Origin of the sequence: Mesorhizobium sp. M0030, from assembly GCF_040323695.1 — a bacterium.
In the GTDB taxonomy this organism is placed as follows: domain Bacteria; phylum Pseudomonadota; class Alphaproteobacteria; order Rhizobiales; family Rhizobiaceae; genus Mesorhizobium.
In genome coordinates this window covers 1-49,903 of sequence record NZ_JAMYVE010000023.1, presented here as the reverse complement: position 1 = coordinate 49,903, position 49,903 = coordinate 1, and the positions used below count along the sequence as shown (strand labels likewise).

Here is a 49,903-nt window from a genome sequence, read left to right as displayed (position 1 = left end):
CCCCCCGCGCGCCCCGGGGCTCCCCGCCGCGGCGCCGCGCGGCCCCGCCCCCCCGCCCCGCCCCCCCCCCCCCCCCCCCCCCCCCCCCCCCCCCCCCCCCCCCCCCGGCGCCCCCGCCCCCCCCCCCCCCCCCCCCAGGGGGGTGCCTCGCGCCGGGCCTCGGGCGAAGAAGCCCAATCCCCTGAATCGCTTGGCGCCATCTATTCAACGAACACCTTCACGCTTGCCGCGCGTCCCACGGCGTCGATGACGGTGAGCGTCGAATAGCCGGCGCCGTCGGGCAGCCAGGTCGCGGTGCGGCGGCGGTCGATGCCGACGAGCGGCTTGCCATTGGCCAGCCAGCGGAACGGCGCGCGGCCGCCTTGCAGTTTCAGCACCAGCGGCGAGGCCTCGGCGGAATTGGTGGCGAGATCGACGCGGGCGCCGTTGGGCGGGAAAATGATCGTTGGCGCCGGTTCCGTCGGGCCTGCCTGCACCAGTCCGTCGGCGCCGGCGCCGAAGCGCCCCAATGTCACCGGCAGGTCTTCGCGCCTGGCCTTGAGGACACCGGCCGGCTGGCTGGGCAACGGGACGGCGGTGAGGCCGGAGCGGACGAAGCCCTCGAACAGGATGGGGGCGGCCGAGACATAGCCGGACAGGCCGGGCACCGCACCGGCATCGGCGCGGCCGACCCACACACCCAGCACGTAGCGGCCGTCGAAGCCGACCGACCAGGCGTCGCGGTAGCCGTAGGACGTCCCAGTCTTGTAGGCGATGCCGCGCTGCAAGGCGCCCTCGGGCGGCTTTACGCCCGACAATATGTCGGTGATCTGCCAGTTCGCCTGGGCGTCGAGGATCGTGGCGGTGGTGCGCTCGGCATTGGCCGGCTCGGTGCCGTCATGCAGCGTGTTTGCCTTGCCGCCATTGGCGAGGCCGGTATAGAGCTGGACGAGATCGCGCAGCGTTACGCCGACGCCTCCGAGGCCGATGGCGAGGCCCGGCGCCTCGTTGACCGGTAGCACCGGGCTGACGCCGGCCTGGCGGAAGCGCGCCATCAGCCGTGCCGGGCCGACCGAGTCGAGCACGCGGATCGCCGGAACGTTGAGCGACAGCTGCAGCGCCTGGCGGATCGAGACATCCCCCTGATAGCCCATGTCGAAATTCTTTGGCCGGTAGCCGCCGAAATCGACCGGACTGTCCTCGATCAGCATTTCCTGCGCCACCAGCCCTTGCTCGAAGGCGAGGCCATAGATGAACGGCTTCAGCGTCGAACCGGGCGAACGCACGATCCTGGTCATGTCGATCCAGCCGGAGCGGCTGGCATCGAAGAAATCGGCCGAGCCGACTTCGCCAAGAATGTCGCCGGTGCGCGCGTCCGCCATCACCATGGCGACCGACAGGCGCGGCCCAAGCTTGATCGCGGCATCTCGCGCCACCTGTTCCAGCCCTTGCTGGACGCTTTTGCGGATCGTCAGCTGCAATGGCTTGCCGGGTACGGCCTTGGGCAGCATGGCATAGGCGGCATGTGGCGCCAGTGCCGGCAGTTTGCGGCGCAAGCCCGAGACATCATCGAGCGCTGCGCGCGCGGCCTCGCGCTCGCCAAGCAGGTCAGCTGATACCATGCGGGTCAGCACGCGGTCGCGGGCTGCATGAGCGATGGTGAGATTGCGGTCGGGCCGGCGCTTTTCCGGCAATTGCGGCAGCGCAACCAGCAGGGCGGCTTCCGAGACCGTCAGCCGCTTCGGCTCCTTGCCGAAATAGGCGAGTGACGCGGCGCGCACGCCTTCGAGATTGCCGCCATAAGGCGCCAGCGTCAAATAGCGTTCGAGGATCTCCTGCTTGGACAGCCGCCGCTCGATCTGGATGGCACGCAGCATCTGCTTGATCTTCGAGCCGAGGCTGCGGTTTTCGCGTGGCTCGATCAGCCGGGCAAGCTGCATCGACAGGGTCGAGCCGCCGGAGACGATATGGCCGCTGGTGGCGAACTGGCCGGCGGCGCGCGCCAGCGCCAGCACATCGACGCCATCATGGTCCCAGAAGCGCTTGTCTTCATAGGTGACCAGCATGTCGACGAACTGCTTGTCGACCTGGTCGAGATGAGTGTCGAGCCGCCAGTAACCGTCCGGCGTGGCGAAGGCGCGCAACAGCTGGCCGTCGCGGTCCTGGACCTCGGTGGAGACGGTGAGCCTTCCGGGCAGCGGCGGCGGAAAAGCGCGGTCGAGTTCCCAGAGAGAAGCGGCAGCGATCGCCGCAAAGCCGACGAGGGAGGCGGCGGCGATGCCTGTTCGACGGAGAAATTTTCTGGAGAGCATGGTGGTGCCCTTCATCCGCCTGCCGGCTCCTTCTCTCCGCATAGCGGGGAGAAGGAGATGGTCGCGGACATCGGCGTGTTCATCTTCGTCAAGGCGCCTTACGGCGCCTTGATCTCCATCATGCCGGTGGCGGTGCGGGCCGAATATTGCGGCCGGTACATGTCCTCCACCGTGGCTGCCGGATGGGCATAGGTGCCCGGCGTTACCGCACGCACGACGTAGGCCAGCATGATGTTGCGGTCGCCATCGCCGTCATTGGGATTGAATGCCGCGACGAAACGGTCGTCGCGGAATTCGAGATGGGCTGCGTCCGTTTGCGCCAGCCAGGTGAAGTTCGACAATTGGGCGCTGGAGACAAGGCCCGGATTGTCGATCTCGAAGCCGGCCGGCAACAGGTCGGTGATCAGCAGGCGCGAAGGCCAGCGGTTCTGCTCGTAAACCTTGAGCACGACCACGTAGCGTTCGTTCTGCGTCGCCTCGGTGACGTTGGCTTCGGTGCCATCGAGCTTGTAGTAGGTGCGGTCGATGGTGAAGCCGTCGCCGCCGGCCGGCAAGGGCTCTACCGGCGAGGCGACCGTGGTGACGACCGCCTGCAGCGGCGTGGCGCCGGTGTTGGCGATGGTCAGCGGGCTGTCGGCAATGTCGGTGCCGCTGAGGTGGTTGGAATATCCACCTGCATGCGGCGCGCCGTTGACCGAGAGCGTGATCGAGTCGTTGCCCGACTTCAGCGCGCGGGCCGCCAGAAGCATCCAGGACTCGTCCTGCGTGCTGGTCCAGCGGGCATCGGCGCGTTCCCTTGCCACCAGCCGGATCAGCTCCGGCACGATGGTCGGCACCGGCTTCGATTCGGCGGCGAGCGCCAGAATCGCGGCGCCATCACGCAGCCGCGAGCCATAGTCGGACCGGTAGTAGTCGTATTCGGTGGTCGACTTGGCCAGCTGCAGCGCCGTCTGGAAGGTTGCTTCCGAACGCTGCGCGTCGCCGTAGAGCGCCAGGCTCGCCGCCAACTGGGCGACGGCCATCGGGCTCGAGAAGGCTTCGAGCTTGGTGTCGGCGTAGTAGCGCAGATCGCCGACCGAGGCCTTCTTGTTGCGGGCCAGAACATAGAGCGCGTAGGCGATTTCGCTGCCGCGATCCTGGACGTCCTGGTCGTAACCGACCGAGTTTTGCAGATTGCTCAGCGCCTGGCTCATCGCCAGGGCCGGCACGTCGTAGTTCTGCTCGCGCGCCCGGGTCAGGAAGTCGGTGACGTAAGAGTCGAGCCACAGATCGCCGGAGCCCGGACCCCACAGGCCGAAGCTGCCGGCCGAAGCCTGGTAGCTCAGCACCTTGTAGATGGCGGCCTGCACGCGGCCGTGCAGTTCGGGATCGCTTTGCATGCCAACGCCGGACGCCAGATCGTTGACGTAGAGAAGCGGCATGGCGCGGCTGGTGGTCTGCTCGGCGCAACCATAGGGGTAGCGGTCGAGCGTCATCAGCAGTGACGGCACGTCGAAGGCCGCAGCCTGCGAAACGCCGACGCTGATCGAGGCGCCGTCGAGCAGGCTTGCCGCGAGCAGCTCCTTGTCGACGCGCAGCGAGCCGCCATTGCCCTTGAGGTCGACGACCAGACGGGTGGTGACCGGCAATTGCGCCGGACGCACCGGAACATACAGCGTCTGCTCGACGGCGGTGCCGTCGCCATGGGCGAGCTTGATGGTGATCGAGGCATTGCCCGCCGTCTGTGCAATCAGCGGCACAGTCAGCGTCTGGCGCTTGCCCTTGGCCAGCGTCAGCTTTTCGGGCAAGGGCTTGTCGCCGGTCGAGAGGTCGCCGGTCGTGGCGATCGACAGGGCATAGTCGCCCTCCGGACCGTCGGTGTCGGCGACGTCGAGCCGCATGATAGCTGCATCTCCAGGCGCCAGGAAGCGGGGCAGGCCGGCAGTGATCACCACCGGATCGCGCACGATGACATCGGTCGTGGCATGGCCGACGGCCTCCTTGGTCCAGGCGACGGCCATGACGCGCACGGTGCCGTTGAACTGCGGGATGTCGAAGTCGATCCTCGCCTTGCCGTCGGCGTCGAGCTGGACCGGGCCGGAGAAGAAGGCGACCAGCTTTTCGGTCGGCGGACTGCCTTGCGGCTGCATTGAGGCGCCGTCGCCGCCGGTCCTGAGCTTGCCGGTGGTGCCGAGGGAGCCGTCGATGAGACGGCCATAGATGTCGCGGACTTCGAGCCCGAGCATGCGCTGGCCGAAATACCAGCCCTCCGGATCCGGCGCCTTGTAGTTGGTGAGGTTCAAAATGCCGACATCGACGGCAGCGACCGTGACATAGGCATTGCTGCCCGGCGCTACGCCGGCGACCGAAACCGGGATCGACAGCTGCTGGCGCGGCATCGTCTTGTCCGGCGGCGTCAGGGTGACGGCGAGCTTTTTCGAGCCTGGGTCGACCGTCAGCCATTTTACGCCGATGGCGCGCGCCGGCATGCGGGTTTCCTGCGCATCGCCGGGCCGGAACAGGGTTGCGGTGATGTAGGCGCCGGCGCCCCAGTCGTCACCGACCGGGATGTCGACCGTGCTGCCGCCGGCCGGCATGGTTGCCGTGACGGTCTTGAGCAGCTTGTCGGCGCCAATGGTGACCAGCAGTTCGCCGGCAAAATGCGGCGACACTTTCAGCTTGGCCACGTCGCCGACGGCATAGCTGTCCTTGTCGAGAGCGATCTCGAGCCCATCAGGCGTTTCGGTGGAGGTCGAGGAGACATACCAGCCGGCGTCGAACTCATAGCTGGTCGCCGGGCCCTCGGGATCGGCAGTCTCGATCTCGAGCCGGTACTGGCCCCAGTCGACCGGCATCGTCACGGTCGCCTCGGCATCGGCGCTGAGATCGACCTGGCCGTTGGCGATCGACTTGGTGAAGGTGACCGGTTCGTAGTTCCACGAGTTGTTGTTGCGGTACCACTGGTAATTGCGTTCGACCTTGACCAGCGACCACTGCGCGCCCTTCAGCGTCTCGCGCTTGCCGTCGGGGTCGACCGCGATGAGGCTGAACTTGGCGGTGCCGCCCTGCGGCACCTCATTGTCGGCGAAATCCGGACGAATGCCGATCATGTGGCCTTGCGGGCGGATGCCGATGTTGAGCGAGCGTTCGATGGCGCGGCCGCCGGTTTCACGCATGCGAACCGTGACCTTGGCGTCGACCAGCTTGGTGGTCGCGGGCAACTGGTCGACCGTGACCGGGAAGGTCGCCTTGCCGTCGTCGCCGACCACCGGCAGACCGGTGAACGGGGTGACCGAAGGCTCGGCCGACTGCTCGTCGGCAAGGCCGAACGAATAGCCGGCGAAACGGTCCCAGTCGCGCGCCGTCGACAGCGTCAGCTCGCCTTCGAGCGCGAGGCCGGCGGCCGGCGCGCCATAGAGGAAGCGGCCGTCAATGTCGATGTTGGCGGTTTCGCCCTGGGCGATCTCCTGCTTGTCGGACTTCATGTCGAACTCGATGCGATCCGGCACGAAGTCTTCGACCAGGAACATCTGGCTGGAAACGGCCGCCTGCTTGGGATCGGTATAGATCGACACCGTCCAGGTGCCGCGCATGGCGTTGGCTTCCAGCGGCAGGTCGACGGCATAGCCGCCGGCCGAGACGCCATCGGCAACGATGCGGCGGTTCTCGACGCCGTCGGGACGGGTGAAGATGAAGGTCAGCGGCAGGTTTTCCACCGCTTTGGAGGCGCCGTCGCGGGCAAGGGCTGCGACATGCACATCCTCGCCGGCGCGGTAGATGCCGCGTTCGGTCCAGGCATAGACATCGAGCGCGCCCGGTGCGGCGCGTCCGGCGACGCCGCGATCGGACAGATCGAAGCCGGCGCGGCCCATGTCGAGGAAGACGAAATCGTTGTCGCCCTGCTTGGCCATCAGAACGGCCGGCACCATGCCGCCGTCGCCGCGCGTCAGGCCGGGGTTGAAGACAGCATGGCCTTCGGCGTCCGACGTGGCTGTGCCGAGGATTTCATTGTTCCTGGCCAGCAGCGTCAGTTCGGCGTCGGCGATCGGCTTGGCGGTTCCGAGCGAGCGGGCAAAGACATTGAGGCCATCCTGGCCGGTATAGGTCGACAGGCCGATGTCCGAGACGACGAACCACTGCGTGGCAAGCGAATTGTAATTGTCCTCGTCATTTTCATTTACCGCTTGCGCGGTCAGCACGTAGACGCCGGGCTTGCGCTGCGGCAAGGCTTCGTCGACCGGGAACGACGTCGTGACGTCCTTGTTGAGGTCGTTGGCGATGTCGAGCTGGCCCTGCCAGACCGGCTCACCCATCTGGTCGGAAATGCTGGAGATATCATAGCCGTCGAGCTGCTTCAGGAACTGATAGCCGGACAGAAGCTGCGCCAGCGAACGATCGCCGATGCGGTAGAGCTTCATCTGTGCGGCATTCATGTTGACGGTGACGACCGGGATGCCGCGGCGGGCGCCGGCGGGCAGCACGAAGCTGTCGCCGGTGAAGCGGGCGGACGGCGCGCGGTCCTGCACATAGATCGACAGCACGACCGGAGCGGCGGTGACCTCGCCAATGGCGGCCGGCAGACCGGCGCGGAAGGTCACTTCGTAATGTTGGCCGTGCTCCAGGCCTTCGACGCAGATCTGCTTGTCCTTGGCCTCGACGCCCTTGGGCGGCTGGTTGTCGACGGTGACGAACTGGGCGTAGTCGACGCCGGTCTTCACCAGCTCCTCGGAAAACTGCGCGCAAATGCGCGGCGCGCTGGTGTCGGCGTCGATCGAGTGATCGATGACGCGGAAGCCCTTGCGGGCCTTGAGATCCTCATATTCGGCCTTGACCGCCGGCGAACTGACCAGCGCGAGGCTGGCTTCATAAGCCTGCAGGGCCGGACGGTAGAGATCGCGGCGGTCGAGGCCGTTGCCGAGCAGCGCCAGCACTTCGGCGCGGGTCTTGGTGGTGCGCAGCAATTTGTAGGCGTTGATGGCGGCGGAGGTGCCTTTGACCGGCAGATTGTAGGATTCGGAGGTGCCGCTGGCCGGCTGTATGGCAAGCGTTTCACGCGCCAGACCGAGCCAAAGCTGGCCGTCGTCAGGCAGGACCGAGACCGCGGCCTCGTATTTGTTCATGGCCTGGCCATGGTCGCCGGTCAGTGCAGCCTGTTCGGCGGCGGCGCGGAGTGATTCCAGCCCGTCGGTCGGCTTGTCGTAGGCCGGATCGGTCAGCTTGTTGCGGTATTGCTGGGCCTGGTCGGCCATCCAGTTGGGGAAGAAGGCGAGTTCCGGCGGGGCGCCGATATCGGGGTCGCCATCGACATTGACGACCTTGCCCGCGACCGCGCCGCTGAAGGGTTTCAACTGGTTATAGTCGGACTTTAGGAAGCACCATTTGGCCTTGTTGTTGTAAGTAAAGGCGCGGCAGGCGGGGTCGCCGAGGCATGTCGTCTTGCACTGATCGAGGCTGACATTCTGGTCCGATCTGAGATCGAAGCCGAAATAGTCGGAATTATTTGAGGTCACCACCCGGCGGGCTTCGGCCGCTTGCGCCACAGACCCCCAGGCGAAAATGAGAAGAATCAAGATCGACAGACCACGAGCCGCCGCGCGCATCGCCATAACACCCTCCAGACACTGCTACGTCCGCGGCATGTTCAAGCTTCAGTCAAGCTTGTCAACACGAGGACGGGCAGGTTTCCGCCCGCCAACGGTTCCCAAACCGGCCAATGACCGGTATGCCGATAGTTCATCCACGGGAAAGGGATCACGCTTTCTTGCGAAAACGCAGAAGGTGTGAATTCCAAGCCCTGCCTATTTCAGACAATTGGATTGTGGCCCCTTTACGAGCGCTTCAAAACTTCATTCCAATTTTAGTTTTGTAACCTAGGTTGTCCTGATGCCGGCGTATGAAGCGCAGATGTCGAAGGTAAGTGCGCCACGGCGCACGCTTTCGCGTGCGCTGATTGTGGCGTTGGCGTGCTCGACCGTGCTCGTTGCCGAATCGGGGTCGGCGGCCGCCTTCGAGCTCTTCGGCATCAAATTGTGGGGCTCTTCGAATGACGAGGACGCCGATATCGTCGACCCGCTGCGCTATGCGGTGACCATCGAAGCGCCCGATGCCGACAAGGACCTGGTCAAGAAGCTCGAAAACGCCTCGTCGCTGAAATCCGACGAAGACCGCCCGGTTTCCGGCTCGCTCGGCCTTTTGGCGAAGGCGCGTAGCGACCGCGAACAGCTGGTCGCCGCGCTTTATGCCGACGCCCGTTATGAAGGCGTCGTCACTATCACCATCCAGGGCAAGGCGCTCGACGATTTGCCGCCCGATGCCGAATTTACGGGTCCGCAGCCGATCCCGGTGGTGATCAGCATCTCGAGCGGGCCCAAATTCACGCTCGGCAATATTCGGCTGGAGGGCGATGCCGCCGGGCTGGCGAGCGCCGATTTCGGCCTGATAGCCGGCGGCGATGCCGGCTCGGGCGCCGTGCTCAAGGCCGAGGCGCTGATCGTGCGGGCGCTGAAGCAGGAGGGCCGGCCGCTGGCCCGGATCACCGACAGGCAGGTCGTGGCCGAGCACACCACCTCGACGCTCGACGTGACGCTGACGGTGGCCGCCGGGCCGGTTGCCGGTTATGGCGACACCACCGTCGATGGCACCGAGAAGGTCAATCGCGAGTTCACCGAATATATGACCGGGCTGAAACGCGGCCGGCAATATTCGCCCGACGAGATCGACGATGCCCGCGACCGGCTGCTGAGGCTCGAAGTGTTCAACAGCGTGACGCTGAAGGAAGCCGACAGTCTCGACGCCGACGGCAACATTCCGATCGGCGTTCAGGTCAGCGAGCGCAAACCACGCTATTTCGGCGTTGGCGGCACTTTCTCCAACACCGAAGGGCTAGGCCTGGAAGGCTATTGGGGCCACCGAAATCTGTTCGGCCGGGCCGAAAAGCTGCGCATCGAGGGCAAGATCAGCGGCATCGGCAGCAACGATCTCAGCGAGCTCAACTACAATGCCGGCATCATGTTCGAGAAGCCGGGCGTGGTCGGGCCGGCCTCGAAATTCATCGCCAGCGTCAAGACCGTCCTCGAACATCCCGATGCCTACGACCATTTCTCGGTCAAGGGCAGCACCGGCCTGTCCTATGAGATCGACAAGAAGCAGACGGTTTCGGCTGAAATCGCGCTGGACTATTCCAGGATCACCGACGCCTTCGGCAAGCACAAATACCTGATCGCCAGCATTCCGCTGCAATATGTCTATGACAACAGGGACAACCGGCTCAATCCGACCAGCGGCTTCAGGGTTCTGGCCTATGCCGAACCGAGCTACGACATTCTGAGCGGCGCCGCCTTCCTCAAGCTCAGGGGCGAGGGGTCGGCCTATCAGTCGCTCGACACGGCCTCGAAATTCGTGCTTGCCGAACGCGTCGCGCTGGGTTCGATCGTCGGCACCGGCCTTCAGAACGTTCCAGCCGACAGGCGCTTCTATTCCGGCGGTGGCGGCTCGGTGCGGGGCTATGCCTATCAGGGCATCGGACCGAAGGACATCGACAATCAGCCGATCGGCGGGCTTTCCTTCTTCGAAACATCGGTCGAAATGCGCATTGCGCTGACCGACACGATCGGCATCGTGCCGTTCGTCGACGCCGGCACTGTCTCGACCACAGCGACGCCGGACTTTTCCGACGTGAAGGTCGGCGCGGGCGTTGGCCTGCGCTACATCACGCCGTTCGGGCCGCTGCGCATCGACGCCGCCGTGCCGCTCAACCGCGACCGTGGCGACCCGCGTTTCGGCATCTATGCCGGGATCGGACAGGCGTTCTGACGATGAAGATTTTGAAACGCATCCTTCGCCTGTTTTTCTACACGCTGCTGATCGTGGCGGCGGCGGGCATCGGCGCGCTGGTCGTGCTGACCAAGACCGAGCGCGGCCGCGAAAATCTCGCCGGCATCATCTCTGACATGGCCTCGTCAAGGGACAGCAAAGTCACGGTCAGCGGCATTAACGGTATCTGGTCCGGCGCGCTGACGGTCGACCATGTCGTGCTGGAAGACCGCGAGGGCGCCTGGCTGGTGGCCCGCAAGGTGGCCATCGACTGGTCGCCGCTGGCGCTGTTGTCGAAGAATTTCAGCGCCGACCGCATAGCGGCCGAACGGATAGAACTGGCACGGCTGCCTGTGGCGAGCACCGAGCCGAGCCAGAGCGGGTCGGGCGGCCTGCCGGTTTCGCTTGATATCAGAGCGATCGATTTGCCGGAGATCGCGCTCGGCCAGCAACTTGCCGGCAGCGGCATTGCCGAACTTGCGGCCAAGGGATCGGCCAAGGTCGATGCGTCGCCGCTGGCGATCCAGACGGTGCTCAACGTTACCCGCCATGACGGCAAGCAAGGCAATGTCGACGCCAACATCCACTTCGCGCCGGATGAAAACAAGCTTGACCTCGATCTCAAGGCTTCCGAGCCGGCCGGCGGCATCATCGCCAACCTGCTCAAGCTACCCGGCGCGCCGCCGGTCAACATCGTCGTCTCGGGCACCGGGCCGCTGGCCAACTGGAGCGGCGTCGGCACCTTCATGGTCGATGGGCAGATCGTTACCCAGCTCACCGGCCGGCACCAGCTGACCGACAAGGGCAACCGGATCGAGGCCAAGGGCGACGGTTCGTTCGAAGGCTTCCTGCCGGAACGGTTCAAGTCGCTGTTTGCCGGCAAGACCAGTTTCGACCTCGCCGGCACCGCGACCGCAGCCGGCGGCGTCGACATCGAGCGCGCTGCGATCGAGAGCGACGCAGTTCATGGTACCGCTGCCGGCATGGTCGACCCCAACGGCGCCAGCGACCTTTCGGTCGAACTCGTGGCCAAAGCCAAGCCGGTCACGGTCAATGTCGGTACCCAGGCGCAGCCGATCATGGTGGCCATCAACAATGTGACCGCGCGCGCCTTCGGTGACGGCAAGGCGCCGATGATTGACGCCAGCGCTTCACTGGTCTCGGTGGTGGCGGGCGGCTCTCAGGTGAACAATCTCGATGCGAAGATCCATTCCGACGGTTTCGACTTCGAGAACCGCAGCGGCCCGGTCAGCGCGTCGCTGGCGGCGGCCGGGCTGAAGACCGACGTCGCGACGCTGGCGCCGCTGGTGACCGGCAAGCTGACGGCCTCTCTTGCCGGTTCGATCAGCAGGGACGAGATTTCGCTCGACGAAGGCACGCTGCGCAGCGATGCTCTCAATGCCGGGCTGACGGCTAAGGTGACGCTGGCCGATCTCGCCATGACGCTCAAGATGAATGCCGATGCTGTGTCGACGGCGCTGCCGCCGCAGATCAGTTCGCTGCTTGGCGAACGGGTCAAATTCTCGGCGACCGCGACGCGCGATCCGCAGGGCTCTTTCGCCGCCAACTCGATCGAACTCACTTCCGGTTCGCTGAGCGCCAGCGGCACCGCCAGCGCGCAAGGCAGCGATATCCAGGCCGACATCAAGGGCAAGCTCGGCGACGTCTCAGTGCTGTCTTCGCTGGTCGGCGTGCCGGTCGCCGGCGGGGTCGATTTCGCGCTGACGGCAAGCGGCGCGCGCAACGCACCGGATTTCTCGGTTTCGGCCGACAGTGCCAGCCTGACGGCCTCCGGCCGCACGGTCAAGGACATCAAGCTGACCGCATCGGGCAAGGCCGACATTGTGAGCCCGGCCGCAGATATCTCGCTGACCGGCGCGGTCGACGAACAGCCGCTCGCCATCAAGGCGGCGCTGGTGACGAGCGATGGCAAGCGCTCCATCAAGAGGCTCAGCGTAGCGCTGGGCGACAACAAGGTGTCGGGCGACCTCACGCTCGATGAAAAATTCCTGCCGCTGGGGACGCTGACGATCTCCGCCCCCGATATCGCGCCGCTGGCGTCGCTGGCCGGGCAGACGGCGGCCGGCGATATCGGCGGCACCGTGGTGTTCGCCAAAGACGGCGAGGCTCCCACTGTCACCATCAATGCAGCCAGCGTGTCGATCGCGCGCGGCGATGTGGCAGCCAAGGCAGTCACCGTCAGCGCACTGATCGCCAACTATCTCAACAGCCCTGCGATCTCCGGCACGATCAAGGCCGAGAGCGTGACCTCGGGAACGACCGTCGTCAGTGGCATCGGCGTCGACCTCAAGCGTGACGGCGACTGGACGAATTTCACCGGCGGCGCAACCATATCAGGCATTCCGGCGACAGCTGCCGGGCGGGCGAAGATTGCCGGCGGCGCGACCAGCGTCGAGATCGCGTCCGGCGAGGCGACGGTGCGCGGCATCAAGGTGGCGATCGCCGAGCCGTCGAGTCTGACCATTGCCGATGGCATAACCAACATTCAAAGGCTGGTAGTCGATCTCGGCGGCGGCTCGGTGACGCTGTCGGGCACGGCGGGCCAGACGCTCGATCTGGCGGCGACCTTCTCGGCGCTGCCGGCTGCGCTTGCCAATGGCTTTTCACCCGGCCTCGATGCCGGGGGCACGCTCGACGGCACGGCGCAAATCACCGGGCCATCGGCAAATCCCGACATCCACTTCGATGCAAAGCTGGTCGGCGCCGAGACCAGCCAGACCCGTCAGGCCGGGCTCGGGCCGCTCGATGTCGATGCGGCCGGCAGCTATTCCGCGGCCGGCGGCGTCGTGCTCGACCAGGCGACGCTTTCGGGTGAGAAAATCTCCGGCAAGGCGGCCGGCACCCTCAACCCGAACGGCGCCAGCGATTTCGCGCTCGACCTGACCTCTTCCGGTCCGAGCCTGCCGCTGGCGTTCGGCAGCGTGGAAGGCCCGATCAAGCTCGAACTGCAGGCGCTGTCTGTGAAGGCGGCGGGGCAGGCTGCGCAAGCCAAGCTCGATATCTCGGCGGTGTTGCCGTCGTTGGCGACGGATGACGCCAAGGTCGAGGGCATTGCGCTTGCGCTGCATTCCGATGCATTTGATATGAAAAGCCGAACCGGTCCGATCTCGGGCACGGTGACGGCGGACAAGATCGGTCTGGACAATCCGACCATCGCGCCGCTGATCGCCGGCAAGATCACCGCCAAGATCGCCGGCACCCTGGCGGCGGACGCGATCACCATCGACAGCGGCTCGGTGCAGGCCGATGCGCTGGGCAGCGCCTTCAATGGCCGTGTCGGCTTTGCCGATGGAGCAATCGACCTCAACCTCAACGCCGACGTGCTGTCGGCGGCGTTGCCGGCGGCGGCGCGCAGCGTGCTGGCAGAGCGCACGCAGCTCAGCGCCACGCTGAAGCGGGATGGCAATGGCAATGTCAGCGCCAATCCGGTCAAGCTGGCGTCGGGCGCACTGACCGCGGACGGTCAGGCCAGTCTCGCCGACAATAAGCTCAGCGCAGATATCAAGGGTGCACTGGCCGACATCTCACTGTTGTCGAAAGATGCCAAAGGCGCGATCAGCTTCGCACTCAGCGCGCAGGGGCCTAGCCTGGCGCCGGACCTGTCGCTGACAGTCAACAGCGACCGGCTGCTGGTGGCGGAACGCGAAATCACCGGGTTGAAGCTGACCGCCACCGGCAAGGCCGACGCCGCCAATCCGGCGGCCAATGTGCAACTGACCGGCAATGTCGCAGGGCAGGCGCTGCAAGGCAGCGCGGTGCTGGCGACGGCCGACGGCAAGAGCGCCATCAACGGCCTGCTGCTGTCGCTCGGCAACAACAAGATCTCCGGCGACCTTGCGCTCGACGAGGCTTTCGTGCCGGTCGGCACCATCGCGCTCGACCTGCCGGATATCGGGCCCCTGGCGGCGCTGGCGCTGGAAAAGGCCGAAGGCGACGTGCGCGGCACCATCGCCTTCTCAAAGACCGCGGATGGCCCGAACGTCGCCGTCAAGGCTGCGACCGCTTCGATTACGCGCGGCGACCTGCAGGCGAAGACGGTGTCGATCGATGCGCTGGTCGCCAACTATCTCGCCGCGCCGGTCATCTCGGGCCAAATTCGCGCCGACAGCGTCATTTCCGGCGGCACCGCCATCAGCGGCATCGATGTCGATTTGAAGCGCGACGGCGACTGGACCGGGTTTTCCGGCGGCGCCACCGTCAAGGGCATTCCGGCGAAGGCTGCGGGCAGGGTAAAGGTGGCTGGCGGCACCACCACCATCGAACTCGCTTCCGGCCAGGCCACGGTGCAGGGCATCAAGGCGGCCATCGCCCAGGCCTCGACCGTCAGCATCGCGAACGGCACCACGACGCTGGACAAGCTGGTGCTCAATCTCGGTGGCGGCACGGCGACGGTGACCGGCAAGGTCGGGCAGGCACTCGACATCAGTGCCGCGCTGTCGAAGGTGCCGGCTTCGCTGGCCAACAGTTTTTCGCCGGGCCTCCAGGCCGCCGGTTCGATTTCAGGGACTGTGAAGGTGACGGGCGCGTTGGGCAATCCGGCTGTCGCCTTCGATATCGATGCCGGCGGGGTGCAGACCTCGCAGACGCGCAGCGCCGGTCTTGGCGGCATGAATATCTCTTCGTCGGGAACATTCGCCGGCAAGAAGCTCACCTTCAACGCCGACATCAGCGACGGCGCCGGGCTTGGCCTCAAGGGCGGCGGTACGGTGACGACGGCCGGCACACCAGCGCTGGTGCTCGACTTCAACGGCAAGGTGCCATTTTCCTTCCTGGCCGCCAAGCTTGCGGCGCAAGGCCTGTCGCTCAGCGGCACCGCCAACGTCAATATCCAGGTGCGCGGCCCGGCGGCGTCGCCGGTGATCGGCGGCACGGTCAGCACGTCGGGCGCCCGCCTGGTCGACGCGCGCTCCGGCCTTGCCGTCAATGACATTGCCGCCGACATTTCGATCGGCAAGGGCGTTGCCCGGATCAACCGGCTGACCGGCACGCTGTCGACACGCGGCAGCCTGTCGGCCTCCGGCACACTCGGCATCAATCCGGCGCAAGGTTTCCCAGCCGATTTGTCCATCAAGCTGGTTGACGGCCGCTATACCGACGGCAGGGTGGTGACAGCCAATCTCGGCGGCGACCTGACCATCAAGGGGCCGCTCACCTCGGCGCCGGTGATTTCGGGCACCGTCAACCTGGCCAAGACCGTCATCACAGTTCCCGATAAGCTGCCGGGCTCGCTGGCAGCGCTCGGTGTCAAGCACAAGAACGCCCCCGCCAGCGTGCGGGCGCAGGATAAGGCCTTGCGACCGGCGGCGGCCAGCGGTGGTGGCGGCAGTGGGCTTGTCCTCGACGTCACGGTCAATGCGCCGAACCAGATCTTCATCCAGGGCAGGGGCGTCGATGCCGAGTTCGGCGGTTCGCTGAGGCTGACCGGCCCGGCGGCTTCGCCGCAGGCCGTCGGCACCTTCACCTTGCAGCGTGGGCGGCTGTCGATTCTCGGCAAACGGCTGACCTTTACCGAAGGCACGGTCGGCTTTTCGGGCTCGCTGGTGCCCTACCTCAACTTGACCGCGACATCGACCACGACCAGCGCCACCGTCACCATCGTCGTGTCGGGCGAAGCGACCAACCCGAAATTCGACTTCTCATCGGTGCCGGCGCTGCCCGAGGACGAGGTGCTGGCGCAGCTGATTTTCGGCCGCTCTATGTCGAACCTGTCGCCGCTTCAGATCGCGCAGTTGGCCGAGGCCGCCGGCCAACTGGCCGGCGTCGGCGGCTCGACCTCGCTGCTCGAAAACCTGCGCAGTGCAATCGGCGTCGATGACCTGGATGTGACCACCGATGACCAGGGCGGCACCGCCGTGTCGGCGGGCAAGTACCTCAATGACCGCACCTATGTGACGATCCAGAAAGGCGACAGGCCAGGATCGGGCAAGGCGACGATCGACCTCAATGTGGGACGCGGCGTCAAGCTGCGCGGCGAGGCCAATGATGGCGGCGAGGCCAAGGGCGGCATATTCTACGAAAAGGAATATTGAGTTCCTGGCCCTTACCGCCGCCGGAACTGGCGCTGTCTCAACCCGCCCAAATGTATCAATACTCGCCTAAGCAGATTCCGGCGGAATCTGGGCGCGCTAGCACTTTTGCGCCAAGTCTGTCGTTATCACGCGAACCGCTCCCTTTTCAAAGTTGCACATTCCCTAACAGGTTCCGTAGCCATGCCGTCTTTGACATCACGGCAGGGATGCGGAATGTTAAAAGGCGGAAAGCCAACAATGGGAGTTAAGGTATGACAAATTACAAGAGTAATGGCGATCGCGTTCCCGATCACATCCTGGCCATGGCCGAAGAAGCCAAGGCAGGCAAAGTCGATCGCCGCGAGTTCCTCGCCATGGCGAGCGTGTTCGGCGCGTCGACTGCGATGGCCTACGGCATGCTCGGCGTAGCCGTGCCGACCCAAGCCAGGGCCGAAGAGGTGCAGGGCAAGAAGGGCGGCATCCTGAAAGTCGCGCAATGGGTCAAGGATCCCAAGGATCCACGCAAGGCCGACTGGTCGGAAATCGCCAATGCCGAGCGCCAGGCGCTTGAGCCGCTGGTCAAGTACACCAGCGAATACACGTTCCGCCCGTACCTTCTGGAGAGCTGGGAGGTCAACGACGACGCCACCGAGTACACGCTGCATGTGCGCAAGGGTGTGACCTGGTCGAATGGCGATGCCTTCACCGCCGATGACGTCATCTTCAATCTCAAGCGCTGGGCCGACAAGAAGGCCGAGGGCAATTCGATGCCTGGCCGTCTCGGCACGCTGGTCAAGGACGACAAACTCGACGAAAGCGCCGTGACCAAGGTTGACGACCACACCGTCAAGCTGAAGCTCGGCAAGGCCGACATCGCGCTCATTCCGAACATGTGCGACTATCCCGGCCTCATCGTGCACAAGAGCTTCGACGAGAAGGGCGGCGACTTCAAAGCCTGCCCGATCGGTACCGGCCCGTTCGAGCTCGTCTCCTACGATGTCGGCCAGAAGGTGGTCTACAAGCGCCGCGAGGACAACAAGTGGTGGGACGGCGAGGTGTTCCTCGACGGCATCGAATTCGTCGACTACGGCACCGATCCGGCAGCCATGGTCAGTGCCTTCGAGGCCGGCGAAGTCCATACGAATTTCGAGACCTCGGCCGACTATGTGTCGATCCTCGACGGACTGGACCTGGTCAAGTCCGAAATCGTCACCGCGTCGACCATCGTGTGCCGCACCAACATCAACAACAAGCCTTACGGCGATCAGAAAGTGCGCAACGCGCTGCAGTTGGCGGTCGACAACAATGTCGTTCTGCAGCTTGGCTACGGAAATGCCGGCACGGTGGCTGAAAACCACCATGTCTGCCAAATCCACCCGGAATATTACGAGCTGCCCAAAGTCGCTCGCGATCCGGCCAAGGCCAAGGCGCTGATGGCGGAAGCCGGCCAGGCCGACTTCGAGCATGAGCTGATCACGGTCGACGAAGACTGGCACAAGAATACCGGCGACGCCATCGCCGCGCAGATGCGCGACGCCGGCCTCAAGGTAAAGCGCACGGTGCTGCCGGGCTCGACGTTCTGGAACGACTGGACCAAGTACCCGCTGTCGATGACCAACTGGAACATGCGCCCGCTCGGCGTTCAGGTTCTGGCGATCGGCTACCGCACCGGCGAGGCGTGGAACGAGTCGGCCTATTCCAACCCCGAATGGGATGCCAAGCTCAATGCAGCATTGGCCGTCGCCGATGCGGCCAAGCGCAAGGAAATGATGAAGGACATCGAGCAGATCCTGCAGGATTCCGGCATCATGATCCAGCCATACTGGCGCAAGCTCTACAGCCACTCGGTCAAGGCGGTGCAGAATTACAAGATGCATCCGACCTTCGAGCGCGACTACGGCAAGGTCTGGCTCGACCAGGCGTGATCGGAAGTCAGGGAAGGGGCGCTTCGCTCCTTCCCGTCACGCCTCGCATGGCCCAGAACCGGAAGCCGCCGCAGCAAAAAGTTGCGGACTCTCCTGAAAGACCGTTCAATAAAACTGGGTTGATTGCATCCGAGTGCCGATTTGACGGCCAACTCTGCCGGCAACGGCAAAGCTGGTTTTTCGAACTGGCTCCAACCCCAACCAGACCGGCAGGGGACCGCCATGCTTTCTTTCGTAATCCGGCGTCTCGGCACCATGGCATTGACGATGCTGTGCCTGACGATGATCGTCTTCTTCCTGATCAACCTCGAGCCGAATTTGAAGAAGCTGGCGATCAGCCAGACCGAAATGCACACATCGGCCGAACAGCTCGAAAGCTGGCTGGTCAACCATGGCTACCGGCAGAACTTCTTCGTGCGCTACGGCCAATGGCTGGGCGTCGTCCCGAAGCAACCGGTGACCGATCCGGCGACCGGCAAGCCGACGCAGCGTTTCTCCTTCTGCAACGAACCGCTGGAGCCGAAATTCTCCGGCATCCTGGAAGGTGATTTCGGCTGCTCGACCAAGTTCAAAACCACCGTTGCGTCAAAGCTATTCCCCGCACTCGCCGCCACCGGTATCCTGATGCTCTGCGTGCTGTTGGTGATGGTGCCGATTTCGCTGCTGATCGGCATCCTGGCCGGCATGCGCGAGGGCTCGCGAACGGACCGAACACTGTCCGTCGCATCGATCGCGTCCACGGCGACGCCCGAATATGTGTCGGGCGTCATCTTCACCGTCATCTTCGCCTCCTGGCTCGGCTGGCTCAACGGTTCGGCCGCCTCGGCAAGCCAGGGCATCACCTTCTACAATTTCACCCTGCCGGTGATGACGCTGGCGATCTACGGTATCGGCTACATCGCCCGCATGACGCGCGCCTCGATGGTCGAGGTGATGACGCAGCAATATATCCGCACCGCCCGGCTGAAGGGGCTTTCCTTCGGCAGCGTCGTCGTCAAGCACGCGCTGCGCAATGCGCTGATCGCGCCCTTCACCGTCATCATGCTGCAATTTCCTTGGCTGCTTACCGGCGTCGTCATCGTCGAGGTGATGTTCCGCTACCAGGGCTTTGGCTACACGCTGGTCGAGGCCGCCGGCAACAACGACATCGATCTGCTGCTTGGCTGTTCACTGGTGTCGGTGTTCATCGTGCTGATCACGCAGCTCATCTCGGATGTCGGCTACGCGTTCCTCAATCCGCGTATCAGAGTTCAATAGGGGGCTGGGGCAGATGCAGGTCGAATATATCGGTGCCTTCAATGTCGTGCTCGGCGTTATTGGGCGTTTCTGGCCGGTCTGGTTAGGGCTTGCCCTGGTGATGGGGGTGAGCTTCACCTACAAGAAAAGGCTCGGCCTCTACGGCCAGTTGTTCGATAGCGGCGTCGGCATAGTCGGTGTCGGCATCTGCCTGTTCTGGCTGTTCACGGCAATCTTCGCGTCGACCGTCGCGCCCTTCGATCCGCTCGCCCAGGTCCCGATCATGAAGGATGCGCTGCCGGGCGCGCTCGAGCCGGTATCGAAACTCATCTACTATTTCGGCGGCGACAAGCTCGCCCGCGACGTCTTTTCGCGCATGGTCTATGGCAGCCAGATCGTGCTGATCATCGCACCGGCGGCGACCGGTTTCGCGCTGATGGTCGGCATCACGCTCGGTCTGCCCGCCGGTTACTATGGCGGCCGGATCGACACCGTGCTGTCGTTCCTGGCCAATCTGGTGCTGGCCTTCCCGGTGATCCTGCTGTTTTACCTGCTGGTGACGCCGGGCATCATGGATACGCCGATCCCCTACGCCATGGCCGGGCTGTTCTTCCTGTTCCCGATCATCTTCTTTTCGGTGCTGTTCTGGACCCGCTACAAGAACCGGCCGGACCGCCTCTATATATTGCTCGGGCTGACGCTGGTCATCGGCGGCTGGGTCTATGCCGGCCTGGTGTTCGACGCCGATCCGTTCAAGATCATCCACATCGATCCCAACCAGCTCAACATCTTCGTGGCGGTGGTGTTCGCCTCCAGCCCCGGCGTGTTCCGCATCGTGCGCGGCCTGGTGATGGACATCAAGACGCGCGACTATGTGGCGGCGGCGCAGACGCGCGGTGAATCGCCCTGGTACATCATGCTGTGGGAGATCCTGCCCAATGCGCGCGGACCGCTGATCGTCGATGCCTGCCTGCGCATCGGCTACACCACGATCCTGCTCGGCACGCTCGGCTATTTCGGGCTGGGCCTGGCGCCGGAGAGCCCGGATTGGGGCACCGCGATCAAGGACGCCAGCCGCCTGCTGCGCTCGTTCATCCACCCGGCGCTGCCGCCGACAATCGCGCTGATGTCGTTCGTGCTGGGCTTGAACCTGCTTGCCGACTCGCTGCGCGAACAATCGATGAAAGACTGATCTGCGGGTTTCGGCCCCGCGAGCATAAAAATAGGATTGGAGCGACCCATGAATGAGGCAGTTCGAAATCCCGGCAACCCGACCCTTGGGCCAAGCGCTGCGCCGATCATCGAGATCGAGAACCTGTCGATCTCCTTCTTCACCCGCAAGGGCGAGATCCCTGCCGTCATGGACTTTTCCTGCACGGTGATGCCGGGCGAAGCCATGGGCATCGTCGGCGAGTCCGGCTGCGGCAAGTCGACCGTGTCGCTCGGCATCATGCGCGACCTCTCCAACATCGGAAAGATCGTCGGCGGCAAGATCAAGTTCCAGGGCAAGGACATGGGCGAGCTGTCCGACGAGGAGTTGCGCTCCATCCGCGGCAACAAGATCGCCATGATCTACCAGGAGCCGATGGCGAGCCTCAATCCGGCGATGAAGGTCGGCCAGCAATTGATGGAAGTGCCGCTGATCCACGACAAGGTGTCGAAGGAAGAGGCTTACAAAAGGGCGCTCGAAATGGTGCGCTCGGTGAGATTGCCCGATCCCGAACGGATGATGCGTTCCTATCCGCACCAGCTGTCCGGTGGCCAGCAGCAGCGCATCGTCATTGCCATGGCGCTGCTGTCGAAACCGGCGCTGCTTCTGCTCGACGAGCCGACGACGGCGCTCGACGTGACGGTGGAGGCCGGCATCGTCGAACTGGTCAAGGGGCTGGGCGAGAAGTTCGGCACGTCGATGATCTTCGTGTCGCACAATCTCGGCCTCATCCTCGAGACCTGCGACCGCATCACGGTGATGTATTCGGGCGAAGCGGTCGAGACCGGCAAGATCAAGGACGTGTTCGACCGGATGCGTCACCCCTATACGCAAGGGCTGTTCCGCTCGATTCCGCTGCCGGGCGCCGACAAGAATTCGCGGCCGCTGATCTCTATCCCCGGCCAGTTGCCGCTGCCGCATGAGCGGCCCAAGGGCTGCAATTTCGGGCCGCGCTGCCACCATTTCGTCGAGGGCGTCTGCAACGCCGCCGAAATCCCGATGATCGAGGTCGCCGGTCACGAAGGGCATTTCTCGCGCTGCGTGCGCTTCAACGAGATCGACTGGGAAGCGCTGCCTCCCGGCGCCAAGAAGGTCAATGAGAAGGTCGTGCCCGGCGCCCCGGTGCTCAAGATCGAGGATTTGAGAAAATACTACAAGGTCGGCGGCAGCGAAGTGTTCGGCTCCAGCGAAGGCCGCGTCGTCAAGGCCAATGAGACGATCTCGTTCATGGCGCGCGAATCCGAGACCGTCGCCATCGTCGGCGAGTCCGGCTGTGGAAAGTCGACACTGGCCAAGGTCCTGCTGGGGCTGGAGACGGCAAGTGCCGGCACAGTGACGCTGGGCAACAAGGAGATCCAGTCGACCGGCATCGAAAAGCGCAGCGTCGAAACGGTGTCGTCGATCCAGATGGTGTTCCAGAACCCGTTCGATACACTCAATCCCAGCCACTCCGTCGGTTCGCAGATCATCCGCACGCTGGAAAAATTCAAAGTCGGCAACAATGTCGCCGAGCGGCGCAAGCGCATGCTGGAATTGCTCGACCTGGTGAAGCTGCCGCGGGCCTTCGAGACACGCAAGCCGCGCCAGTTGTCGGGCGGCCAGAAGCAGCGCATCGGCGTGGCGCGTGCCTTTGCCGGCGATGCCAAGGTGGTGGTGGCCGACGAGCCGGTGTCGGCACTCGACGTCTCGGTGCAGGCGGCCGTGACCGAGCTGCTGATGGACATCCAGCGCAAGAACAAGACGACGATGCTGTTCATCAGCCACGATCTGTCCGTCGTGCGCTACATCGCCGACCGCGTCGTCGTCATGTATCTCGGCTACATCGTCGAGCAGGGCACGACCGACCAGATCTTCGCGCCACCCTATCACCCCTACACAGAGGCGCTGCGGTCGGCGATCCCGATCGCCGACACCAGCGTGGTCAAACGGCACATCGTGCTCGAAGGCGATATCCCGTCGGCGATGAACCCGCCGAGCGGCTGCCCGTTCCAGACGCGCTGCGGCTACAAGAGGCTGGTGCCGGACAATCTGTGCGAGACCAAGGTGCCGCCGGTGAAGCATCTCGGCGATGGCCATATGAGCCTGTGCTGGCTGTCGGACGATGTGCTGGCGACGATGGAGCCGGTGATCAAGTTCGACAGGGAACACGCAGCGCATGAGGGCGTGCCGGAAGACGCACCGGATGGGATCGGCCCCGGTTTCGCCGGCGAACCGCCGAAGCGCCCGCATGGCAAGAAGCCGAGCTGACCAGCCATAGAGGCAATGCCGCTCGTTGGCGCATTGCCGCAGCGTCGCCATAGCTCAAGGAACGACAGCTACGTTCGCTTGAATATTGCTGTCCATTGCTTTATGTGATGCGTGATGTTTGATGCGCGGTAGGGAGCATGTTGTGAGAACCACACTTGCAATCGATGACGATGTCCTACTTGCGGCCAAGGCCATGGCGCGACAGCAGGATCGCAGCGTTGGCGACGTCATTTCCGATCTGGCTCGCCGCTCACTGCGCAGGCCCCCGACCGGCGGTGAACGCAACGGCATCCCCTTGCTTGCATCGCGGCCCGACGGCCCGATGGTCGATCTCGAAATGGTCAATGCGCTTCGCGACGAATTGCCGTGACCTTCCTGCTCGACGTCAATGTGTTGATTGCGTTGATCGATCCGGCTCACGTCGCGCATGAAGATGCCCATCGGTGGTTCCAATCCACCGGGCATTTATCATGGGCAACATGTCCCATTACCGAGAATGGCGTCATCAGGATTGTAAGCAACCCGAAATACCCCAATTCTCCGGGTTCGCCCGCCGTGGTGGCGCAGATTGTCGGCAAGCTGCATGCCCTTTCAGGACATCAGTTCTGGCCTGACGAGATCAGCCTTGTCGGTTCCAACGACATCGATGCAGCCAGGATCCTCACCCCGGCACAGGTAACGGATAGCTATCTGTTGGGACTCGCCAAGGCGCGTGACGGCCAATTGGCGACGTTTGACCGAAAGCTGTCGACGGCAGCGGTAAAGAGAGGGAGGTCGATCCTCCACCTGATCTCAAGCGAATGAATGGCTGAGTTCCGCTTCGATCGCAAACTGCGTGGCTGCAAGACCGCTTGGCAACGTCAGCTGCCGCATTGCTGCAGCTGTTCGGCATAGTCGCGGGCCATCTTTTCGGTCGCCCTGGCATAGCCCTGCACGCCGGCGTCACCACGGTTGCCACGGCCGTAGGCCGTCCAGCCGAGATAGTAGGCGAGGTAGAGATTGTAGGTGTCGTTGCGGGCGACGCCGAACGTGTCTGATGTCTTGGAATGATACCAGCCGACGAAATCGACGGCATCGGCAAACTTGGTCCGCCTCGCCGCCCAACTGCCGGTTTCGCTCTGATATTGCGACCAGGTGCCGTCGAGCGCCTGCGAGAAACCGGTGGCTGACGAGACATGTTTCCACGGAATGAAGCCGAGTAGTTTGGTACGCGGCGGCCTGGCATTGCTCTTGAAACCGGATTCCTTGCGCACCGTCGCCATCAGCACGGAGACGGGGACGCCGTATTTCTGCGAGGCGCGCTCGGCGGCCGACTGCCAGTTGTCGAACCAGCCGTCGTTCTGGTCGAAGACGGCGCAGACATCGTTGATATGGTTGGGCGGCGTCGCGCAGGCCGGCAAAGCCAGCAGCACGCCAACCGCTACAATTTTACTCAAACTCGAACTACGCATTGGAAAACGAATAGGCCGAAATCATAAAGGGAATCTTGCGGCGTTTCTTAACGGCTTGCCGGCTTGACTGCGCTCAGTGGGCCTGTATCATTATTCCGACCTTTCGAGTCGCCTTTATCTCCGTCAGAATTCGAAAATGCCGCCTTGGCTAAAATCACGTCCGCGAAGGGCGGATTTCTGACAGCGATGTCCGGATGCCGGCGCTCTGATGCCAGGCATGAATGAACCAAGACGCAAGCGCGGCGCGGAGCGAACCAGCAACCGGGGGCCTGCCGCCATCCCGCAACTTCCACTGCGGCGGGTGACCAATCCCTATCCGCCGATGGCGATGCTCTCAGTCGACCAGGTCGAAACGATCCACCAGGCGTCGATGCATATTCTGGAAAATTTCGGCATCGAGGTGATGTCTCAGCGGGCGCTGGCGCTGTTCGAGAAGGCGGGCGCAAAGGTCGACCATGCAACGGCGAACGTCCGCATCGACCGGGGCCTTGTCGCCGAGGCGCTGAAGACCACGCAGTCCAGCTACCGGCTGACGCCGCGCAACCCCGCGAACACCATTCATCTCGGCGGCAACACGCTCAATTTCACCCTCGTCGCCGGGCCGCCCAATGTGCACGACATGGAGCGCGGCCGGCGCGCTGGAAACTTGCACGACTATGCCGATCTGACCCGGCTGGCGCAGCATTTCAACTGCATCCACATGCTCGGCAACCAGGTCTGCGCGCCGGTGGAACTGCCGGCGAACACCAGGCACATGGATACCTATTTCACCAATCTGACGCTGACCGACAAATCCTTCCATGTCTCGGCGATCGGACGAGGCCGGGCGCTGGACGGCATCGAGATGATGGCAATCGCGCGCGGGCTGACGCTGGACGAGATGCGCGATGATCCCGGCATTGCCACCATCATCTCGGTCAACTCGCCGCGGCGTTTCGACGAGATGATGGCCGAAGGGCTGATGACCATGGCTGAGTTCGGCCAGTCGGTGGCGGTGACGCCGTTCACGCTGATGGGCGCGATGAGCCCGGTGACGCTCGCCGGCGCCCTGGCGCAGCAGAATGCCGAGGCGCTGTTCGGCGTGGTGCTGACGCAACTGGTGCGCCCCGGCGCGCCAGTGATGTACGGCGCCTTCACCTCCAACGTCGACATGAAGTCGGGCGCGCCGGCCTTCGGAACGCCGGAGAACACCAAGGCCAACATCGCCTCGGGGCAATTGGCGCGGCGCTACAACCTGCCCTACCGCACCACACCGGGGTCGGCATCGAATGCGGCGGACGCGCAAGGCGCCTACGAGACGCTGATGGCGCTGTGGGGCGCTGTGCTCGGCCACGGCAACCTCGTCTATCATGCCGCCGGCTGGCAGGAGGGCGGGCTGACGGCATCGTTCGAAAAGCTCATCATCGATGTCGAGATGATCCAGCACATGATGGAATTCCTGCGCCCGATCGTCGTCGACGAGGCTGAGCTTGCTGTCGAGGCGCTGGGCGCGGTGCCGACCGGCGGCCATTTCTTCGGCGAACCGCACACGCTGGAACGCTATGCCACGGCCTTCTACCAGCCGATGCTGTCCAACTGGCAGAATTACGAGGCCTGGCAGGAAGCCGGCGGCCTCGACACCACGGCGCGCGCGACGCGGCTGTGGAAGAAGGCGCTGGAAGATTATGTCGAGCCGGTAATGGACATCGCCGTGCGCGAGGCGCTGGAGGCGTATGTGGCCAGGCGCAAGGAAGCGATCGGGCAGGGCGAGCCGTGATTTTTTCAGCGTCGGCGCGCGGCGCTGCCTTTCTGATTCACCTTATCTCCTCAACTCATTGATAACAGAGCAAAACTCATGAAATCGCATGCAAAGGTCGTGGTCATTGGCGGTGGCGTCGTCGGGTGTTCGGTGCTGTTCCATCTGGCCCGCCATGGCTGGACCGATGTCGTGCTGCTGGAGCGCGACGAGCTGACCTCGGGCTCGACCTGGCATGCGGCCGGCGGCATGCACACGATCAATGGCGACCCCAACGTCGCCAAGCTGCAGAAATACACGATCTCGCTCTACAAGGACATCGAGGAGCTGTCGGGACAGGCGACCGGCGTACATCTGACGGGCGGCGTGCTTCTGGCGGCGACCGAGGCGCGGCTCGACTGGCTGCGCGGCGTCGTCGCCAAAGGGCGTTACCTCGGCATCGAGCTCGAAGAAATATCGGCCAATGAAGCGGCCGAGCTGATGCCGCTGCTCGACCCGAAACAATTCGTCGGCGCCGTCCGCAACAAGGAGGACGGCCATCTCGATCCCTCCGGCGTGACCCATGCCTATGCCAAGGCCGCGCGGAAACTGGGCGCCGAGGTCGAGCGCTTCACCAAGGTCGAGGACATTGTGCGCCGGCCCGACGGCATGTGGCGCGTCGTCACCAACAAGGGCGAAGTGGTGGCCGAGCATGTCGTCAATGCCGGCGGGTTATGGGCGCGCGAGGTCGGCCGCATGGTCGGGCTGGAGCTGCCGGTGCTGGCAATGGAGCACATGTACCTGATCACCGAGGATATGCCCGAGGTGGCGGCGTGGAACGCCAAGACCGGGACCGAGATCATCCATGCCGTCGATTTCGATGGTGAGCTGTACCTGCGCCAGGAGCGCGGCGGCATGCTGATGGGCACGTACGAGAAGGCCAATAAGGTCTGGTCCGAATTCCAGACGCCGTGGAATTTCGGCCATGAATTGCTGGAGCCGGACATCGACCGCATCGCGCCGTCGCTCGAAGTCGGCTTCAGGCATTTCCCGGCCTTCGAGAGGACCGGCATCAAGCAGATCATCAACGGGCCCTTCACCTTCGCGCCGGACGGCAATCCGCTGGTCGGGCCGGTGCGTGGCCTTCCCGGCTTCTGGGTCGCCTGCGGCGTCATGGCGGGCTTTTCACAAGGCGGCGGCGTCGGCCTGGCGCTGTCCAACTGGATGATCGAGGGCGATCCCGGCGCCGACATCTGGGCGATGGATGTCGCGCGCTACGGCGACTGGGCGACGATGGCCTACACCAATGCCAAGGTGCGCGAGAACTATTCGCGCCGCTTCTCGATCCGCTTCCCCAATGAGGAACTGCCCGCGGGGCGGCAGCTGAAGACGACTCCGATCTACGATCTGCTATCGGCCAAGGGCGCGCAATGGGGCGTGTCCTATGGGCTGGAAGTGCCGCTATGGTTTGCGCCCGAGGGTGTCAGGGACGAGTTCTCGTGGCGGCGGTCCAGCGATTTTTCCCATGTCGCCAATGAGGTCGCGACGGTTCGTGAGAGCGTCGGCCTGGCGGAGATTTCGAACTTCGCCAAATACAAGGTGACGGGAGAAGGGGCGGCCGCTTGGCTCGACCTGATCTTTGCCTGCAAGTTGCCCAAGCCAGGCCGCATGACGCTGGCGCCGATGCTGAAGGATGACGGCAAGCTCATCGGCGATTTCACGCTGGCCAATATCGGTGCCCCCAATTCCAACGGGACCGAGTGGTTCATCGCCGGCTCCGGCATTGCCGAGCAATATCATATGCGCTGGTTCGAGGCGCATTTACCTGCGGATAGCTCAGTGCGCATAGAGGCGCTGGGCCAGAGGCTGACCGGCCTCGCCATTGCGGGGCCCAAGGCGAGGGAGGTGCTGGCAAAGGTCAGCCGCGCGGATGTCGCCAACACCGCATTCCCCTTCATGGCGGTCGCGAAAATGGACATCGGCACGGCGCCGTGCCTGGTCGGCCGCGTCAGCTACACCGGCGATCTCGGCTACGAGATCTGGGTGGCGCCGGAATATCAGCGCGCTGCCTTCCAGGCGTTGATGGCGGCAGGCGAGGAATTCGGCCTCGGCCTGTTCGGCTCGCGCGCGCTCAATGGGCTGCGGCTGGAGAAAAACTACGGCTCATGGGCGCGCGAATACCGGCCGATCTACGGGCCGCTGGAGGCCGGGCTCGACCGTTTCGTCGCCTATGGCAAGGATGCCGATTTCATCGGTAAAACCGGCGCTCTTGCCGAGCGCAAGCAGGGCGGCAAGCTCAGGCTGCGCACATTTATCCTCGATGCCGACGATGCCGATGTCATCGGCGACGAGCCGATCTGGTACGATGGCGCGGTGCGCGGCTGGGTAACGTCGGGCGGCTATGCGCATCACTCGAAGAAATCCGTCGCCATCGGCTATGTGCCGAAGGAGATCGCAGACAAGAGCGACGGCTTCGAAATCGAACTTTTGGGCAAGCGCCACGCGGCGCGCGTTCAGGCAGCGCCGCTCTTTGACGCGAACTTCGAGCGAATGCGCGCCTGAAGCGCTTCGGCTTCGCCGAGGCGCTTCAGATTCTTGGTGCAAGTCGTTATCCCAAAACCGCTGCGCACTTTTGGGCGACATGCATTAGGCGCGTCAGGTGCTGCGGCGGTTGTCGAGCGCGAAAGCGCCGGCGCCGGCAAACACCAGATAGAGGAAGATGAAGCAGAAGGAGATCGCCGCATCGCCGCCGTTGTTGACCGGGAAGAAGTCGCGCGGATAGTGCGCCATGAAATAGGCGATGGCCATCTCGCCGGCCAGAAGGAACGCGACCGGGCGGGTGAACAGACCGAGCGCCAGCAGGATGCCACCGGCGAACTCCAGGATGCCTGCCGTCGCCGTCAGGCCGCTAAGAGCGTGAGGCTCGGCGCTGACCGGAAAATTGAACAGTTTCTGCGAGCCATGCTCGAGGAACTGCAGGGCCGTCATGATGCGCAGGACGCCGAGTGCCTGCGGCTGAAATCTGGCGAGACCGTCAAAAAGCTTCATCTAAACTCCATTTTTCCAACCATGTGGCCCGGCCATAAATCATCACCCGGCGCTGGACCATTCACTTCCCATGGCCTGTCATCAACAATCGGTGATTGCAATTATTTCCAGTCTGACTTCGAAATTTGCTCTCGTTATGGTTGCATAGATCTCGTTAAGGTTGTATATCTGCGAGTAGACACTCCAAACCAGACGGGTTCCTTCGCCATGAAAAAAGCCGCCATCAGCCTGTTCGCAATCCTCGCAAGCACCAGTTTCGCCATGGCCGCTGATGCTGGCTGCGATGCCTTCAAATGGCCGGTGACACGCGAGCAGGAACTGTTTCCGGCAGCGCCCGCCGCGCAGTCCGGTGCCTCTCTTGCTTTCGGCGAAGCCGCGGATATAGCGCTGGAGCCCGTCGATGCGGTCAGCTTCACGGTCTCACCGCAACGCGCGCCGGCAGCCGGCACGTTCGGCGCGACGGCAAACGTGGCCGTGCCAACGGAAGGAGAGCTCCAGATCAGCCTGTCCGATGAGGCCTGGGTCGACGTCATTCAGGATGGCCAGGCCGTGAAATCAGCCGGTTTCAGCGGCGTGAAGACCTGCCTCGGCGTCCGCAAGAGCCTGCGCTTCAAGCTGACGCCTGGCGCAGCCACGATCCAGCTCAGCGGCGCCAGGAAAGAGACCCTCAAGGTCGCGGTGCTGGCGCCGGAGTGACCGCGCCCGGAGGCGCGTCTCGTCGCACCGGCGGCGCGATGAGAGCAGTTCCGTGCAGGCGAGTACCGGAGGGGATCAGCGGCCCGGCGCGATCAGCGCGAAATAAGCGCCTTGCGGATCGGTGAACTGGGCAATCCATTGGCCGGTCGGCACCGGCATCGGACCCATGACAATCTTGCCGCCATTGTCGGTGACGCGTTTGGCGGCTGCGTCGATGGCATCGACATTGAAGTAGAACAGCCAGACCGGCACCGGCAGCTGTTGCGGCTTGTTCATGATGCCGCCGCCGGATTCAGGGCCGGCCGAGAAGGTCCGATAGATGCCCATCTCGCCGACGTCCATGCTACCGGCATCAGTCCAGCCGAACTGGCTTGAGTAGAAATCGAAGGCCTTCTGGCGGTCGGACGCATAAAGCTCGTGCCAGCCGACATGGCCCGGCGTCGTTGCCGGAAGGACGGGCTGGTCGGGACCATTGGGCTGCAGGAACATGAAGGCGGCGCCTTGCGGGTCGGCGACGACGGAGAAGCGGCCGACGCCGGGAATGTCGTCGGGTTCGCGGTGAACAGCCCCGCCGGCGGCTTTCAGTGCCTCGGTCGAGGCATCGGTATCGCTGGTGTGGATATAGCCGAACCAGGCCGGCTTCAGACCCGTCCTGGCTGCTTCCTCGGGCAGGGTCATCAGCCCGCCGACGCCACGCTCGGCGGAGTTCACCACGATATAGCGCGGCATGCCGGGCGCCTTGTCGAAGGGCTCAGCCCGCCAGCCGACCACGGTGGTGTAGAACGCTTGCGCCGCATCGAGGTCGCTGGTCATCAACTCGTACCAGAAGAAGGGCATTGGGGATTTCGGCATTTTTAGTCTCCTCACCTTCATGCATCGATCGTTGTCCGATCCATCAAAGGACGATCTCGGCAGCGCGAATCCGACAGCGGGCTTGAGAAAATCCAACGGCCGCGTTGATACATCGTTCCGCACTTCGCCGCGGCTCTTTACAGATTTTTGGAAGTAATTGTTGTGCGTTGTACGGATAGCGCGGGCGCGCGCCGTATTAGTGTTACGGGCTCAGAGTTTGGGCTAAGGTGGAATACCGTACTTTGAGCATCCATTGGCAGGTGGTAGGATGATAGACGCTTATTCGAAAGTATTTGAAAATCAGCTGTTCCTAGGATTTGGCATTCGTGCGTCTAGAGGCTTACATAGACGAGTCGGGGGATGATGGAGGGTTTCCGATCCAGATTGTCGGCGGGTATGTTGTTAGACCCGAAGATGCGCGTTTCGTAGAGACGGCATGGGCAGCCGTCTTAAGAAAGTATGGCGATCTTCCCTACTTCCATATGGTGGAATGCGCTCCTGAGCCTCCAAGCGGCGTCTTCAAAGGAATGCCAAAAGAGCGCAGAATACAGCTTCAAACCGAACTGATGGACCTAATTAATCGACACGTCGCCTTTTCGATTATCTGTTCCACCCCATTGGGCAGATATGATGGGTATAACAAAGATGGAAAATATATTGACCCATATACCTATCTTGTAGGGAACGTATCTGATATAATATATGATATTGCAAATATATATTTTAGAGATTGCGAAGTATCTCTTTTTTATGAAAGTGGACACAAGAACGGGAACACTGCTTACGAGTATTTCAATGATAGGAAGATCCACCGTCCGCGGACTTCATTTTCATTTATGGACAAGCGAGCGTCTGGCATGATCCAGGCAGCTGACATCATCGTCTGGCAATATGCAAAATTCATAAAGGATATGGTTCAATCTGAGAGAGGCCCCAGAAAAGATTTTCGATCGCTCCTGACGGTGCCCGCTAGAATCATGCACGTTGTGCCGACTAAGGATCGAAAACTCACTCTGATTCCGCTTACTGACGGCGATGTTGACAACGGGGAGGCGAGACAACTGCTGCGCGATATCTATGGACCAAACGAGCCGCCCGAGGGCGGTTTGTTTCGAAAGGTGTTGGATCACAAGGGAAAGGGTTTCAAGAGATGGGGGAACGGGAAGGGATGGGAGTGGGACTAGACGACAAGATTGATTAGGTCGGGTGAGCGTTTTCGACCAATGTCATCAGTTCGTACCAGAAGAAGGGCATCGGGGATTTTGGCATTTCTCGGTCTCCTCACCTTCATGCATAGATCGTCGTCCGATCCATCAAAGGACGTTTTCAGCGACGCGAATCCGACAGCGAAGCGGAGAAAGTTCAACGGCTGCGTTGACACATCGTTCCGCACTTCGTCCCGCTCGACGCCTTGCACATGCGGCGGTTTTCGACTTTCCTTGGGCAAACGAGGGGTTGTCGCTTCATGCGCCTTATGTCGCTCACGCCTGAGCTTGTTTCACTGTGCCATCGCGAAGAGGTCGATCCTGGACCCGACGGCAGCTGGACGCAGCTGAACGACGAGGATTTCCGTGCTCTTGCCGCGCGGCTCTCCAACGAAGCGGATGCGGGGCCGCTATGGGTGTTCGCCTATGGCTCGTTGATCTGGAAGCCGGCTTTCGAGTCCGTCGAACGGCAGCGCGCCACTGCGTTTGGCTGGCATCGCTCCTTCTGCCTCGACATGGTGCGCTGGCGCGGCAGCGTCGCGCAGCCGGGGCTGATGATGGCGCTCGAACGCGGCGGCCGATGCGACGGCGTCATCTACCGTCTGCCCGACGGCGACAAGCCGCAGCAGATCGAAAGACTGCTGCGGCGCGAGATCGACGATCATGAGAGTGTCAGCTCGGTCCGGTGGGTTCCCGTGCGCACCCAGCAGGGCCGGATACGGGCGCTCGGCTTCTGGGTCGGGGTGACGGGCAGGGGAACCTCGCTCGGGCAGCCGCTGGACACGGTGGCGGGGGTGCTTGCCAGAGCCTGCGGCCATGTCGGCTCGGGCGCGGAATATCTCTACAACACCGTCAGCCACCTCGAGGAATTCGGCATCCGCGACCGCAATCTGTGGCGGCTGCAGCAACTGGTTGCCGACGAGATCAGGTCGATCCATGGCGGCCGCTCAGATGCCAGCCTACAGCTGGCACCTTCGTAGCGAACAGCCACCAATCTTGGCCTGTGCCGGAGCGTATGCGGTTTCAAGGCGTTTCGCTCCCCGGGTGATCAGATCCAAGAAGGAGTGGCTTCACGAGCAATGACCTCAACCGTGCATTCGAGACTGAGCAGCAGAAAATGCGTACAGTCTTCTGTCGGGCCAAGTGTCGATCGCAACCAGTGCGAGTTCTCCACTCGCAGGATCGGCCACCTGTAGGAGGCTTGCCTGCCAGATCCAATCAATGGGATCGAGGTGTCCGCACGGATTTTGGTCAGTCCCAGCATGTCATCATGGGCAGCCAGGGCTACTACCCCTTGAAAATCGATCTTGAGAGTTCGTTCCGATGTCCCGAAGTCGCCTTCGACGGTCAGCTCAAAGTTATTGTCGGATTTTAGACGCCACACCTGACAGGCAGCCAGAGGTAAATCTCCCACGGGCTCCCACCGGTGAGCCGTCTCCCTATCATCGGTCATCGCCTTCTCCGTTGAATGAAAGCCGCGCATCGTGCTCAAGCGCCCTATCATTTCGCGCTGGCCTGGAACAGCTTGCCGCGACTTGGAGCTTGTCGCGCTCCCCTCTTTGAGGACGCAACCGTCACTCATAACATGAGGAACTAAATCATATTATCAGCTAGTCTTTTCAGCGGCTTGGGTCGAAAATTGACCAATTGATAAAAAAATAAAACGTGCTAGCCTTCCCCAAAACGAAAACAGGGGAACTGACGATGCCAGAAGGCCAGTTCAAGGACGGCATTGCCGGCGGCCGGCTTGCCGCCGACCAGTACGCCGAGAATTTTTCCGACCTGCATCCGCCGCTCGATCACCACGAGGCGCTGGTCGAATCCGACCGCTGCTATTTCTGTTACGATGCGCCGTGCATGAATGCGTGCCCGACCTCGATCGACATTCCGCTGTTCATCCGCCAGATCTCGACCGGCAACCCGATCGGTTCGGCCAAGACGATTTTCGACCAGAACATATTGGGTGGCATGTGCGCCCGCGTCTGCCCTACCGAGACGCTGTGCGAAGAGGTCTGCGTGCGCGAGGTGGCGGAAGGCAAGCCGGTGCAGATCGGCCGCCTGCAGCGCTACGCCACCGATGTCGCCATGGCCGAGCACAAGCAGTTTTATTCGCGCGCTGAATCGACCGGCAAGTCGGTCGCCGTGGTCGGCGCCGGTCCGGCCGGCCTCGCCGCGGCGCACCGGCTCGCCCGCCATGGCCACGAGGTGACCATACTGGAAGCCCGCCCGAAGGCCGGCGGCCTCAACGAATACGGCATCGCCGCCTACAAGAGCATCGACAATTTCGCCCAGGCCGAAGTCGACTATGTCACGGGGATCGGCGGCATCGATATCCAGAACGGCAGGGCGCTCGGCCGCGACTACCGGCTGTCGGACCTGATCCGGAATTACGATGCCGTCTTCCTCGGCATGGGGCTAGGCGGCGTGAATGCGTTGCGCGCGGATGGCGAGGACGCCGATGGCGTTGTCAATGCGGTCGAGTTCATCGCCGGGCTACGCCAGGCCAGCGATCTCGCGAGCCTGCCGGTCGGCCGGCGCGTCGTCGTCATCGGCGGCGGCATGACGGCGATCGACGCCGCCGTGCAGTCGAAGCTGCTCGGCGCCGAGGAGGTGACGATCTGCTACCGGCGCGGCCAGGAACACATGAACGCTTCCGAGTTCGAGCAGGATCTGGCAGCCGCCAACGGCGTCACCATCCGCCACTGGCTGCAGCCGAAGCGGGTCATTGTCGAAGGTGGCAAAGTGTCGGGCATCGAGCTCGAATACACAGCGATGAACGGCGACACGCTTGTCGGCACCGGCGAGCGGCTGACGCTGGCCGCCGACCAGGTGTTCAAGGCGATCGGCCAGAGCTTTGTGCCGGCGGCACTTAACGGCAGCGGTGCTGCGATCGAACTCGAAGCCGGCCGCATCAAGGTCGACGCAGAAGGGCGCACCTCGCTCGCCAATGTCTGGGCCGGCGGCGACTGCATTTTTGGCGGCGACGATTTGACGGTATCGGCCGTCGCGCAAGGCCGCGATGCGGCGGAGAGCATCAACCGGAGTCTGGCACAGGGATAGAGATCATGGCCTCAGTGGAATCAGGCATCGCGCGTCACTACGACGTCTCGGATCTTGAGCAGCACATTCTTGCCGTGCTCGCCGATACCGGCGTGGAAATTGCCCATCTACGCGCTGGCGATCTCGAAGCGGTCGACGAGTTCCACATTGGCGGTATCGCCGCCACCAGGGAACTCATCGGCCAGATGGGTTTGAAGCCGGGGGCCAGGCTGCTCGACATTGGTTCCGGCGTGGGTGGTCCAGCCCGCTTCGCCGCCAACAATGCCGGCGCCGATGTCACCGGCATTGATCTGACGCGAAGCTATGTCGACATCGCGACCAGCCTGTCGAAGCGGGTGGGAATGGCCGACAAAGTCCGGTTCGTGCAGGGCAGCGCGCTCGACATGCCGTTCAGCAACAAAAGCTTTGATACGGCCATGATCCTGCATGTCGGCATGAATCTTCCCGACAAGAAAAAGCTGATGAGCGAGGCGGCGCGTGTGCTCAAGCCGGGCGGCGTCTTTGCCGTCTACGATGTGATGCGGCTCAAGGCAGGTGCGCTGACCTATCCGCTGCCATGGGCATCCGACGAGAGCATGTCCTTCGTTGCCACGCCCGACGACTATCGTTCGGCTGCCGCCGCCGCGGGGTTCTCTGTAACCGCCGAGCGCCCTCGTGGCGCCTTCGCCATCGAATTTTTCGACACGATACGGGCGCGCATGGCTGCGGCGCAGGCGGAAGGAAAAAAGCCGCCGCCTGGCGTTAATCTTATCATGGGCGAGAACGCCGGCACCAAGATCGCCAATCTCACCCCCGCGCTTAAAGGCGGCATTCTCGCACCCGTGGAAATGCTCCTTCGTCTCGGTTGAAAGGGACCTGTCATGGCAGACATCCGCAACAATTTCGTCGGCATCAAATCGCCCAATCCGTTCTGGCTGGCTTCGGCGCCGCCGACCGACAAGGCCTACAATGTCATCCGCGCCTTCAAGGCGGGCTGGGGCGGCGTCGTGTGGAAGACGCTGGGCGAAGAAGGTCCGCCGGTGGTCAACGTCAACGGCCCGCGTTATGGCGCGATTTGGGGGGCCGACCGGCGCCTGCTCGGCCTCAACAACATCGAGCTGATCACCGACCGCGATTTGCAGGTCAATCTGCGCGAGATCAAACAGGTCAAGAAGGACTGGCCCGACCGCGCCATCGTCGTCTCACTGATGGTGCCATGCGTCGAGGAAAGCTGGAAGGCGATCCTGCCGGTGGTCGAGGAGACCGAAGCCGACGGCATCGAGCTCAATTTCGGCTGCCCGCACGGCATGTCGGAACGCGGCATGGGCGCGGCTGTCGGCCAGGTGCCTGAATACATCGAAATGGTAGTGCGCTGGTGCAAGGCCAACACCCGCATGCCTGTCATCACCAAGCTGACGCCGAATATCACAGATGTGCGCAAGCCGGCGCGCGCCGCACTCTCCGGCGGAACCGACGCGGTGTCGCTGATCAACACCATCAACTCGATCACCGGCGTCGACCTAGACAGTTTCGCGCCGCAGCCGACCATCGACGGCAAAGGCTCGCATGGCGGCTATTGCGGCCCGGCGGTGAAGCCGATTGCCATGAACATGGTGGCCGAGATCGCCCGCGATCCGGAAACGCGCGGCCTGCCGATCTCCGGCATTGGCGGCATCACCACCTGGCGCGATGCGGCTGAATTCATGGCGCTCGGCGCCGGCAATGTGCAGGTGTGCACGGCGGCGATGACATACGGCTTCAAGATCGTGCAGGAGATGATCGCCGGTCTCGAAAACTGGATGGACGAGAAAGGCCACGCCTCGCTCAACGACATTGTCGGCCGCGCCACGCCCAATGTTACCGACTGGCAGTATCTCAACCTCAATTACATCGCCAAGGCGCGTATCGATCAGGACGCCTGCATCAAATGCGGCCGCTGCCACATCGCCTGCGAGGACACTTCGCACCAGGCAATCACCAACATGGTCGACGGCGTCAGGCATTTCGAGGTGATCGAGGCCGAATGCGTCGGCTGCAATCTGTGCGTCAATGTCTGCCCGGTCGAGAACTGCATCACCATGGAGCCGCTGGCCGCCGGCGTCATGGACCAGCGCACCGGCAAGCCGGTGTCGCCGGTCTATGCCAACTGGACGACGCACCCGAACAACCCGATGGCCAAGGTGGCCGCAGAGTAGGGAACGGGTCGAAGAAAAAAGCGGCGCTTTCGAGCGCCGTTTTTCATTTTCCTATTGCAGATAAGATTTATCTAGGATAAAAGATATCCATGAATAGGAGCGCAACATCGTGAAGCTGGGCGAGGGTGTAGAAGCGGCCATCCATTGCGCGGCCACACTGGCCAGCGTGGAGGGCAACAGCACGATGCCGGGTGCTGCTTTGGCAGAGTCCTTCGGCCTGTCGCCGAGCTATCTGCTGAAACATCTGAACCAGCTGACTGCTGCGCGCATCCTGGAATCGGTGCCGGGACCGGCGGGCGGCTACCGGCTGGCGCGTCCGGCCGAGCGCATCACGCTGCTCGATATCGTGCTTGCGGTCGAGGGTCGCGAGCCGGCCTTCCGCTGCGGCGAGATCCGCCAGCGCGGCCCGGTCAAGATCGATGCTTCGGCCTATGTGAAGCCGTGCGGCATCAATGCCGCGATGCTGAAGGCCGAGCGCGCCTATCGCGCGGCCCTCGCGGAAACCCGGTTGTCCGACATCGTGGCTGATTACAAGGCCGAAGGCGATCCGCGATCGTTTGCCGCCAGCTGTGCCTTTGTCGCGCGCCATCAGCGGCCGCAGAAACCCGCTTCGACCAAACAGATTTAATCCCCCGCCAAACAGATGTGAAAGGAAAGACGATGAAACAGAGACTGCAATTCTTCGCAAAGGCGCCTGAGATCATGAAAGCCGTGTCGGCGCTTAACAAGGCGGTCGACGAATGCGGGCTTGAAGTGAGCCTGCTGCATTTGATCAAGCTCCGCGCCTCGCAGATCAATGGCTGCTCCTACTGCGTCGAGATGCACAGCCGCGAGGCGAGGCGCGATGGCGAAACCGAGACACGGCTCTATCTGGTTTCGGCCTGGCAGGAATCGCCGCTGTTTTCCGAGCGCGAACGCGCGGCGCTTGCCTGGACCGAGGCAACGACCCTGATCGCCAACAATGGCGTTTCGGACGAACTCTATGCCCGCACGCTAGAGCACTTCTCGGAAGAGGAACTGGTCAAGCTGTCGGTCGCGATCGGCATGATCAACACCTGGAACCGGCTCTGCATCCCGTTCCACGCCATTCACCCGATGCCGGCTGCCAAAGCAGCCTGACCGTCCGGTTAGTCATGGAGCGCCGTCGAAAGGGCGGCGCTCCACCTGTTTCATGCTTAAGTACGGGGAAGATTTCATGCCTGTCGATTTGCCTTCGACCCTGTTGTTTCTCGGCCGCCTGTTGCTTGGCGGCGCCTTCGTTGTCGCGGGACTGCGCAATGTTCAAAACGAGGCGTTCCTGACCGGGCTGATGGCCGCGCGCGGCGTGCCGCAGGCGAGATTGGCGTTGTGGGCCGGCATCGTCCTGCAGACCATTGCCGGCGCGCTGGTGATGGCCGGCCTGTGGACCGCGATCGCCAGTGCTGTGCTGGTGCTGTTTCTCATTGTCGCGACGCCGATGTTCCACAATTTCTGGGACCATCAGGGCCCGGACCGGGCCTCGCGCATCAACGGCTTCGTCGGCAATGTCGCGCTCGCCGGCGGATTCCTGACGCTGATCGCGCAGTCGCTCTAGTCGGCAATGGCGCTGCCACCATGGCGTCGCCATTTATCATTGTCTTCGATACTTAGAGTTAAGACCGTTACGGTATTGATCCTTGATGCGACGTGTGGGGCAATCAATGTACATTCTTAAAGGTAAAAGACGCGTTGCGCTGAGATGGTTGCTTGTGGTGGGGCTCCTGACGGTGGCCTTGGTAGCTGCCCTAAATTATGTCCATGCAATTAGCGCCAGAAATTCGTACGCTCTGCTAAGTATTTATTTCACAGCAAGCATCTTGAGTGTATTGTATTTTCTACACGAATCTGAAGAGAAAAGCGCTCTTTCGTCACTTGGTTTGACAAGCTCACCAACTCGATTCACGCTCGTCTTCTATCTCGTATATGCGTCAATCATATTGTACCCCTTTGTGGAAAAGCGGTTTCAGCCTGAATTTATCGGGCATTTCAGTTTCTAGTGATTTTTCTAGCGGCAATGTCCCCAGATGTCCTCCTTTTTCTGAGGACAAAACTCGGCTCCGGAAATGCCATCTACCAGAGGGCAAATTCAGTTGGCGTTTTGATTTTGGTAATTTTCATCGTTGTGTCCGTTGGTGTCGGCGTGGTGGCGAGCCAGTAGTTTGGTGGCCGCAGTGGCGGCGGGAAGCCATTGCAACACCATTTGCTACGCCGCGAAGCGCAAACCGCCATCGCAGGTCAGCACCTGGCCGGTCATGAAGCCGTTGGAGACGAGGAAGGCGATTGCGCCGGCAACATCTTCGGCGTGGCCAATCCTGCCCACAGGAGTCTTGCCGGCATATTCACTGAACACCGCCTGCCGCTGCTCGTCCGGCAAAAAGTTCCACCAGGGCGTATCAATGACGCCGGGCGCCACGACGTTGACGCGCAGAGGCTTCAGTTCGACCGCCAGGATCGGCACCACGGTCAGCAGCATGCCGTTGACGGCGGCAATGCCAGCCACGCCGGGCGCCGACAATTGTGCCGAAACCGCCGAGATGAAGGTGACGGATCCCGATCTGTTGAGCGTCGGCAAGGCTGCCTGCAAACAGGACAGCTGCGGCCGGACTTTCTCGTCGACGCCGCCGGCGATGTCTGAGAGGTCGAGGGTTTCGAACGGCCCAAGTCCCTTGCCGCCGCTGGCAGCCAGCACGAGGTGATCGAACGGTCCGAGTTCCCCAAAGAACTGGCGGACTTCGTCCGGCTTCGAAGCATCGAAGGCAGCTTTTTCGGCGGCGCCGCCGAGGCTCTTCCAGGCGCTGGTGAGCTTGTCCTGGTTTCGTCCGGTGATGGTCACCTTCATGCCTGGGCCTAGCAGTTTTCGCGCCGTTGCCAGGCCGATGCCGGATGAGCCGCCGACGACGACCGTGTGTTCGATCTTGCCGGTCATGAATGCTGTTCCTTCGATTGTGGGGAAGCCTGGCCGACGAAGTCGAGGCTCAGGGTTCGCAATTGCTGTCTGGCCTTGGCGTCATAGGCTTGTGCTTCGGCGCGGGATTCCTTTTGGCCATCGAAATAGAGGCCACTGCGGCCCTCCAGGGCGGGCGATGTCGCGAGGTTGAGAATGGCGTCGGCGCCGGTCTCGACCGAGCTCCATGGCGTCACGCCGGCTTGGCGGACCATGGTGGTGTTCATGTAGCTCGCTGGATGCAGAGCGTTGACGGTGACGCCGCTGCCTTTCAACTCTCCGGCCAGGTCGATGGTGAACAGGATCTGCGCCAGCTTGCTCTGGCAATAGGCGCGCACGCCGTCATAGGAACGTGTCAGCATGACATCGCCGAAATCGATCGCCTGCTGGCCGGCCGAAGCGACGTTGACGATGCGCGCCGGCGAACTCGCCTTGAGCAGCGGCAGCAGTTCCGAGGTCAGCAGGAAACCGGCGAGATAGTTGACCGCAAAGCGCAGTTCGAAGCCGTCGGCGCTGAGCTGTCGCTTGGCGCCGGCCGTGCCGATGCCGGCATTGTTGATGAGGATGTCGAGCCGGTCGGTTTTTGCGCGTACGGCCTCGGCAAGGCGGCGGACCTCGGCTAGCCAGGCGAGGTCGGCGGCGAGGAACTCGGCTTTGCCGCCGGCGGATTCGATTTCTGCGACGGTTGCCTTGCCGCGAGCCGCGTCACGGCCATGCACCAGCACGCGCGCGCCGCCGGCGCCCAGCCTTTGCGCGACGACACGGCCGACGCCGTCGGTCGAACCGGTGATGAGGATTGTCTTGTCTTTCAGATCCATATTCAGAGCCTCCATCTCTCTGGATGGAAGATGGGGCGCCTGACTCAGCCCAAACAGTTCAAACTTTATCCTGGTATCAATACTGCTATAATAGCTCTCATGGATGCCCCCACGCACTCCGCTGAAGACAGCCGCCGGCGCGAGCTTGGCGCCTTCCTGCGCTCGCGCCGCGAAAGATTGACGCCGTCCGCCACCGGCATCGCGACCGGCCTGCGGAGACGCACGCCAGGCTTGCGTCGCGAGGAAGTGGCGATGATCGCCGGCGTCGGCACCACCTGGTACACATGGCTAGAGCAGGGGCGCGAGGTCAGACCCTCGGTGGAGGTGCTAGCGGCGCTCAGCGAAGCGCTGCGCCTCGACGCCGTTGAAAGGCGGCATCTGTTCATCCTGGCAGGCCGCCAGCAACCGGAGAACCGCGTGGCTGCGCCGGAAAAGGTCGATGGCCCGCTAATGCATATGCTGGAGAGCCTGGTGCTGCAGCCGGCCTATGTCGTCGGGCGGCGCTGGGATGTGCTGGCCTGGAATCCGGCGGCGGTAGCGGTGTTCGGTGATTATGGCCTGCTAGAGGGCGACGCCCGCAACATCGTCCACATGGTGTTCACCAATCCGCATCACCGGCTCCTGCTGGTTGACTGGGAGCAATTGGCGCGCACCGTGCTGGCCTCGTTCCGGGCGGAAAGCGCCCGCTATGTGGGCGATGCGGATTTCGAGCGGCTGATCGTGCTTATGACGCGCTCAAGTCCGGAGTTTCGCGACTGGTGGCCGCAACGCGACGTGGCACGCCGATTGTCGGGGGTGAAACATGTCCGACATCCGAGCGCCGGCGCCATGACGTTCGAGCATATGAGCCTGTCGATCGACGACGGCTCGGACATGAAGCTGATCGTCTACACGCCGCTGGCCGAACAGAATTCGATCGAGAAGCTGCAGAATTTGCTTGAGGCGATGCCGGCGGAGCGCCGCAGCGCCTGACGCCCAAGGTCAGCCCTTCGGCTTCAGCCCATCAATGAACAACTGCTCCAGAAACCGCGCCGCATCCTCGAAGCGGCCGTCGCCGCCGCGATCGGGCCCAAGCACCGCGCGGACCTGGACATCGAAATCGGCATAGTGCTGCGTCGTCGCCCAGATCGAAAAGATCAGGTGCCAGGGATCGGTGCGGGCGATTTTTCCTGCGCGCATCCAGCCCTTGATGACGTTGGCCTTCTCGTCGACCAGCGTTTTCAGCTCACCCGCCAGCAGCGGCATGATGCGCGGCGCGCCTTGCAGGATCTCGTTGGCGAACAGCCGGCTTTCCCTGGGAAAATCACGCGCCATTTCGAGCTTGCGCCGGATGTAGCTCCTGAGCTCGGTCAGGGGGTCGCCGATGTCGTCGAGTTCACGTAGCGGCGCCAGCCACGTCGCCAGCAGCCGCTCCATCAGCGTTTCGTGGATGTCTTCCTTGCGGCGGAAATAGTAGAGCAGGTTCGGCTTCGACATCCCGGCGGCCTCGGCGATCTGGTCGATGGTCGAACCGCGAAAGCCGTTGGCGGAGAAGACTTCGAGGGCTGCCTCCAGGATCAGTTCGCGCTTTTCCTGCTGGATGCGGGTGCGGCGAGGGGCTGAGCCTTCCATGGCGCCGCTCACCCCTGCAAGCCTTGGCCGCAGGGTTCATCTGGACCAATTCTCTGGACCAGTTTTTCTCTTACCCGTGGAGCGCACTTCGCAGGCCGCATTTCCGCTAGTAATCCCTTGACCGCCGACAGGGCGGTGCTAACGTTTGTCCAATCGGTCAAAAATTTGCGTAGCATGAAAACGCAGCAAAGACCAAGCTTTGGAAAGACCAAGCGTTAGCCGCACCGAAACAGGTTACAAGGGGAAGTCTTGGTCATGTCCAACCGGCTGAAAGTCACGCCGAACGATCTCAGCGCATTCTGGATGCCGTTTACGGCAAACCGGCAGTTCAAACAGGCGCCGCGCATGTTCGTTTCCGCCAAGGACATGCACTACACCACCAGCGACGGCCGCAAGGTGCTCGATGGCACCGCCGGCCTCTGGTGCGTCAATGCCGGCCATTGCCGTCCCAAGATCACCGAGGCGATCCAGCACCAGGCGGCCGAACTCGACTATGCGCCGGCCTTCCAGATGGGCCACCCGATCGTGTTCGAACTGGCAAACCGCCTGGTCGATCTCGCGCCCAAGGGCATGGACCATGTCTTCTTCACCAATTCCGGTTCGGAATCGGTCGAAACGGCGCTGAAGATGGCGATCGCCTATCACCGTGTGAAGGGCGAGGGCGCGCGCACCCGCCTGATCGGCCGCGAACGCGGCTATCACGGCGTCAATTTCGGCGGCATCTCGGTCGGCGGCATCGTCACCAACCGCAAGATGTTCGGCACGCTGCTCGGCGGCGTCGACCACATGCCGCACACGCATCTGCCGGAAAAGAACGCCTTCTCCAAGGGCGTGCCGGAATATGGCGCGGAACTCGCCAACGAGCTGGAGCGCATCGTTGCCCTGCATGACGCCTCGACCATCGCCGCTGTCATCGTCGAACCGGTCGCCGGCTCCACCGGCGTCATCCTGCCGCCGAAGGGCTATCTGCAGAAACTGCGCGAGATCTGCACCAAGCACGGCATTTTGCTGATCTTCGACGAGGTCATCACCGGTTTCGGCCGTCTCGGCGCGCCGTTCGCAGCGGATTATTTCGGCGTCACGCCCGACATCATGACCACCGCCAAGGGCGTCTCCAACGGCGTCATCCCGATGGGCGCGGTGTTCGTGAAGAAGGAAATCCACGACGCCTTCATGACCGGCCCCGAGCACATGATCGAGTTCTTCCACGGCTACACCTATTCGGGCAATCCGATTGCGTGCGCCGCGGCACTCGGCACGCTCGACACCTACAAGGAAGAGTGCCTGCTGACCCGCGGCGAGGAACTGGCGCCCTACTGGGAAGATGCGCTGCATTCGCTGAAGGACGAGCCGCATGTCATCGACATCAGGAATATCGGCCTGATCGGCGCGATCGAACTGGCGCCGATCGCCGGCAGCCCGACCAAGCGGGCCTTCTCGGCCTTCGTCAAGGCGTTCGAGCGCGGCGCGCTGATCCGCACCACCGGCGACATCATCGCGCTGTCGCCGCCACTGATCATCACCAAGGGCCAGATCAACGAATTGATCGACCATGTCAGAGAAGTGCTGAGGGCGATCGATTGACAAACCGGGCGCGGATAGCCCTCCCCCTCGAGGGGAGGGTGGCCGCGAAGCGGTCGGGTGGGGTCGGTGCGACCGGACGCCGACCTGCTCTTTTGTTCCGAGGCCGCTCCTGATGCCCCGTACCCGCGTGAGCTTCGAAATGCGCCAAAAGGCGCGAGCGCTTCGAATTCACGCGACCAAGGGAGAATCGCTGCTGTGGTATGAACTGCGGGACCTGAAATCAGCCGGCATCAAGTTTCGCCGTCAGTGCCCGATTGGCCCGTACATCGTGGATTTTGCCTGCTTGGCGGTGAAGCTGATCGTTGAGGTCGATGGCGACATGCACGAACACGACAGGGGTAGTCGGCACGATGCCGTTCGCGATGCTTATCTGCGATCGCTCGGATTTGAAGTCTTCCGTGTTGACGAGCCCGATGTCATAAACAGCGCTTGGCACGTCGCGCAGGTGGTCAAAGAGAAGGTCGCGCGCGTCGCGGGCGACCCCACCCGACCGCTTCGCGGCCACCCTCCCCTCGAGGGGGAGGGGGACGCCGCCGCCCCGCAACCGATGAGGTTTTAGAGCATGGCCGCCCCAGGCGAGAATCTGCGAATCAATTCAGACCGTTTGTGGGATTCCATCATGCAGATGGCGAAGATCGGCCCCGGTATTGCCGGCGGCAACAATCGCCAGACCGTGACCGACGAGGACGGCGAGGGACGGCATCTGTTCAAGCGCTGGTGCGAGGCGGCCGGGCTCGAAATGGGGCTTGACGAAATGGGCACCATGTTTGCCCGCCGGGAAGGCGCTGATCCCAGCCTGCCGCCGGTTTATGTCGGCAGCCATCTCGACACGCAGCCGACCGGCGGCAAATATGACGGCGTGCTCGGCGTGCTCGGCGGGCTGGAGATTATTCGCTCGCTTAACGATCTCGGCATCCAGACCAGGCATCCGATCGTCGTTACCAACTGGACCAATGAGGAAGGCTCGCGCTTTGCCCCGGCGATGATGGCGTCCGGCGTGTTCGCCGGTGTGCTCGATCAGGCGGACGTGTATCAGCACACTGATAAACAGGGGAAAAAGTTCGGCGAGGAGCTGGAGCGCATTGGCTGGAAGGGAACCGAGAAGGTCGGCGACCGCAAGATCCACGCCTTCTTCGAACTGCATATCGAGCAGGGGCCGATCCTCGAGGACGAAGGCATCGACATTGGCGTCGTCACCCACGGCCAGGGCCTGAAATGGCTGCAGGTAACGCTGACCGGCAAGGAGGCGCATACCGGCTCGACGCCGATGCCCAAGCGCCGTAATGCCGGTCTAGGCATGGCGCGCGTGATCGAGCTGGTGCATGAGATCGCCATGGACTACCAGCCCGACGCCGTCGGCGCGGTCGGCCACATGGAGGTGTTTCCGAACTCGCGCAACATCATTGCGGGACGCACCGTCTTCACCATCGACATCCGTTCGCCCGAGAAGGAAGTGCTGGACGCTATGGATGGGCGCATACGCGAAGGCATCGACACGATCTGTGAGGCGCTCGACATCCAGTACAAGGTCGAGCAGGTCGGCGCTTTCGATCCGGTCACCTTTGATGCCGGCTGCGTCAAGGCGATCCGCGACGCAGCCGAACGGCTCGGCTATTCCCACCGCAACCTCGTCTCCGGCGCCGGCCACGACGCCTGCTGGATCAACCGCGTCGCGCCGACCGCTATGGTGATGTGCCCCTGCGTTGACGGGTTGTCACACAACGAGGCCGAGGAAATCACCAAGGAATGGGCCGGCGCCGGCGCCGACGTGCTGTTCCATGCGGTGGTAGAGACAGCGGGGATCGTGGCGTGAACTAAGATCTGTATTCAAAACGACGCTCACAAGAAGCGCGAAGAGAACAAGGGAACACGACAATGACCAAAGTCATCCGAAACGGCACCATCGTCACCGCCGACCGCACCTGGAAGGCCGATGTGCTGATGCAGCACGGCAAGATCGTCGCCATTGGCTCGAACCTGCATGGCGACCATGAGTTCGACGCCAGCGGCTGTTACGTCATGCCGGGCGGTATCGATCCGCACACCCATCTCGAAATGCCGTTCATGGGCACCTATTCGGCCGACGATTTCGAGTCCGGGACGCGTGCGGCCCTTTCCGGTGGCACCACGATGGTGGTCGATTTCTGCCTGCCGGCGCCGCAGCAATCGCTGCTGGAAGCGTTGCAGATGTGGGACAACAAGACCTCGAAGGCTGCCTGCGACTACTCCTTCCACATGGCGATCACCTGGTGGGGCAAGCAGGTGTTCGACGAGATGGCCACCGTCGTCGACAGGGGCATTACCTCGTTCAAGCATTTCATGGCCTACAAGGGCGCGCTGATGGTGGACGACGACGAGATGTACGCGTCGTTCCAGCGCTGCGCCGATCTCGGCGCGCTGCCGCTCGTTCATGCCGAGAATGGCGACGTGGTTGCGGCGCTGTCGCAAAAGCTGCTCGCCGCCGGCAATAATGGCCCCGAGGGACACGCCTATTCGCGGCCGCCGGAAGTGGAGGGCGAGGCGACCAACCGCGCCATCATGATCGCCGACATGGCCGGCGTGCCGCTCTATGTCGTGCATGTGTCCTGCGAGCAGAGCCACGAAGCCATCCGCCGCGCCCGCCAGAAGGGCATTCGGGTTTTCGGCGAGCCGCTGATCCAGCATCTGACGCTGGATGAAAGCGAGTATTTCGACAAGGATTGGGACCATGCGGCGCGCCGCGTCATGAGTCCGCCCTTCCGCAACAAGCTGCACCAGGATTCGCTGTGGGCCGGCCTGCAGGCGGGATCGCTGCAGGTGGTGGCGACCGACCACTGCGCCTTCACCACCAAGCAGAAGCGCAACGGCCTCGGCGATTTCACCAAGATCCCGAACGGCACTGGCGGGCTTGAAGACCGCTTGCCCGTGCTGTGGACGACGGGCGTCAACACCGGGCGGCTGACGATGAACGAGTTCGTCGCGGTGACTTCGACCAACATCGCCAAGATCCTCAACATGTATCCTAGGAAGGGCGCCATCGTCGAAGGCGCGGACGCCGACATCGTGGTGTGGGACCCCAGCGCCAAGAAGACCATCACCTCGAAGAAGCAGCAATCGGTGATCGACTACAACGTCTTCGAAGGTTTTGAGGTGACCGGCCTGCCGCGCTTCGTCTTTTCGCGCGGCGAATTGTCGGTCGAGGAAGCGGAGGTCAAGGCCAAGCCCGGCCATGGCGAATTCGTCGCCCGCGAGCCGAACGCGGCGGTCAACCGGGCTCTGTCGACCTGGAAGGACATTACCGCGCCGCGCAAGGTGGAACGCACCGGCATTCCGGCGACAGGCGTTTGACGTTGCGGAGCCCGGGGGCGCTCATTTCACTGGTCGTGGCGATGGTGGTCGCTGGTCCGGCAACAGGGGCCGAGAGGCTGGCCGGCTCCTGGGGCAACGATGCCGGCTGTGTCTTTGCAAAGGCCGGTTTTCAGGGCCGGGACGATTATATCGTGCTGACCGCCGAAGGCATCGAGACCTATGGCAGCGGCTGCCGGTTCGCGCAGCAATTGACGTGGGCGCCGGGCACGCAATCGCTTGATGCGACCTGTTCCGCCGAAGGCGAGGCGGGGACGACGGCTGAAACCGTTGTGGTCACCAACAAGGGCGAGGGTGGGTTCTTCGTGACCATTCCCGGTCTTGAAGAAATGGGGCCGTTGCAACCGTGTTCGTGACGTTGGAGCTGGGGGAATGAGCGCGCGCGGTTTGGGGCCGTCTGTTGCGATGATAGTCGTTCTGGCTGCGGGTCAGGCCCTTGCGGCAGGCATCGACCTGACGAAACCCTATGGGGACAAATATGGCTGCATCAACCGCAACGGCCAGGAAGTCGCCGCCGATCGGATGCTGCTTTTGACCGACGAGGCATTGGTCACCGCCGCCAGCGCCTGCACCTTCACGGACAAGCAGGCGCAGGCTGATGGGTCGCTGGTGGTGACGGCAACATGCGAGGCGGAAGGCGAAGAGGGACAGGAGCCGACCAAATTCACCATCAAGCGCAGCGCCAAGAACGCCAAGAAGCTGACGGTCGCCGACGACGACGGCAATGTCATGGGCGAAGTGGCGCGGTGCAAATGACGGCAGTCCCGTCAGCGTCAGGCCACCAGCGCATCCAGTTCCGGCAACAGGACGACGCTTTCCTGTTCATTGGGATCGGTGCGGGCGATGACGGCCGAGGACGGGGCGTTGCTCAGATTGGCCGGCAGATGCGGTACGCCGGCCGGGATGTAGAAGAGGTCGCCGGCCTTGACGACGATGTGGTTCTCGAGCCTGTCGCCATACCATGTGTGGACCTCGCCCGAGAGCACATAGATCGCCGTCTCATGGCTTTCATGCAGATGCGCCTTGGCGCGGGCGCCAGGCGGCAGGGTGAGCAGATGCATGCAGATGCCGGACGAGCCGACCGTCTCGGCTGCAATGCCGGCAAAATAGGTCAATCCCTGCTTGCCTTCATAAGTGCTTTCAGGACGGATAAGGTGACAAGTGGGTTTGGGCGACATCGGCAAGGCTCCGGGCGTCGATTGGGTGGGATTGGACGAGTGGAAAGCAACATCAACGCGAATGCAACGGCATTTCATCCTGGGCGGCTGCGAGAAGCAGGCAGCAAGCGATGACGGGACGATCGCCAGCCGTCGTCTCGGCAAGCAAACTTGGCCTTACCTTTCAGACCAATGACGGTCCGGTAGAGGCGCTCTCCAAAGTCGACCTGACCATCGGCAAGGGCGAGTTCGTCTCCTTCATCGGCCCATCTGGCTGCGGCAAGACCACCTTGCTGCGCGTCATCGCCGATCTGGAAAAACCGACATCGGGCACGATCTCGGTCAACGGCATGACGCCGGAACAGGCGCGCGAGAAACGCGCTTATGGCTACGTCTTCCAGGCGGCAGCCCTTTTCCCGTGGCGCACGATCGAGCGTAACGTGACGCTGCCGCTGGAGATCATCGGCCTTTCGAGAGCGGAGCAGGCCGAGCGCATCAAGCGCACGATGGAGCTCGTCAACCTCTCCGGCTTCGAGAAGAAATACCCTTGGCAGCTTTCCGGCGGCATGCAGCAGCGCGCTTCGATCGCCCGCGCGCTCGCCTTCGACGCCGACCTGTTGCTGATGGACGAGCCCTTCGGCGCGCTGGACGAGATCGTGCGCGACCATCTCAATGAACAGCTTCTGGAATTGTGGGCGCGCACCAACAAGACGATCTGCTTCGTCACCCATTCCATCCCCGAGGCGGTGTATCTGTCGACGCGCATCGTCGTCATGTCGCCGCGCCCAGGTCGGGTTACCGACATCATCGAATCGACGCTGCCAAAAGAGCGGCCACTGGATATCCGCGAGACGCCGGAATTTTTGGCGATCGCGGCCAGGGTACGCGATGGCTTGAGGGCAGGGCACAGCTATGATGATTGAGGGGGCGAACGACCGGCTGGCTCCTCTCCCCAACGGGGAGAGGGTGGCCGGAGCGAAGCGGAGGTCGGGTGAGGGGGCGGCGCCGACGGATCCGACCAAGAGAAATGTCGGGGCAACCGCTCGCGCCCGAAAGCTGCGGTTTGACGAGACCGAAGCTGAATACCGGCTTTGGGGGGAATTGAGAGGACGTCATCTCAACGGCTACAAATTTGTGCGGCAAGTGCCGCTCGGACCTTTCATCGCGGACTTCGTCTGCCGCGAGCAGGGGCTGATTGTCGAACTTGATGGCAGCCAACACGCGGATTCACTGACCGATCCCGCCAGGACAGCCTGGCTGAACGGACAAGGTTATTCGGTTCTGCGCTTCTGGAATCACGAAGTTTTGGCTGAGCGCCGAGCGGTCCTGGATACGATCTTGGCTTGTCTCGACGGAAAGATTTCTACCCCCTCACCCGACCTCCGCTTCGCTCCGGCCACCCTCTCCCCGTTGGGGAGAGGAGTGCACCCCGCTGGCGAGGCGCGCTAGATGGACACCTTCCGCGAAAAATTCATCCCCGTGACCTCCATCCTCCTG

General features: G+C 63.0%; 38 protein-coding genes. 28 read left to right on the top strand and 10 right to left on the bottom strand.

Annotated features, from left to right (window positions below; translation table 11 throughout):
- Nucleotides 1-200 precede the first annotated feature (200 nt).
- Nucleotides 201-2,306, bottom strand: a complete 2,106-nt coding sequence (pbpC, locus tag NKJ80_RS29750) for a penicillin-binding protein 1C (RefSeq protein WP_031249190.1) — start codon at nt 2,304-2,306, stop codon at nt 201-203.
- A gap of 83 nt (nt 2,307-2,389) precedes the next feature.
- A complete protein-coding gene (locus tag NKJ80_RS29745; RefSeq protein ID WP_352498860.1) occupies nt 2,390-7,876 on the bottom strand; it encodes an alpha-2-macroglobulin family protein in 5,487 nt (1,828 codons plus the stop codon).
- Nucleotides 7,877-8,153: 277 nt separating this feature from the next.
- On the opposite strand from NKJ80_RS29745, the gene NKJ80_RS29740 reads away from it, so the two are divergent.
- The 8 genes from NKJ80_RS29740 (at nt 8,154) to NKJ80_RS29705 (ending at nt 23,533) form a co-directional block, all read left to right on the top strand.
- Nucleotides 8,154-10,082, top strand: coding sequence for an autotransporter assembly complex protein TamA (locus NKJ80_RS29740; RefSeq protein ID WP_023804940.1), 1,929 nt, complete (start codon nt 8,154-8,156; stop codon nt 10,080-10,082).
- Between the two features lie 2 nt (nt 10,083-10,084).
- Complete coding sequence (locus tag NKJ80_RS29735; protein ID WP_352498859.1) at nt 10,085-16,132, top strand: translocation/assembly module TamB domain-containing protein; 6,048 nt, start codon at nt 10,085-10,087, stop codon at nt 16,130-16,132.
- A gap of 251 nt (nt 16,133-16,383) precedes the next feature.
- Nucleotides 16,384-18,036 (top strand): ABC transporter substrate-binding protein, encoded by a 1,653-nt coding sequence (locus NKJ80_RS29730; protein WP_023668187.1) that lies wholly within the window; start codon nt 16,384-16,386, stop codon nt 18,034-18,036.
- Between the two features lie 222 nt (nt 18,037-18,258).
- Nucleotides 18,259-19,293, top strand: coding sequence for an ABC transporter permease (locus NKJ80_RS29725; protein WP_023687977.1), 1,035 nt, complete (start codon nt 18,259-18,261; stop codon nt 19,291-19,293).
- Between the two features lie 13 nt (nt 19,294-19,306).
- Complete coding sequence (locus tag NKJ80_RS29720) at nt 19,307-20,464, top strand: ABC transporter permease (protein ID WP_023687978.1); 1,158 nt, start codon at nt 19,307-19,309, stop codon at nt 20,462-20,464.
- A gap of 48 nt (nt 20,465-20,512) precedes the next feature.
- Nucleotides 20,513-22,729, top strand: coding sequence for a dipeptide ABC transporter ATP-binding protein (locus NKJ80_RS29715; protein WP_352498858.1), 2,217 nt, complete (start codon nt 20,513-20,515; stop codon nt 22,727-22,729).
- 142 nt (nt 22,730-22,871) lie between these two features.
- Complete coding sequence (locus NKJ80_RS29710; RefSeq protein WP_023668191.1) at nt 22,872-23,099, top strand: hypothetical protein; 228 nt, start codon at nt 22,872-22,874, stop codon at nt 23,097-23,099.
- Complete coding sequence (locus NKJ80_RS29705; protein WP_023833928.1) at nt 23,096-23,533, top strand: TA system VapC family ribonuclease toxin; 438 nt, start codon at nt 23,096-23,098, stop codon at nt 23,531-23,533. Before NKJ80_RS29710 ends, NKJ80_RS29705 begins: the two co-directional genes overlap by 4 nt.
- Before the next feature lie 56 nt (nt 23,534-23,589).
- Here NKJ80_RS29705 and NKJ80_RS29700 read toward each other — a convergent pair whose 3' ends face one another.
- Nucleotides 23,590-24,180, bottom strand: a complete 591-nt coding sequence (locus NKJ80_RS29700; RefSeq protein WP_023833927.1) for a transglycosylase SLT domain-containing protein — start codon at nt 24,178-24,180, stop codon at nt 23,590-23,592.
- Between the two features lie 217 nt (nt 24,181-24,397).
- Here NKJ80_RS29700 and NKJ80_RS29695 point away from each other — a divergent pair, with 217 nt between their 5' ends.
- Both NKJ80_RS29695 and NKJ80_RS29690 read left to right on the top strand, forming a co-directional pair.
- The gene (locus NKJ80_RS29695; RefSeq protein ID WP_023833926.1) at nt 24,398-25,936 is read left to right on the top strand and encodes a trimethylamine methyltransferase family protein; all 1,539 of its coding nucleotides are present in this window, start codon (nt 24,398-24,400) and stop codon (nt 25,934-25,936) included.
- 78 nt (nt 25,937-26,014) lie between these two features.
- Nucleotides 26,015-28,456 (top strand): GcvT family protein, encoded by a 2,442-nt coding sequence (locus NKJ80_RS29690; RefSeq protein WP_352498857.1) that lies wholly within the window; start codon nt 26,015-26,017, stop codon nt 28,454-28,456.
- 93 nt (nt 28,457-28,549) lie between these two features.
- On the opposite strand, the gene NKJ80_RS29685 is transcribed toward NKJ80_RS29690, so the two are convergent.
- Nucleotides 28,550-28,942 (bottom strand): DoxX family protein, encoded by a 393-nt coding sequence (locus NKJ80_RS29685; protein ID WP_023735991.1) that lies wholly within the window; start codon nt 28,940-28,942, stop codon nt 28,550-28,552.
- Between NKJ80_RS29685 and NKJ80_RS31545 the strand changes: the two genes are divergently transcribed.
- The gene (locus NKJ80_RS31545) at nt 28,856-29,638 is read left to right on the top strand and encodes a hypothetical protein (RefSeq protein ID WP_502902248.1); all 783 of its coding nucleotides are present in this window, start codon (nt 28,856-28,858) and stop codon (nt 29,636-29,638) included. The two genes, NKJ80_RS29685 and NKJ80_RS31545, sit on opposite strands and share 87 nt — an antisense overlap.
- A gap of 75 nt (nt 29,639-29,713) precedes the next feature.
- Here NKJ80_RS31545 and NKJ80_RS29675 read toward each other — a convergent pair whose 3' ends face one another.
- Nucleotides 29,714-30,490 carry a VOC family protein gene (locus NKJ80_RS29675; protein WP_352498855.1) on the bottom strand — a complete coding sequence of 259 codons (777 nt, stop codon included), beginning with the start codon at nt 30,488-30,490 and terminating at the stop codon, nt 29,714-29,716.
- Between the two features lie 326 nt (nt 30,491-30,816).
- Here NKJ80_RS29675 and NKJ80_RS29670 point away from each other — a divergent pair, with 326 nt between their 5' ends.
- Together NKJ80_RS29670 and NKJ80_RS29665 are read left to right on the top strand one after the other, a co-directional pair.
- On the top strand, nt 30,817-31,674 hold the full coding sequence (locus tag NKJ80_RS29670; RefSeq protein ID WP_198025826.1) for a DUF3800 domain-containing protein: 858 nt from the start codon (nt 30,817-30,819) through the stop codon (nt 31,672-31,674).
- A gap of 281 nt (nt 31,675-31,955) precedes the next feature.
- Nucleotides 31,956-32,675 carry a gamma-glutamylcyclotransferase gene (locus NKJ80_RS29665; protein ID WP_023687984.1) on the top strand — a complete coding sequence of 240 codons (720 nt, stop codon included), beginning with the start codon at nt 31,956-31,958 and terminating at the stop codon, nt 32,673-32,675.
- A gap of 68 nt (nt 32,676-32,743) precedes the next feature.
- Here the strand turns inward: NKJ80_RS29665 and NKJ80_RS29660 are convergent, their stop codons facing one another.
- Nucleotides 32,744-33,187 carry a hypothetical protein gene (locus NKJ80_RS29660; RefSeq protein ID WP_156935986.1) on the bottom strand — a complete coding sequence of 148 codons (444 nt, stop codon included), beginning with the start codon at nt 33,185-33,187 and terminating at the stop codon, nt 32,744-32,746.
- 212 nt (nt 33,188-33,399) lie between these two features.
- Between NKJ80_RS29660 and NKJ80_RS29655 the strand changes: the two genes are divergently transcribed.
- The 6 genes from NKJ80_RS29655 (at nt 33,400) to NKJ80_RS29630 (ending at nt 38,502) form a co-directional block, all read left to right on the top strand.
- The gene (locus NKJ80_RS29655) at nt 33,400-34,755 is read left to right on the top strand and encodes an NAD(P)-dependent oxidoreductase (RefSeq protein ID WP_352498854.1); all 1,356 of its coding nucleotides are present in this window, start codon (nt 33,400-33,402) and stop codon (nt 34,753-34,755) included.
- 5 nt (nt 34,756-34,760) lie between these two features.
- On the top strand, nt 34,761-35,603 hold the full coding sequence (locus NKJ80_RS29650) for a class I SAM-dependent methyltransferase (RefSeq protein ID WP_352498853.1): 843 nt from the start codon (nt 34,761-34,763) through the stop codon (nt 35,601-35,603).
- Nucleotides 35,604-35,615: 12 nt separating this feature from the next.
- Nucleotides 35,616-36,929 carry an NAD-dependent dihydropyrimidine dehydrogenase subunit PreA gene (preA, locus tag NKJ80_RS29645; RefSeq protein ID WP_023668204.1) on the top strand — a complete coding sequence of 438 codons (1,314 nt, stop codon included), beginning with the start codon at nt 35,616-35,618 and terminating at the stop codon, nt 36,927-36,929.
- 109 nt (nt 36,930-37,038) lie between these two features.
- On the top strand, nt 37,039-37,557 hold the full coding sequence (locus NKJ80_RS29640; protein ID WP_023697058.1) for an RrF2 family transcriptional regulator: 519 nt from the start codon (nt 37,039-37,041) through the stop codon (nt 37,555-37,557).
- A gap of 32 nt (nt 37,558-37,589) precedes the next feature.
- On the top strand, nt 37,590-38,048 hold the full coding sequence (locus NKJ80_RS29635) for a carboxymuconolactone decarboxylase family protein (RefSeq protein ID WP_023690827.1): 459 nt from the start codon (nt 37,590-37,592) through the stop codon (nt 38,046-38,048).
- A 76-nt stretch (nt 38,049-38,124) separates the two neighbouring features.
- Complete coding sequence (locus NKJ80_RS29630; protein WP_023690828.1) at nt 38,125-38,502, top strand: DoxX family protein; 378 nt, start codon at nt 38,125-38,127, stop codon at nt 38,500-38,502.
- A 648-nt stretch (nt 38,503-39,150) separates the two neighbouring features.
- Here the strand turns inward: NKJ80_RS29630 and NKJ80_RS29625 are convergent.
- Complete coding sequence (locus NKJ80_RS29625; RefSeq protein ID WP_352498852.1) at nt 39,151-39,873, bottom strand: SDR family oxidoreductase; 723 nt, start codon at nt 39,871-39,873, stop codon at nt 39,151-39,153.
- A complete protein-coding gene (locus NKJ80_RS29620) occupies nt 39,870-40,709 on the bottom strand; it encodes an SDR family oxidoreductase (RefSeq protein ID WP_352498851.1) in 840 nt (279 codons plus the stop codon). The genes NKJ80_RS29625 and NKJ80_RS29620 overlap by 4 nt, the downstream gene beginning before the upstream one ends.
- A 99-nt stretch (nt 40,710-40,808) precedes the next feature.
- Here NKJ80_RS29620 and NKJ80_RS29615 point away from each other — a divergent pair, with 99 nt between their 5' ends.
- Nucleotides 40,809-41,681 carry a helix-turn-helix transcriptional regulator gene (locus NKJ80_RS29615; protein WP_023817918.1) on the top strand — a complete coding sequence of 291 codons (873 nt, stop codon included), beginning with the start codon at nt 40,809-40,811 and terminating at the stop codon, nt 41,679-41,681.
- Nucleotides 41,682-41,690: 9 nt separating this feature from the next.
- On the opposite strand, the gene NKJ80_RS29610 is transcribed toward NKJ80_RS29615, so the two are convergent.
- Complete coding sequence (locus NKJ80_RS29610) at nt 41,691-42,320, bottom strand: TetR family transcriptional regulator C-terminal domain-containing protein (RefSeq protein WP_023668211.1); 630 nt, start codon at nt 42,318-42,320, stop codon at nt 41,691-41,693.
- A gap of 255 nt (nt 42,321-42,575) precedes the next feature.
- Here NKJ80_RS29610 and aptA point away from each other — a divergent pair, with 255 nt between their 5' ends.
- The 6 genes from aptA to NKJ80_RS29580 all read left to right on the top strand — a co-directional run bounded on the left by aptA (nt 42,576) and on the right by NKJ80_RS29580 (nt 48,005).
- Nucleotides 42,576-43,904 carry an omega-aminotransferase AptA gene (aptA, locus tag NKJ80_RS29605; protein ID WP_023817919.1) on the top strand — a complete coding sequence of 443 codons (1,329 nt, stop codon included), beginning with the start codon at nt 42,576-42,578 and terminating at the stop codon, nt 43,902-43,904.
- A gap of 112 nt (nt 43,905-44,016) precedes the next feature.
- Complete coding sequence (locus NKJ80_RS29600) at nt 44,017-44,463, top strand: endonuclease domain-containing protein (RefSeq protein ID WP_023725396.1); 447 nt, start codon at nt 44,017-44,019, stop codon at nt 44,461-44,463.
- 3 nt (nt 44,464-44,466) lie between these two features.
- Entirely contained in the window at nt 44,467-45,717 is a 1,251-nt protein-coding gene (locus tag NKJ80_RS29595) for a Zn-dependent hydrolase (protein WP_352498850.1), read from the top strand.
- A gap of 62 nt (nt 45,718-45,779) precedes the next feature.
- Nucleotides 45,780-47,231 carry a dihydropyrimidinase gene (gene hydA, locus NKJ80_RS29590; RefSeq protein WP_023668215.1) on the top strand — a complete coding sequence of 484 codons (1,452 nt, stop codon included), beginning with the start codon at nt 45,780-45,782 and terminating at the stop codon, nt 47,229-47,231.
- Nucleotides 47,228-47,605 carry a hypothetical protein gene (locus tag NKJ80_RS29585; protein WP_023668216.1) on the top strand — a complete coding sequence of 126 codons (378 nt, stop codon included), beginning with the start codon at nt 47,228-47,230 and terminating at the stop codon, nt 47,603-47,605. Before hydA ends, NKJ80_RS29585 begins: the two co-directional genes overlap by 4 nt.
- 16 nt (nt 47,606-47,621) lie before the next feature.
- On the top strand, nt 47,622-48,005 hold the full coding sequence (locus NKJ80_RS29580) for a hypothetical protein (protein ID WP_023729378.1): 384 nt from the start codon (nt 47,622-47,624) through the stop codon (nt 48,003-48,005).
- A gap of 17 nt (nt 48,006-48,022) precedes the next feature.
- Here the strand turns inward: NKJ80_RS29580 and NKJ80_RS29575 are convergent, their stop codons facing one another.
- A complete protein-coding gene (locus NKJ80_RS29575) occupies nt 48,023-48,427 on the bottom strand; it encodes a cupin domain-containing protein (protein ID WP_031193071.1) in 405 nt (134 codons plus the stop codon).
- Nucleotides 48,428-48,537: 110 nt separating this feature from the next.
- Here NKJ80_RS29575 and NKJ80_RS29570 point away from each other — a divergent pair, with 110 nt between their 5' ends.
- Both NKJ80_RS29570 and NKJ80_RS29565 read left to right on the top strand, forming a co-directional pair.
- Nucleotides 48,538-49,329: an ABC transporter ATP-binding protein gene (locus NKJ80_RS29570; RefSeq protein WP_352498849.1), complete on the top strand. Its 792-nt coding sequence runs from the start codon at nt 48,538-48,540 to the stop codon at nt 49,327-49,329.
- The gene (locus tag NKJ80_RS29565) at nt 49,319-49,855 is read left to right on the top strand and encodes an endonuclease domain-containing protein (RefSeq protein ID WP_352498848.1); all 537 of its coding nucleotides are present in this window, start codon (nt 49,319-49,321) and stop codon (nt 49,853-49,855) included. Before NKJ80_RS29570 ends, NKJ80_RS29565 begins: the two co-directional genes overlap by 11 nt.
- Nucleotides 49,856-49,903: the final 48 nt, after the last annotated feature.

Excerpts from the sequence above, each read along its gene's own strand:
- pbpC (WP_031249190.1), bottom strand. The coding sequence starts at position 2,306 with ATGAAGGGCACCACCATGCTCTCCAGAAAATTTCTCCGTCGAACAGGC.
- NKJ80_RS29625 (WP_352498852.1), bottom strand. The coding sequence starts at position 39,873 with ATGACCGGCAAGATCGAACACACGGTCGTCGTCGGCGGCTCATCCGGC.
- NKJ80_RS29615 (WP_023817918.1), top strand. The coding sequence starts at position 40,809 with ATGGATGCCCCCACGCACTCCGCTGAAGACAGCCGCCGGCGCGAGCTT.
- NKJ80_RS29620 (WP_352498851.1), bottom strand. The coding sequence starts at position 40,709 with ATGGATCTGAAAGACAAGACAATCCTCATCACCGGTTCGACCGACGGC.
- NKJ80_RS29675 (WP_352498855.1), bottom strand. The coding sequence starts at position 30,490 with ATGCCGAAATCCCCAATGCCCTTCTTCTGGTACGAGTTGATGACCAGC.
- NKJ80_RS29570 (WP_352498849.1), top strand. The coding sequence starts at position 48,538 with ATGACGGGACGATCGCCAGCCGTCGTCTCGGCAAGCAAACTTGGCCTT.
- hydA (WP_023668215.1), top strand. The coding sequence starts at position 45,780 with ATGACCAAAGTCATCCGAAACGGCACCATCGTCACCGCCGACCGCACC.
- NKJ80_RS29725 (WP_023687977.1), top strand. The coding sequence starts at position 18,259 with ATGCTTTCTTTCGTAATCCGGCGTCTCGGCACCATGGCATTGACGATG.
- NKJ80_RS29745 (WP_352498860.1), bottom strand. The coding sequence starts at position 7,876 with ATGGCGATGCGCGCGGCGGCTCGTGGTCTGTCGATCTTGATTCTTCTC.
- NKJ80_RS29575 (WP_031193071.1), bottom strand. The coding sequence starts at position 48,427 with ATGTCGCCCAAACCCACTTGTCACCTTATCCGTCCTGAAAGCACTTAT.
- NKJ80_RS29735 (WP_352498859.1), top strand. The coding sequence starts at position 10,085 with ATGAAGATTTTGAAACGCATCCTTCGCCTGTTTTTCTACACGCTGCTG.
- NKJ80_RS31545 (WP_502902248.1), top strand. The coding sequence starts at position 28,856 with ATGCTCGAGGAACTGCAGGGCCGTCATGATGCGCAGGACGCCGAGTGC.
- NKJ80_RS29595 (WP_352498850.1), top strand. The coding sequence starts at position 44,467 with ATGGCCGCCCCAGGCGAGAATCTGCGAATCAATTCAGACCGTTTGTGG.
- NKJ80_RS29685 (WP_023735991.1), bottom strand. The coding sequence starts at position 28,942 with ATGAAGCTTTTTGACGGTCTCGCCAGATTTCAGCCGCAGGCACTCGGC.
- NKJ80_RS29740 (WP_023804940.1), top strand. The coding sequence starts at position 8,154 with ATGCCGGCGTATGAAGCGCAGATGTCGAAGGTAAGTGCGCCACGGCGC.
- NKJ80_RS29720 (WP_023687978.1), top strand. The coding sequence starts at position 19,307 with ATGCAGGTCGAATATATCGGTGCCTTCAATGTCGTGCTCGGCGTTATT.
- NKJ80_RS29700 (WP_023833927.1), bottom strand. The coding sequence starts at position 24,180 with ATGCGTAGTTCGAGTTTGAGTAAAATTGTAGCGGTTGGCGTGCTGCTG.
- NKJ80_RS29690 (WP_352498857.1), top strand. The coding sequence starts at position 26,015 with ATGAAATCGCATGCAAAGGTCGTGGTCATTGGCGGTGGCGTCGTCGGG.
- preA (WP_023668204.1), top strand. The coding sequence starts at position 35,616 with ATGGCAGACATCCGCAACAATTTCGTCGGCATCAAATCGCCCAATCCG.
- NKJ80_RS29695 (WP_023833926.1), top strand. The coding sequence starts at position 24,398 with ATGAATGAACCAAGACGCAAGCGCGGCGCGGAGCGAACCAGCAACCGG.
- NKJ80_RS29565 (WP_352498848.1), top strand. The coding sequence starts at position 49,319 with ATGATGATTGAGGGGGCGAACGACCGGCTGGCTCCTCTCCCCAACGGG.
- NKJ80_RS29730 (WP_023668187.1), top strand. The coding sequence starts at position 16,384 with ATGACAAATTACAAGAGTAATGGCGATCGCGTTCCCGATCACATCCTG.
- NKJ80_RS29635 (WP_023690827.1), top strand. The coding sequence starts at position 37,590 with ATGAAACAGAGACTGCAATTCTTCGCAAAGGCGCCTGAGATCATGAAA.
- NKJ80_RS29665 (WP_023687984.1), top strand. The coding sequence starts at position 31,956 with ATGCGCCTTATGTCGCTCACGCCTGAGCTTGTTTCACTGTGCCATCGC.
- NKJ80_RS29650 (WP_352498853.1), top strand. The coding sequence starts at position 34,761 with ATGGCCTCAGTGGAATCAGGCATCGCGCGTCACTACGACGTCTCGGAT.
- NKJ80_RS29630 (WP_023690828.1), top strand. The coding sequence starts at position 38,125 with ATGCCTGTCGATTTGCCTTCGACCCTGTTGTTTCTCGGCCGCCTGTTG.
- NKJ80_RS29580 (WP_023729378.1), top strand. The coding sequence starts at position 47,622 with ATGAGCGCGCGCGGTTTGGGGCCGTCTGTTGCGATGATAGTCGTTCTG.
- NKJ80_RS29600 (WP_023725396.1), top strand. The coding sequence starts at position 44,017 with ATGCCCCGTACCCGCGTGAGCTTCGAAATGCGCCAAAAGGCGCGAGCG.
- NKJ80_RS29655 (WP_352498854.1), top strand. The coding sequence starts at position 33,400 with ATGCCAGAAGGCCAGTTCAAGGACGGCATTGCCGGCGGCCGGCTTGCC.
- NKJ80_RS29715 (WP_352498858.1), top strand. The coding sequence starts at position 20,513 with ATGAATGAGGCAGTTCGAAATCCCGGCAACCCGACCCTTGGGCCAAGC.
- aptA (WP_023817919.1), top strand. The coding sequence starts at position 42,576 with ATGTCCAACCGGCTGAAAGTCACGCCGAACGATCTCAGCGCATTCTGG.
- NKJ80_RS29610 (WP_023668211.1), bottom strand. The coding sequence starts at position 42,320 with ATGGAAGGCTCAGCCCCTCGCCGCACCCGCATCCAGCAGGAAAAGCGC.